We start from the raw sequence: 57,671 nt of genomic DNA on the forward strand, positions 1-57,671 counted from the left end.
CACGCCTGCTGGGCCGTCCGTGGTGCTGAGTGCTGCGGTGTTATTTATTTTCAGTATGATGAAAAAGACCGCAAATTAATATGGAGGGCACTGATGCCCTCACCCTGCCCCTCTCCCACCGGGAGAGGGAATTAAGGATTACGGCATCGCCGGTGGCGTAATGCCGAAATGATTCCACGCCCGCACCGTTGCCATACGTCCACGCGGGGTGCGCTGCAGGAAACCCTGCTGAATCAGATACGGCTCCAGCACATCTTCAATCGTCTCACGCTCTTCCCCGATTGCCGCCGCCAGATTATCCAGCCCGACCGGGCCACCGAAGAACTTGTCCAGCACCGCCAGCAGCAGCTTGCGGTCCATGTAGTCAAAACCTTCGGCATCGACGTTCAGCATGTCCAGCGCCTGGGCGGCAATCTCGGCGGAAATCGAACCGTTGTGCTTCACCTCAGCAAAGTCACGCACGCGGCGCAGCAGGCGGTTGGCGATACGCGGCGTACCGCGGGAACGCTTCGCCACTTCAAACGCGCCCTCTTCGCTCATTTCCAGCCCCATATAGCGGGCGCTGCGGCCAACGATGTGCTGGAGATCGGCCACCTGATAAAATTCCAGACGCTGCACGATCCCGAAACGGTCGCGCAGTGGGGAGGTCAACGACCCGGCTCGCGTCGTTGCGCCAATCAGGGTAAACGGCGGCAGATCGATTTTGATGGAGCGCGCGGCCGGACCTTCGCCGATCATGATATCCAGCTGGTAATCTTCCATCGCCGGATAGAGCACCTCTTCTACCACCGGTGAGAGACGGTGGATCTCATCGATAAACAGCACGTCATGCGGTTCGAGGTTGGTCAGCATCGCAGCGAGATCGCCCGCCTTTTCCAGCACCGGGCCGGAGGTGGTGCGCAGGTTAACGCCCATCTCATTGGCGACGATATTCGCCAGCGTGGTTTTGCCTAAACCGGGAGGGCCAAAAATCAGCAGGTGATCGAGCGCATCGCCGCGCAGCTTTGCCGCCTGGATGAAAATCTCCATCTGGGAACGAACCTGCGGCTGGCCAATGTACTCATCAAGCAGTTTTGGGCGAATCGCGCGATCCACCACATCCTCTGCCTGAATAGTGCCTGCCGAAACCAGGCGGTCTGCTTCAATCATCCTTTACCTCACAATGCAGCGCGCAGCGCTTCACGAATCAGGGTTTCACTGCTGGCGTCCGGTTTGGCAATTTTGCTCACCATACGGCTGGCCTCCTGAGGTTTATAGCCCAGCGCCACCAGCGCGGCAACCGCTTCCTGCTCGGCATCATCATCCGTCGCAGGCGCACCTGGAGAGGTCAGTACCAGATCGGCCGCCGGCGTGAAGAGATCGCCATGCAGGCCTTTAAAGCGGTCTTTCATCTCGACAATCAGACGCTCTGCCGTTTTCTTACCGATGCCCGGAAGCTTAATCAGCGCCGCAGGATCTTCGCGCTCAACAGCATTCACAAACTGTGGTGCAGACATGCCGGATAAGATCGCCAGCGCCAGCTTCGGCCCGACGCCGTTGGTTTTAATCAGCTCGCGGAACAGCGTGCGTTCCTGCTTGTTGTTGAAGCCGTACAGCAGCTGGGCATCTTCACGCACCACAAACTGAGTAAAGACAATCGCCTCTTTGCCCGCGTCCGGCAGCTCGTAGAAGCAGGTCATCGGCATATGGACTTCATAGCCCACGCCACCCACTTCCAGCAGCACTAACGGGGGTTGTTTTTCAATGATGATGCCTCTGAGTCTGCCTATCACGTGACGCTCCTGCGTTCTGGAAGAAATTAACTGCCGACATAATAAAAAAAGGCTGGATAAACATCCAGCCTGATTTGTCATTATCGTAACCTGCCTCGCGCCAGATTGAGCCGCGACTCGCTCATTTGCATCGCGTTCTGGCTCACGTGACAGTGGGTAATCGCAATCGCCAGCGCATCCGCGGCATCGGCCTGCGGGTTCGCAGGGAGCTTCAGCAGGGTACGCACCATGTGCTGCACCTGACTTTTCTCCGCGCTACCAATACCCACCACCGTCTGCTTAACCTGACGCGCCGCGTATTCAAATACCGGCAAATCCTGGTTCACGGCAGCGACAATGGCAACGCCACGCGCCTGGCCGAGCTTCAGCGCCGAATCGGCGTTTTTCGCCATAAAAACCTGCTCGATGGCGAAATAGTCTGGCTGAAACTGGGTGATGATCTCCGACACGCCCGCATAAATGAGCTTCAGGCGCGACGGCAGATCGTCCACTTTGGTGCGGATACAGCCGCTGCCCAGGTAGGTTAACTGTCGTCCCACCTGACGGATAACGCCATAACCGGTGACGCGTGAGCCTGGGTCAATCCCGAGAATAATCGACATCACGCGTCTCCTGTAACGGATTTATACGCTCTCATCAGAGAGTCGCTGCAACCTCATCAGAGATTTCACCGTTGTGGTACACTTCCTGCACGTCGTCACAGTCTTCGAGCATGTCGATCAGACGCAGCAGTTTTGGTGCGGTTTCCGCATCCATGTCCGCTTTGGTGGACGGGATCATGGAGACTTCAGCGTTGTCCGCTTTCAGGCCTGCCGCTTCCAGCGCGTCGCGCACGGCACCCATCTCTTCCCATGCGGTATAAACGTCGATAGCACCGTCGTCAAAGGTCACCACGTCTTCCGCACCGGCTTCCAGCGCCGCTTCCATGATCGCATCTTCGTCGCCTTTCTCGAAAGAGATGACGCCTTTTTTGCTGAACAGGTACGCAACGGAACCGTCAGTGCCCAGGTTGCCACCGGTTTTGGTGAACGCGTGGCGCACTTCCGCAACGGTACGGTTACGGTTGTCGGACAGGCACTCAACCATCACCGCCGTACCGCCAGGACCGTAACCTTCATAAATGATGGTTTCCATGTTCGCGTCTTCGTCACCGCCCACGCCACGTGCGATTGCACGGTTCAGGGTGTCACGCGTCATGTTGTTGGACAGCGCTTTATCAACCGCCGCGCGCAGACGCGGGTTAGACGCCGGGTCGCCGCCGCCCAGACGCGCTGCCGTCACCAGCTCGCGAATGATTTTGGTAAAGATCTTACCGCGCTTGGCATCCTGTGCCGCTTTGCGGTGTTTGGTGTTGGCCCACTTACTATGACCTGCCATAAAAATATCCTCAAAGAGCGCGCCTTTTCAGGCAGCGTTAATTACAAATTCTTCAATCGCCTGCCGGTTGCTCCACGACTTGGTCAGCGCGGCGGCATCCGCCGCATTCACCCAGCGGTAGGTCAGGTGTTCGGTAAACACGATCTCCCGTTCATGGGGGAGCGCGAGACAGAACCACGATTCCGTATTGCGCTCGGTACCCGGCGCGTAGCGATGACGTAAATGGCTAAAAATTTCGAACTCCACCGTGCGCTGACAGTCCTTCAGGGTCAGTTGCTCGCGGGCAACGTCAATGGCGACCTCTTCCTTTACTTCACGCGCGGCGGCCTGCGGCGCGGTCTCCCCCTCTTCCAGACTGCCGGTAACCGACTGCCAGAATTCAGGGTCATCGCGCCGCTGCAACATCAGCACCCGCTTCGTGTCTTCTGCATAAATGACCACCAGGACCGAAACGGGGAGCTTATATGTCATATCAGTTTTTCTCTTCCTTCTTCACCACCTCAATGCCCAGCTCAGCCAGTGCGGCCGGGTTGGCAAAGCTTGGCGCTTCGGTCATCAGACACGCTGCGGCAGTGGTTTTCGGGAAGGCGATAACATCACGGATGTTATCGGTGCCGGTCAGCAGCATGGTCAGACGGTCAAGACCAAAGGCCAGACCCGCGTGCGGAGGCGTACCGTATTTCAGCGCGTCCAGCAGGAAGCCGAATTTCTCGCGCTGCTCCTGCTCGTTGATGCCCAGGATGCCGAACACGGTCTGCTGCATTTCACCGCTGTGAATACGCACGGAACCGCCGCCCACTTCGTAGCCGTTAATGACCATATCGTAGGCGTTGGCGACGGCCTCTTCCGGTGCCGCTTTCAGCTCTGCCGCCGTCATCTCTTTTGGCGAGGTGAACGGGTGGTGCATCGCGGTCAGGCCGCCTTCACCGTCGTCTTCAAACATTGGGAAGTCGATAACCCACAGCGGCGCCCATTTGCTCTCGTCGGTCAGGTTCAGGTCTTTGCCGAGCTTCAGACGCAGCGCGCCCATCGCATCCGCAACAACTTTCTTGTTATCTGCGCCGAAGAAGATCATGTCGCCGTCCTGCGCGCCGGTGCGCTCAAGGATCGCTTCCACGATGTCAGCGTTCAGGAATTTCGCGACCGGGCTGGTGATACCTTCCAGACCTTTCGCACGCTCGGTCACTTTAATATAGGCCAGACCTTTAGCGCCGTAGATCTTGATGAAGTTGCCGTAATCGTCGATCTGCTTACGGCTCAGTGCTGCACCACCCGGTACGCGCAGGGCCGCCACACGGCCTTTCGGATCGTTAGCCGGGCCGGAGAAGACGGCAAACTCAACGGCTTTCACCAGGTCTGCAACGTCCACCAACTCCATCGGGTTACGCAGGTCTGGTTTGTCAGAGCCATAGCGACGCTCGGCTTCCGCGAAGGTCATGATCGGGAAATCGCCCAGCTCAACGCCTTTAACGTCGTTCCACAGGCTACGCACCAGGGCTTCCATCACTTCACGCACCTGCTCAGCGGTCATGAAGGAGGTTTCCACATCGATCTGGGTAAATTCAGGCTGGCGGTCAGCACGCAGGTCTTCGTCGCGGAAGCATTTCACGATCTGATAGTAGCGATCGAAGCCGGACATCATCAGCAGCTGTTTGAACAGCTGTGGAGACTGCGGCAGCGCGTAGAATTTGCCTTTATGAACGCGGGATGGGACCAGGTAATCGCGCGCGCCTTCCGGCGTGGCTTTGGTCAGCATCGGGGTTTCGATATCAAGGAAACCGTGGTCATCCATAAAGCGACGCACCAGGCTGGTGATTTTCGCACGGGTTTTCAGGCGCTGAGCCATTTCCGGGCGACGCAGATCCAGGTAGCGGTATTTCAGACGCGCTTCTTCAGTGTTGACGTGGTTGGAGTCCAGCGGCAGCGCTTCAGCACGGTTAATGATCGTCAGATCGGACGCCAGCACTTCAATGGCACCCGTCGCCATGTCGGCGTTAACGTTTTTCTCGTCACGCGCACGCACGGTGCCGGTGACCTGAATGCAGAACTCATTACGCAGCTCAGAGGCCAGCTTCAACGCATCAGCGCGATCCGGATCGAAGAACACCTGAACGATACCTTCGCGGTCGCGCATATCGATGAAGATAAGGCTACCAAGATCACGACGACGATTGACCCAACCACACAGGGTTACCTGCTGTCCGACGTGGGACTGACGCAGCTGCCCGCAATATTCTGTACGCATGAGATATCCCTTAATTAGCCGCAGGCTAAATGTCGCCTGGTATGCAGGCTACTATGTCGCAGCTTTCTGTATGTCACAACTGGATGAAAAAAGGCGGCTATTATACTGGAAATTCCGCCGGACGATAAGAGTGAACCACGGCCTGGCGGTCGTTTGCTGCACTCTTATTGCGCATTCTCACAAAAATTAACAAAATTATCCGCCCAGGAACAGGCCATCACGTCGTATGGTGTCCGGAAGTGATTCATTTAACGGGAGTAACGATGTTAACACTTGATGCCAGTAAAACCGCGCTTGTCGTGATTGATTTACAGGAAGGCATTTTGCCCTTCGCCGGCGGCCCGCATACCGCGGAAGATGTAGTCAGCCGCGCCGCCCGTCTGGCGGAAAAATGCCGCGCCAGCGGTGCCCCGGTTGTCATGGTGCGCGTCGGCTGGTCTGCTGATTACGCCGAAGCGTTAAAACAGCCCGTTGATGCCCAGGCTCCTGCACGCGCCCTGCCGGAAAACTGGTGGACGTACCCGGCCTCACTGGGTAAACGCGACAGCGATATTGAAGTGACCAAACGTCAGTGGGGCGCATTCTACGGCACCGATCTTGAACTGCAGCTCCGCCGTCGCGGCATTGACACCATTATCCTGTGCGGTATTTCCACCAACATCGGCGTGGAGTCGACTGCCCGCAACGCGTGGGAACTCGGCTTTAATCTGGTGATTGCCGAAGATGCCTGCAGCGCGGCCTCCGCAGAACAGCATCAGGGCAGCATGACCCACATCTTCCCGCGCATCGGCCGCGTGCGCAGCACGGATGAGATTGTCAGCGCGCTATGATGTATGTCGGTTTACCCCAGTGGTCGCACCCGAAATGGGTGCGCCTTGGCATCACCGGCCTTGAGGAATATGCCCGACACTTCAACTGTGTCGAGGGTAACACCACCCTGTATGCGCTTCCGAAAGCCGAGATTGTTGCGCGCTGGCGGGAACAAACGACCGATGACTTCCGCTTCTGCTTTAAGTTTCCGGCGACCATTTCTCACCAGGCCGCACTGCGAAACTGCGGTGAGTTGACCGATGAATTCTTTGCCCGGATGGCGCCTCTGGCAAACCGCATCGGCCAGTACTGGCTGCAGCTTCCGGCCGTCTTTGGCCCGCGCGACCTGCCCGCACTGTGGACGTTTCTGGACGCCCTGCCCCGGGAGTTTACCTACGGCGTGGAGGTCAGGCATCCCGAGTTTTTTGCTAAGGGCGAAGCGGAAAAAGCGCTCAATCGCGGCCTGCTTGAGCGTTCCGTTAACCGGGTGATCCTCGACAGCCGTCCGGTGCACAGCGCTATCCCGCATAGCGAAGCCATCGTTGAAGCTCAGCGTAAAAAACCGAAAGTGCCGGTCCACGCCATCGTGACCGCACAGAACCCAATGGTCAGGTTTATCGGCAGCGATAACATCCCGCAAAACCAGGCGCTGTTCACCGTCTGGCTGGAAAAACTGGCAGCGTGGGAACACACCACTACGCCGTATCTCTTTTTGCACACGCCGGATATTGCCCAGGCCCCCGAACTGGTCGATGCTCTATGGCAGGCCTTGCAGGCTGCGGTGCCGTCCGTGGGAAGCGCCCCTTCCATCCCACAACAATCTTCTCTTTTCTGATATCACCCCCTATCATAGTGAAGTGCCATCAGCCAAAAACAGGGAGTTTGTATGGTCAGCGCGCTGTATGCGGTGTTAGGTGCATTACTGCTGATTAAGTTTTCATTTGATGTTGTGCGCCTCAGAACGCTCTACCGCGTCTCCTACGGTGACGGCGGGTTTTCAGAGCTACAAAGCGCTATCCGCATTCATGGCAACGCGGTTGAATACATCCCCGCAGCCTTAATCCTGCTGCTGTTTATGGAGATGAATGGCGCAGAAACCTGGATGGTGCACATCTGTGGCCTGCTGCTTATTGCTGGCCGCCTGATGCACTATTACGGCTTTCACCATCGCTTAATCCGCTGGCGTCGTTCCGGCATGAGTGCAACCTGGTGTTCACTTTTGCTGATGGTGCTGGCTAACCTGTGGTATATGCCGTGGGAGTTGGTTTTCTCCCTCCATTAGCGCACAATACGCCACTTTATTTTTCCCGGATTTTTACGTTATGTCAGATCGCGACACGCTTTTTTCCGCGCCTATCGCCAGCCTGGGCGACTGGACCTTTGATGAACGGGTAGCCGAAGTCTTCCCGGATATGATCCAGCGCTCTGTTCCCGGTTATTCCAATATTATCTCTATGATCGGCATGCTGGCTGAGCGCTTCGTTCAACCCGGCACGCAGGTCTATGACCTGGGCTGCTCGCTCGGCGCGGCAACGCTGTCGGTTCGTCGTAACGTTCACCACGAAGGCTGCCGCATTATTGCCGTCGATAACTCCCCGGCCATGGTTGAGCGCTGCCGTCGCCATATTGACGCGTACAAAGCTCCTGTTCCGGTAGACGTGGTGGAAGGTGATATCCGCGAGATTGAAATCAATAACGCGTCGATGGTGGTGCTGAATTTCACGCTTCAGTTCCTGGTACCGGAAGACCGCCAGCTGCTGCTGGACAAAATTTATCAGGGGCTGAATCCTGGCGGCGCGCTGGTGCTCTCGGAGAAATTCAGCTTCGAAGATGCCGAGGTTGGCGAGCTGCTGTTCAATATGCACCACGATTTCAAACGGGCGAACGGCTACAGCGAGCTGGAGATCAGCCAGAAGCGCAGCATGCTCGAAAACGTGATGCTGACAGATTCCATAGAAACCCATAAAGCGCGTCTGAGCAAAGCCGGTTTTGAGCACAGCGAACTGTGGTTCCAGTGCTTTAACTTTGGTTCGCTGGTAGCGCTGAAAGCGGGGAAACCGGCATGATCGAGTTCAGTAACTTCTATCAGCTGATTGCCAAAAACCAGCTCTCCCACTGGCTGGAAACCTTGCCCGCGCAGATTGCCGCCTGGCAGCGGGACCAGCAGCACGGCCTGTTAAAGCAGTGGTCAAATGCAGTGGAGTTTCTGCCCGAACTGACCCCGCATCGTCTGGATCTTCTGCACAGCGTCACCGCCGAGAGTGAAGAACCGCTTCCGGCAGGTCAGATCAACCGCATCGAAACGCTGATGCGTAACCTGATGCCGTGGCGCAAAGGGCCGTTTTCACTTTACGGCGTGAACATCAATACCGAATGGCGCTCTGACTGGAAATGGGATCGCGTTCTGCCCCACCTTTCCGACCTGACCGGGCGCACCATTCTGGACGTGGGCTGCGGCAGCGGTTACCACATGTGGCGCATGATTGGCGCGGGCGCGCATCTGGCGGTAGGTATTGACCCGATGCAGCTGTTCCTGTGCCAGTTTGAAGCGGTACGTAAGCTGCTGGGTAACGATCAGCGCGCGCACCTGCTGCCGCTGGGCATTGAGCAGCTGCCAGCTCTGAAAGCGTTTGATACCGTGTTCTCCATGGGCGTGCTTTATCACCGCCGCTCCCCGCTTGAACATCTGTGGCAATTGAAAGATCAGCTGGTCAGCGGCGGCGAGCTGGTGCTCGAAACGCTGGTGATTGAAGGCGATGAACACGCCGTTCTGGTGCCGGGCGATCGCTACGCGCAGATGCGCAACGTTTACTTCATCCCTTCCGCGCTGGCGCTGAAGAACTGGCTGGAGAAATGCGGGTTTGTGGACGTGCGGATTGCCGATGTCAGCGTGACCTCAATCGAAGAGCAGCGCCGCACCGACTGGATGATCACCGAATCGCTGGAGCAATTCCTCGACCCAACCGATCACAGCAAAACCATCGAAGGCTATCCGGCCCCGATGCGTGCGGTATTGATTGCGACTAAGCCGTAGTCTTTTAGTCGGGTGGCGGCTGCGCCTTACCCGGCCTACTCGTAGCACGTTTTCTCCGAAATAGTTCAAGTTGCAGCAAGGCGGCCAACGCAGCTGCGGCTTGAAATATGAAGGAGAAAAAAAGGCCCCTGTGTAATTGGCAGGGGCCTGGTACAAGCAAGCATCATATTGGGCGACATGATGCGCGGTAAAAATCGGTACGTTGCTACACGTGATGGCGCTCAATCAGCGACTTCATTTCCGCAACCGACTCTCCCTCTACGCCATAGCGTGAATACTCATCCGCTTCAGCATCCGTCGACATTGACAATCCTGTATTGCGATAACGCATGGGCGAAGGTATCCATTTCCCCGCAGAGCTGTGCAGCTCTTCTACCCCAGCGTTTAAAAACCGTTCCATATTGCTGGCGCGTACTCCCGCACCCGCCATTATTATTGGAACACCAGAATGTGCTTTTAGTTCCGTAATTAATTGCAGTCCTTTTTCAGCTGACGCCTGCTGACCCGATGTCAGGATGCGCGCCACGCCAAGTTCTCCAAGCGTTTCAAAGGCCTGAAGCGGATCTTTACACATATCAAATGCGCGATGAAAAGTGACGGACATCCCCTGCGCGGCGCTCATAATCTGACGCATACGCGGTATATCGATATTGCCGTCTTCATCCAGCAGCCCGGTCACCAGCCCTGAAAACCCCAGGTCCCGAACGAGGGCGATATCATCAAGCATGGCACTGAACTCGCCCGCCGTGTAACAAAAATCACCGCCGCGCGGACGAATAATTGGGTGAACGGGAATAGTGACGGCCTGACGGGCTGACTTCAACACGCCGTAAGAAGGCGTCAGCCCGCCCTCTTTGGGCGCCGCACACAGTTCAATGCGGTCAGCCCCGTGCTTTTGCGCGGTCACGGCACACTCCACGCTGTAACAACAAATCTCCAGCAGCGCCATTTAATCCTCCTGAAATTCCACTAAGCGAAACATCATGACACACCGTTCGTTTTCGGTCCCGGCGTGAACTCACATCTCTTATGCTTCACTGGCAACGATCTGCTCAATGGTCCACGGATGAAACTTCACCGTAACCTGTCCGTCAGTAACGGCCAGCGTCGGGTTAGGTAACCGCTCGCGCTCGCCTTTGGGAGAACTGGTCTTCACAAAAATTCCCGGCTGGCTTAAGCCTTCGTCCGCTAACAGGGCCAGCGCGCGCACGTTTAACGTCTCCGGCTCACCCGGCAGGACAATCTCGATATGTTCCCAGCCTTCGTGCGGATAGCGTTTCTCGCCCGGCCACGGCAGTTCAACCACGCTGAACTGCCAGTGCGCCACGTTCACCGGCTCATGCAGTTTGAACAGGCAAATGGGGCGGCCATTAATGATATTCTCGGACAGTAACTCGCCGCACTGTTCGAACCCGCGACGCCAGCGCTCGGCGGTGGCATTCTGATGACAGCGCAAAGAGATATGATCGGCCTCAAGCGGCGCAATATCCAAACCCAGACGGGTGGCAAGTTCTGTGAACGCCTGGGTGAAGCGCGGTAAATCTGCGGAAATATCATGCAGTTCGTCAATGGATTGCCAGTTCGCCATAAGTCATTCTCTTTTCATGTCGCAAAGCCGCTAATTTACTCTGTTGACCTGTTTTGACCAACCTCAGAAACCGGCTTTTTGCGACTGCATGATTATGCACACCTTCACTGCCTGGATTCTGAGCAATCTTCAGGCCCCGCACTGCTGACGTCAGAAGGCATTTGCAGTATACTCCCGCCCTAAATTCTTTAACTGGCGCGGGCGGTTGTAAGCCCGCATCAAAAACGTAAGGTATCCAGGTGAATATTCAGGCTCTTCTCTCCGAAAAAGTCAGTCAGGCACTGATTGCCGCAGGTGCCCCTGCGGATTGCGAACCGCAGGTTCGTCAGTCAGCAAAAGTACAGTTTGGCGACTATCAGGCTAATGGCGTGATGGCAGTGGCTAAAAAACTGGGCATGCCGCCGCGACAGCTCGCTGAGCAGGTACTGACGCATCTGGATCTTTCCGGCATTGCCAGCAAAACCGAAATCGCCGGTCCGGGCTTTATCAACATCTTCCTTGAGCCTGCATTCCTGGCAAGCCACGTTGACGCGGCGCTGAAATCCGATCGTCTGGGAGTGTCCCAGCCGGAAGCGCAGACCGTCGTGATCGACTATTCTGCGCCGAACGTGGCGAAAGAGATGCACGTTGGCCACCTGCGCTCCACCATCATCGGTGATGCCGCAGTGCGCACGCTCGAGTTCCTCGGTCACAAGGTGATCCGCGCGAACCACGTGGGCGACTGGGGCACCCAGTTCGGCATGCTGATCGCTTACCTGGAAAAACAGCAGCAGGAAAACGCGGGTGAAATGGCGCTGGCGGACCTGGAAGGGTTCTATCGCGAAGCCAAAAAACACTACGACGAAGACGAAGCTTTTGCCGAACGTGCGCGTAGTTACGTGGTTAAACTGCAGGGCGGCGATCAATACTTCCTCGAAATGTGGCGCAAGCTGGTTGACATCACCATGTCCCAGAACCAGCTGACCTATAACCGTCTGAACGTCACCCTGACCCGCGATGACGTAATGGGTGAAAGCCTGTACAACCCAATGCTGCCCGGCATTGTGGCTGACCTGAAAGCGAAAAACCTGGCGGTGGAGAGCGAAGGCGCAACGGTTGTGTTCCTTGATGAGTACAAAAACAAGGAAGGTGAACCGATGGGCGTGATCATCCAGAAAAAGGATGGCGGCTATCTCTACACTACGACCGACATTGCCTGCGCGAAATACCGTTACGAAACGCTGCATGCCGACCGCGTGCTGTACTACATCGACTCCCGTCAGCACCAGCACCTGATGCAGGCGTGGACGATCGTGCGTAAAGCCGGTTACGTGCCGGACAGCGTTCCGCTGGAACACCACATGTTCGGCATGATGCTGGGTAAAGACGGCAAGCCGTTCAAAACCCGCGCGGGCGGAACCGTGAAACTGTCTGACCTGCTGGACGAAGCGCTGGAACGCGCCCGTCGTCTGGTGGCCGAGAAGAACCCGGACATGCCGGCCGACGAGCTGGAAAAACTGGCCAACGCCGTGGGTATCGGTGCGGTGAAATACGCGGATCTCTCCAAGAACCGTACCACCGACTATATCTTCGACTGGGATAACATGCTGGCGTTTGAAGGTAACACGGCGCCATACATGCAGTACGCCTACACCCGCGTGCTCTCGGTATTCCGTAAAGCCAGTATCGACGAAAGCGTGCTGGCGACTGCCACCGTGACCATCACTGAAGATCGTGAAGCACAGCTGGCGGCGCGTCTGCTGCAGTTCGAAGAGACGCTGACGGTTGTCGCGCGTGACGGTACGCCGCACGTAATGTGTGCTTACCTGTACGACCTGGCGGGTCTGTTCTCCGGCTTCTACGAGCACTGCCCTATTCTGTCTGCGGAAAACGAATCGGTTCGCAACAGCCGCCTGAAGCTGGCGCAGCTAACGGCGAAGACCCTGAAGCTGGGTCTGGATACCCTGGGTATCGAAACCGTAGAACGCATGTAATACAAAAAACCCGGCAATCGCCGGGTTTTGTTTTTGCAGTCCTGGTAATCCAACCGTCAGCGATAGTTCACGATGACGGAATTGCTCTGCACCTTCAGAGCCGGAATCAAACGTCCCCCACCCGGCACTTCCCAGATGAAACGCAAAGGTTCAATAGCCGGTACGCCGTTGAACGCCTGCGTTGTCCCATTTTCGCCGTCGATTTCGGTACAGCGCGTCTGAGAGCAGAGGCGCACCCGCAAGCCCGCTGGCGTAGGGCCAATCAGCCGGTAGTTCCAGACCACAAGGCCCATCTGTCCGGAGACCTCTTCTGAAGGCGCCAGCGGGTTAGACGACATAGCAACACCGCGGTTACTGAGGGTCACCCCCATGCTGCTCGCCTGCCAGGTGCCTCCCCCGGCAGCCTGCGCCGCCAGCGGGAAGAGCAACATCCAAAGCCATTTACGCATTATTTTCCTCCAATCGTCGCGGTCATGCGGATATGACGGTTATCCGACAGCTCCAGATTCGACAGCACGACCAGCTGGTTCAGGCTACGACGCAGGAAGCGGGACAGCAGCGGACGCAGCGCGTGGTTCACCAGCAGCACCGGCGGCGCGCCGAGCATCTCCTGACGCGCCAGCGCCTCCTGGGTTTGCGCCAGCAGGCGATCCGCCAGGCCCGGCTCCAGACCGCCTCCGCCCTGCAGAGCCTGCAGCAGCAGACGCTCAAGCGGCGTATCGAGGCCGATCACCTGCACTTCCCCGGTTCCCGGGAACCACTGCTGGGTAATGGCGCGTCCCAGCGCCACGCGCACCACCGCCGTCAGCTCGTGCGGATCGCTTTGTATCGGCGCGTGTTCGGCAAGGGTTTCCAGAATGGTGCGCATATCGCGGATCGGTACCTTCTCGTCGAGCAGGTTTTGCAGCACCTTGTGCAGCGTGGTTAAGGTCAGCACGCCCGGGACCAGATCTTCCGTCAGCTTCGGCATCTCCTGCGTGACGCGGTCCAGCAGCTGCTGTGCTTCCTGACGGCCAAACAGCTCCGCCGAGAATTGCCCAATCAGGTGATTAAGATGGGTCGCCACCACGGTACTGGCTTCAACAACCGTATACCCCTGTATCTGCGCCTGCTCTTTCAGGGCGCTTTCAATCCAGATAGCGGCCAGGCCAAAGGCCGGATCGATAGTTTGCTCGCCCGGCAGCGTCCCTGCGGCGGTGCCGGGGTTAATCGCCAGCCAGCGGCCCGGATAGGCATCACCGCTGCCAATTTCGACACCTTTCATCAGGATGCGATAGCGCGCGGGCGGCAGGTCCATATTGTCGCGGATGTGTACCACCGGCGGCAGGAAGCCCATATCCTGCGCGAATTTTTTACGGATACTCCGGATACGGCCGAGCAGCTCGCCGTCCTGCTGGAAATCGACCATCGGGATCAGGCGATACCCGACTTCCATTCCCAGGGAATCTTCCAGCTGAACGTCGTTCCAGGTCGCTTCGACGGCCTGGGTATTCTCCGGCATTTTGACCTGAACAGGTTCCGCTGCCGGTTTGGTTTCACGGCCACGCATCCACCACGCAAGCCCCAGCAGCCCCGCCGTAAACAGCAGGAAGACGAGGTTTGGCATCCCCGGCACCAGGCCGAGCAACCCGAGAACCGCAGCGGCCAGCAGCATCACGCGCGGGTTGCTGAACAGCTGGCCCACCATCTGCTCGCCAACGTCCTGATCGGTGCTCACGCGGGTCACAATCACACCCGCCGCAGTGGAGATAACCAGCGCCGGGATCTGCGCGACCAGACCGTCACCGATGGTCAGCAGCGTATAGCTTTCCGCCGCGTGGCCCATGTCCATGCCATGCTGCAGCACGCCCACCAGCAGGCCGCCGACCACGTTAATCACCATGATCAGAATGCCCGCGATGGCGTCACCGCGCACAAACTTACTCGCACCGTCCATGGAGCCGTAGAAGTCCGCCTCCTGCGTCACCTCCGCACGGCGTTTTTTGGCTTCATCTTCGGCGATAAGACCGGCGTTCAGGTCGGCGTCGATCGCCATCTGCTTGCCCGGCATCCCGTCGAGCACAAAGCGCGCGCCCACTTCCGCAATACGCCCTGCACCTTTGGTGATGACCATAAAGTTGATGATCACGAGGATGACGAACACCACGATACCGATAGCGAAATTGCCGCCCACCAGGAAGTGGCCGAACGCTTCCACCACTTTACCTGCCGCTGCCGCCCCGGTGTGACCTTCCATCAGGATGATACGCGTGGATGCCACGTTCAGCGCCAGTCGCAGCAGGGTGGTAAACAGCAGAATGGTCGGGAACGCGGCGAACTCCAGGGTACGCTGGGTGAACATCGCCACCAGCAGCACCATAATGGACAGCGCAATATTGAAAGTGAAAAGCAGATCGAGGATGAACGCCGGGAGCGGCAGTACCATCATCGACAGAATTAGCAGGATCAGAATCGGCCCGGCAAGGATTTGCCATTGGGTCGATTTCAGGTTGCCGGGCAGGCGCAACATTGCCACCAGATTAGCCATCAGTGTCCTTCTCGTTCATAAAATCCAGCGCGGCAGGCACCGGAAGGTTCTCAGGTTTCACAGGCCGTTGACCGCCGGCCAGACGCCAGCGCTTCAACTGCCATACCCAGGCCAGCACTTCCGCCACGGCGGCGTAGAGTTGTCCTGGGATCTGTTGTCCAATATCCGCATGGCGGTACAGGGCACGCGCCAGCGGAGGGGCTTCCAGGATCGGCACGCGGTGTTCCGTGCCAATTTCCCGGATGCGCAGCGCGATCAGCCCTGCCCCTTTCGCCACCACTTTCGGCGCGCTCATTTTGTTTTCGTCATAGCGCAGGGCAACGGAATAGTGCGTCGGGTTGGTGACGATGACGTCGGCCTTCGGCACATCTTCCATCATGCGGCGACGGGCGGCGGCACGCTGCATCTGGCGGATACGCCCCTTAACGTGCGGGTCACCTTCCATCTGCTTATATTCGTCACGGATGTCCTGGCGTGACATGCGCAGCTTTTTGAAGTGGGTATAAAGCTGGAAGATCACGTCAAAACCCACCATCGGGATAATGCTGAGCACCACCAGCAGTGCGCACAGCCCGACCAGATTCAGCGCGTTGCTCATCGCGGTGAGAGGCGATTCGCTGATGAGACGCATCATTTCCGGCCAGTGGTACCAGAGGTAAAACCCCGCGGAACTGCCCATCAGCACCGATTTGAGAATGGCTTTGAGCAGCTCGGCCCCGGTCTGAGCAGAGAACATTTTCGCAATGCCCGGCAGCGGGTTCAGTTTGGAAAATTTCGGCTGCAGCGATTTGGCACTAAAAACCAGACCGCCGAGCATCACCGGCGAGACCAGCGCGACCAGCACCACCCCGGTAATCAGGGGCAACAGCGCGACCATGGCCCCTTTAATAAGCTGAATAATCTGGCTGAGGATCAGATTCGGATCGTTGACCATGCTGTGGTCAAAACGTAAGCCGGTTGACAGCATTCCCGCCAGCTTGCGGGCGAGCGACTCCCCACCCCACCAGATAATGCACACGCCTACGATAAGGATCAGCAGGGAGGTCAATTCTCGGGATCGGGGGATTTGCCCTTCCTCACGCGCCTTTTCTAGTCGGTGGGGTGTGGGGGCTTCCGTTTTGTCGTCGTTCTCTTCTGCCACAGTGCATGCTCAGCCCATTATGTCACGGGTATCATGCCAGCACCGCCTTTCATCAATGGCCTGAAAAACCCCTATAACCGGGTCTTTTTATCCAGTTTAAGACCGCCCTACGCGCCTTGAGTGAGCGAAGAGAGGGCAAGTCATGACTGAACAAATAGGGACCAGCTTTTATGATGCGTTTCATATCACAAAAGGAATTAAGCTCAGATTTAAAGAACGTTTACTCAAAAAAATATTCAGAAAGAAAATTAACATAGCAGTCGATTTTATCCACCAGGTATTGCAGGATTGATGCAGCTATGTAAATCCAATAACCCAGAGCAATTAAAAGTATATAAGCCATTACTACAGACAATCCAAAAATGGATTAATCTCTCTAACATTAGCTTTGTGACTCCCTTACCAGAAGAAATTTAAATGTTATAATTTCATGCGACATAATTTACCTTTCACCAGAAAGCAAAATGTATGCCAGATATTTCTTTTTAATTAAAGGGACATTTAAGATGGATTTCAAAAAGAATATTTTTGCGGGCTTAACCCTTGCAACACTGTCGATGAATGGTTTCGCCGCAGAAATGAATGCCGGCGCTATTCACTTCACGGGTGAAATTATCGAATCAAGCTGCACGATTGAGGGTGACAATGACACGGACAGTACAGTCCCATTGGGTACCTATCCTGTATCACTATTTACTGATATTGGGACGGAAACCTCACTCGTGCCGTTTTCCGTAACGCTTGCAAACTGCCCGTTAAAAAGCGATGGGCTGCCAGCTGTACAGTTGACCTTTAACGGCCCAACAACCCTGACCGGGGCCAAAACATTACTCGACGTCAGTACAATTACCACTAAGGGCGATACCGCGGCCACCGGCATCGGCGTTGCCGTCAGCCTGGCGGGTAAAGATGATAAACTCATTACGATGGACGGCGCTGAAGGGCAGGTCTACATCGAACTGGCGTCAAAATCCTCAGATACCATTAAGGCTGATTTTAATGCCCGCTATAAATCATTTGCAGCTGCGGTTACCGCCGGTCCAGCAGATGCTGATATGACAGTAAATATTCTTTACCGTTAACAGACGCATTACTAATATTCACAATATATATATTTAGCCGTCATGACATTTAAGGAGTCATGAACTGATAATAGTCCGAATCCGGATTCGGACTATTATCAATTCCTCTCAACCTCCTTTATTAAAGGTTTCACCATGCGCATATCACTCCAGGTCTTATTATGTATTCCTGTTATTGCGAGCACCGTTTGTAACGCATCTGGTGTTCAGATAGGCCGCACACGCATAATCTACGATGCCACAAAAAAGGAAGTTGCCCTGCCCTTACAAAATAATGATAAAGAGCTTCCATGGTTAATACAGTCATGGACAGATACGGGTGATGGTAAAACGCACGGACCGTTTATCGTGACACCACCGCTCTTTCGACTCGATCCGCAAAAAGAGCAAAGCCTGCGCATTAGCTGGAACGGAACAACCTTACCCGGGGATAAAGAGTCTCTGTTCTATATGAACGTGCGAACCGTTCCTGCCACGGCATCGGATGAGGATGACAAAAACGTCCTACGGTTAATTTATAAAACGCGTCTGAAACTGTTCTGGCGCCCTGCCGGACTCAGCGGTACCCCCTCTGAATCCTGCAAAAACCTGCGCTTTGCTCGTCATGGTCAGCAGCTCACTGTCATCAATGCGGGGACGTTCTACAGCGTCTTTGATTCACTTGCTTTGGGCACGCACAAAGTGGAGAAGGCCGACATGGTTGCCCCTAAATCCCGCGTTGAGATTCCTCTCCCTGCCAATGCACAGAGTACTAGCGTCACCTGGCGCTGTATAACCGATTACGGGAACGCTTCCGAAAAACACACCTCCACCCTGGCGCAGGATTAAAAGACGGCGATGATGACAGGACGTAATGATTTGTCATACGTGCGGCTCTTCAGAACGAATCCGCTTCTTCGCTGCCTTGGCGGTATTTTGCTCTTCGCAAGCGTCTCGACGCTGGCCCGTGAGTATCGTTTTTCTCCCTCATCGCTTGAAGGGAATATGCTGGCCCGGCAGGATATCGACCTTTCACTCTTTTCAAAGTCGAATGCTCAGCTACCCGGCACCTATTCTTCACGAGTGCAGGTGAACGAGCGCCGCCTGAGCAACACCAATATCGCTTACGTCAGCTCCTCGGAAGGGGCACTGATACCTCAGCTCACCCCGGATATGCTGCGGACATGGGGGATTGCTATTGACCGTTATCCCGCCTTGCTTACATTACCCGCCAATAAGGCTTTGCCTAAAGATATAGGCAACTATATCCCCCAGGCCTCTGCGCGGCTTGATTTTTCAACCATGACATTAGCGTTGAGTATTCCTCAGGCCGCGCTAAGTGGTCCCGGTCGCGATTACATCGATCCCTCGCGCTGGGACGATGGTGTCCCTGTGTTGTTCAGTGACTACGCTTTTTCAGGATCAATAAATAAGGACAGCGGCGACGGTAGCGCCACCAATCAGTATCTGAATTTGCGCACCGGCGCCAACCTGGGTGGCTGGAGAGCGCGCAACTATTCAACGTGGAGCAATTCGGATAATGAAAACCTGTGGGAAAACATCAATACCTTCCTGCAGCATGACGTTGACGCCCTCAAGGCGCAGTTCACAGCCGGAGAAAGCAACACGCGGGGCGATGTATTTGATAGCTTACAGTACCGAGGCGTCAACCTTGCGTCGGATGAAGAGATGCTTCCCTATAGCCAACGCGGCTATGCCCCTGTCATACGCGGCAACGCCAGTTCAAATGCGGAAGTCTCGGTGCGCCAGAATGGCTATCTCATCTATCAGCAAAATGTCGCGCCGGGTGCGTTCGAGATCAACGATCTCTACTCCACTACCAACAGCGGCGATCTGGACGTTACGGTGAAAGAGGCTGACGGCACCGAGCATCACTTTACGCAGCCCTATTCCAGTATCGCGGTTATGCTGCGGCCTGGGCGTATGAAGTACGAAATTACGGCAGGCCGTTATCGTGCTGAAAGCGGGAGCGACCAAAAGGAACCCGACTTCTTCCAGGGAAGTATGATTTACGGCTTAAATAATCTTCTCACCTGGTTTGGGGGGCTGACGCTCTCGAAAGACTATAACGCAGCCAATACCGGTACCGGTCTGGCACTCGGACCTCTGGGCTCACTGTCGGCTGACGTTACTATGGCCGACACCCGGCTAGACGATAAGAGCCAGCATGCCGGCCAGTCATGGCGTTTGCTTTATACCGGTAAACTGGATTCGACCGATACCAACTTCAGCCTCGGCAGCTACCGATACAGCAGCCGCGGATATTACAGCTTCGCTGACGCCAACCAAAAGCGTGAAGGCCACGAAGACGATCTGCCGTTTCGTTACAATAAACGCAACCGCATTCAGGGCAGCGTCAGCCAAAGCGTTGCTGGGGCGAGTCTGTATCTTAACGGTTATCAGCAGGATTATTGGGGCACATCTAAAAAAGAGCGCAGCCTGTCGGTTGGATTTAATACCGTCGTTGCCGGCACGAGTTATCACATGGCCTATACGTACAGCAAAACCAACGACGAAGAGCCTGACAGGATGGTCTCTTTGGGATTTAGCATTCCTCTCGCCAGATGGCTACCACGCGCTTGGAGTAGCTATAACATCAGCAATACTAAAAATGGCTATACGCGGCAAAACGTGGGCCTCAGCGGCACGCTGCTCGACGACGAGCGTTTGAGCTACTCGTTACAGCAGAGCCATTCCAACCACGACGGGGATAATATCAGCAGCGTCTATGGCAGCTACCACTCGCAATACGCAAACCTGACCGCAGGCTATTACACCTCCACCGATGACACTCAGCAGCTTAACTATGGCATTAGCGGCGGTATTGTTGCCCATCCTCAGGGCGTCACGCTGACTCAACCTTTAGGCAGCCAGTTTGCTATCGTGAACGCCAACAACGCGCCCGACGTCCGTTTCCTGAACCAGCGTGGTATTAAGACCGACTGGCAGGGTAACGCAGTCATTCCATCGCTCACTCCGTATCAGGAGAACAATATTCGTATTGATACCTCGAGCCTGCCGGAAAATGTGGACAGCAGCGATACCGCCATCACCGTGATTCCCTCGCGCAACGCGGCGGTGCTGGCCAGATTTGACGCACACACAGGCTACAGGATGCTGGTCACCCTGAAGCGTCCAAACGGCCTCCCCGTTCCGTTCGGCGCTATCGCGACCAGTAGCGCCCCGGTGATGAGCGGCATCGTCGATGATACCGGCACCGTCTATCTGGCAGGCCTTGGAGAGACCGCACAGCTCACCGTGAAATGGGGCAACGGCACAGGGCAACAGTGCCGCGCCAGCATTACGCAACAGTCAGCTAACCAAACCGAAAGCCCTAACGGTATTCGCTCGGTTAGCGAGCTTTGTCAGCAGGAATAAGGACATGAGAACTATATTCAAGAAACAGGCCGTCTGGGCTTCCCTGGCCACGGCATTGAGCCTGACCACAGCCAGCCCGTGCAGGGGTGCCGTGACTATACTTTATAACTGCTTCGGTGCACCGCAAACCTACACCACTTCGTTCGATCATGAGTTTTCGTCCAGCGAAAATATTGCCAATCATGACTATGATGTGCCAAATCATCTGGTCGGCAATGGCCCGGTGATAGTTGCCAACTGCGACTGTCCCGGAAATATGTTTTCTTCGAGCATGGTCTATGAAAAAACGTTTGCCGGGAGCCCTCTGAGTCCGGGTACAAACGGTTACGGCTATTTGACCGAAAAGATCGATGCCGATATCACCGCCTACGCTGACGCAATCAACTCTCCGGATGGTAATTCTTTGACCCCGTTAGCTATCAATGAATACCCGACGACCCGAGGTAATATGCGTAGCACTACCGAGAGTGCACTCGCCAAAACGGAAGGAGATGCCAACGTTTGCAGTAGTAGCACTCAGCCCAGCAATGCCGCTGCAATAAAGCGTAATTTCCGCTGGAACGTCGTTGCTATCATGCTCCACATTAAAAAACCCATCCTGGGTCAGGAGGTGATCCCTTCGATGATTGTCGCGCAAAACTATGCCTGTCTTTATTTCGGCACGGGGGGAAGCTGCGATCCCGGGCTGGCAGACCAGGTTTCTGATATCTGGTTTAGCGGCACGCTTTCTGCGCCGCTAAGCTGCACCATCAACGCAGGCAGCACCATTGAGGTTGAGTTCGGCGGCATTGTCAGCAAGCAATTCGTCAGCAAGGGGCAACCGCCAAAACGATATGCCCTCAAAAACGTCGATATTGCCTATCATTGTGATGATAACGCAGTGGGAAACACGGATCGGATAAAACTTACGCTCACAGCAGATCAGGGCGTGGCGGATAGCAGTACGCCGTACATTGCAAAACTTCTGGAAAGGGACGATCTCGGGGTGCGTGTATATGATGAAAACAGTCAAAACGTCGCGCTGGATGGTACCTATGAGTTTCCGGTGACAATGGACGAGCAGGGAAACGGAGTGGTTAAAATTCAGGCCGCGCCGGTTGGCACGACTAATGTCCCCCCTGCCCCGGGCCATTTTGAAGGTAACGTGACAGTGAAGATGGATCTTCGCTAATCGAAATACCCTCAGGTTGACGCCGCAGCCTGAGGGTAATCAGAACAATCAGAAGCCGAGGCTGTCCAGCAGGTCGTCTACCTGATCCTGGCTTGCCACAACGCCTGCCTTGGTGGCGTCGAGCTGTGGACCATTGAGCAGGCTTTCGTTCTCGCGTTTTGGACGGGCTGCAGGTTCCGGAATGTTCTCCAGCAGAACCATCAGCAGCTGGCGCTCAATCTCCTGGATAACATCCATCATGCGCTTGATGACCTGACCGGTCAGGTCCTGGAAATCCTGCGCCATCATGATGTCCAGCAACTGGGCGTTGGTGAAGCTGGTGTGGCCCGGCACATCGCCCAGGTACTGACGAGTATCCGTCACCAGCTCGCGGGCATCAGCCAGCTCGATAGGATTTTCAAACCACTCGTCCCAGCGTTTGCTCAGGGCTTTCGCCCCCTTTTCCATCGCATCCTGGTGCGGCTGTGATGCTTCAACGCTGTTCAGCGCACGTTCCGCGGCCTGAGCGGTCATCTGCACGACATAGTCCAGACGATCGCGGGCATCAGGAATCGCTTCCGCCGCTTCGGCAATTGCCTGATCCAGACCCAGCTCGCGCAGGCTGTCACGCAGCATGCGCGTCAGGCTGCCGATGCGGACGATGATATCGCTCGGCGAGTGTTCTTCAACGGGTTTCATAGCAGGTTGCAACATTTCCATCACCTCACATGCCGAGTTTCTCGAAGATCTTACCGAGCTTCTCTTCCAGGGTTGCCGCGGTGAATGGCTTCACCACATAGCCGCTTGCGCCCGCCTGTGCAGCGGCAATGATGTTCTCTTTTTTCGCTTCTGCAGTGACCATCAGAACCGGCATAGACGCCATTCCCGCATCGGCACGAATGGTTTTCAGCAGTTCCAGACCGTCCATGTTTGGCATGTTCCAGTCGGAGATAACAAAACCAAACCCGCCAGCCTGCAGTTTGTTCAGCGCATCAACGCCATCTTCTGCTTCTTCAACGTTGTTGAAGCCCAGCTCTTTCAGCAGGTTGCGTACGATGCGACGCATGGTGGAAAAGTCATCCACAACCAAAAACTTAAGCTCTTTATCCGCCATAAAATAATACTCCTGAGTCAAATACGTATTGCCTGTCCGGCACTGATTTTCGCCAGCATCTGCTGGCTTACCTGGCTAAGATCGACCACTTCGCTCACGCCACCCATATTGATGGCCTCGCGCGGCATGCCGAACACCACACAACTTGCTTCATTCTGCGCAATCGTCCAGGCGCCAGCCTGGTGCATTGCAAGCATTCCGGCGGCACCGTCGTTGCCCATCCCCGTCAGGATCACCCCAACGGCGTTGCGCCCCGCATGTTTTGCCACCGAATGAAACAGCACATCCACCGACGGACGGTGCCGGTTGACCGGCGGTCCGTCATGAATTTTGATTTGATAGTTAGCGCCGCTGCGCGCCAGCTCCATATGCTTGTCGCCCGGCGCGATATAGGCATGCCCCGGGAGCACGCGCTCGCCGTCTTCCGCCTCTTTCACGCTAATCTGGCACAGCTTGTTCAGGCGTTCGGCGAACGAACGGGTAAATCCTGGCGGCATATGCTGAGTGATCAGAATACCCGGACTTGAAAGCGGCAATGGCTGGAGTACATGACGAATTGCCTCTGTTCCTCCGGTTGACGCCCCAATGACCAGCAGTTTTTCCGAGCTGAGTAATGGACCGGCCTTCAGGGTCGCCGGCGCGGCCATCGGCGTGTGGGCGGCAAGCTTCGCACGCGACGCGGTGCGGATCTTCTCGGCGATCATCTCGCTGTAGGCCAGCATCCCTTCGCGAATGCCGAGCTGCGGCTTGGTGACAAAATCCACCGCCCCCAGCTCCAGCGCGCGCAGGGTGATTTCCGATCCTTTCCCGGTCAGGGAGGAGACCATCACCACCGGCATAGGCCGCAGCCGCATTAATTTTTCGAGGAAATCGATGCCATCCATGCGCGGCATCTCGACATCCAGCGTTAGCACATCGGGGTTATATTTTTTAATTAAATCCCGCGCTACCAGCGGATCGGGCGCGGTTGCCACCATCTCCATGTCGCTGTGGCTATTGATAATTTCAGTCATGATCTGACGCATCAGCGCTGAATCATCGACAGACAACACCCTGATTTTACTCATGCTTTTTCCTTACTCAGCGCATATACCGTTTGCCCACGCAGGCTAAACTCACGCACGAGGTTGCTGAAGTTTTCCGAGTGCCCGGCAAACAGTAAACCGTCAGGCTTGAGCAACGGAACAAACCGACGCAGAATGTCCTGTTGCGTCGTTTTATCAAAATAGATCATGACGTTACGGCAAAAAATGGCGTCGAACGGCCCCGGCACGTTGTACTGCTTATCCAGCAGGTTAACGGGCGCGAATTCGACGCAGTTCGCCAGCTCCTGGCGTACGCGCACCAGGCCTTCATGCGGGCCCGTCCCGCGCATGAAATAACGCTGCAGCTGCTGCGGCGACAGCGTTTTCAGTTCATCCTGGCGATAAACACCGTTACGCGCCTTCTCCAGCACTTCAGTATCGATATCGCTGGCGTAGACCTTCCAGCGTCCCGGCGTCATTCCCAGCGTATCGGCAAGGGTGATCGCCAGCGAGTACGGCTCTTCACCCGTCGAGGCGGCCGCACTCCAGACGCGATACTCCCCGGTGCGACGGCGCGCATGCTCGGACAGAACCGGGAAGTGGTGAGCTTCACGGAAAAACGCCGTCAGGTTGGTGGTTAACGAGTTAATAAAAGCCTGCCACTCGGCGCTGTTCTGGTTCGCCTCGAGCATGCTCAGATAGCGGCCAAAATCATCCAGCCCCAGCGTACGCAAGCGCCGCACCAGACGGTTGTAGACCATGTCCCGCTTATGATCCGCAAGCACGATCCCCGCACGCTGGTAGATTAACTGACATATCCGACGAAAATGCGCGTCGGACAGCGCGAGGCGCTGTGTCATCTGCAACAATAATGACGTTTGCCCAGGGGGCATTGGTGATGTCATAGCGCCTTCTTAATTACATTCAGGATACAACTGGCACGGCCTGCGACCGCCCGACTTCTGTTACTGCTTCAACGTGCTCTTTCACATTAAATACCGCGACCAGTCCGGTAAGACGATCCGCCTGGCTGGCCAGCTGATCGGTTGCCGCTGCCGCTTCCTCAACTAACGAGGCGTTCTGTTGCGTCACCTGATCCATCTGGCTGACCGCCTGGGCTACCTGCTCAATGCCGCGACGCTGTTCATCCGACGCCGAGGCAATTTCGCCCATAATGTCGTTAACCCGCGTCACGGAGGTGACGATCTCGTGCATGGTTTTCGCCGCCGTATCCACAAGCGTTGAGCCCTGCTGAACGCGCGAGACCGACTCTTCGATCAGGACCTTGATTTCTTTCGCCGCGTTGGCGCTGCGGCTCGCCAGGTTACGCACTTCACCCGCCACCACCGCAAACCCGCGCCCCTGCTCCCCGGCACGCGCCGCTTCCACAGCGGCATTCAGCGCCAGAATGTTGGTCTGGAACGCGATACCGTCAATCACGCTGATGATGTCACCAATTTTCTGCGAGCTGGTGGCAATCTCCTGCATGGTGCTGGCGACATGGGACGCCTGGTCACCGCCTTTCTTCGCCGTCATCGCCGCCTGTTTTGACAGGTCAGACGCCTGGCGCGCGTTATCGGCGTTCTGGCTTACCGTCGCCGTCAGCTGCTCCATGCTGGCCGCCGTCTGCGCCAGCGAGGCCGCCTGCTGCTCTGTGCGGGATGAGAGATCGTTGTTACCTGCCGCAATCTCTGAGATCCCGGTGTGCATGGCATGGCTACCCTGCCGCACGTCGCTCACCGTTTCCCGCAGCGATCCCTGCATCGCCTTCAGGCTGGCAAAGATCGCCGAAATTTCGTTTTTGCCGAACACCGCCACCGGACGCGCCAGGTCGCCTTTTGCAATACTGTCGAAGTGGCTGCTGACGATCGCCAGCGGCTGCACAATCATTCTGCGCGACCAGAGCAGCGCCCCGCCGGTCAGCAACCCTGCCAGAATCACCACCACGGCGAAGATGACGCCCGACATGTGATAGCTTTGACGGCTCTGGTCACCGGCACGCTGTACAGACTGGTTAATATCCTGCTGCCAGGCGTTGAAGCTGCCGTCAAACGCTGCCTGAGACGCCTGGACCGGTGCGGTCATAAAGTCCGACAGCTGGTTGTTCTCAAGCCACGTCGCCTGGTGGTCCAGATCGCTGTACCACTGCTCAAAGTTCGTCTTCATGGCGGCCTTCAGCGCTTTCTCTTTCTCGCTGTCGGCGGCCTGCGCCGTAAAGGCTTTAAACTGTGCGTCAGCCTGTTTCAGGCTGTCGCGCGCGGTGGCCATCAGCGCTTTAATGTCATCCGGCGGATAGCTCAGCGCGGTTAAGGTTCCCGCCTTGTTCAGCGCAGTGCTTGCCTGCAACAGCACGGCACGCGTTTGTGCCAGTGCGGAGCGCTGCTGATTACTCGCCTCAACTTCCTGCAAATTCTGATAGCCATCGCGAAACGCCCAAAAAGACAACCCGTTACTGCCAACCTGCAACACACCGCAAAGGATCAGAATCAAAAACAGTGTGGTCGAGATACGAATACGATTTAACATCCACGCTCCCATCAAGCGGCAAGCAGCCGCGGTTTAATTGTCAGTCAAAATGTTTCCCAGTTTTCATCTTGTCCGGTCGTCGCGGTACGCGTACGGAGCGCAGCCTGTTCAGCGGCTGGCGCGCGGTACGTCGCCTGCGGAGTGACCGTGTTTCCAGCGAGTGAAGCGAGACGAAACGCCGAGACGGCCATTTTCAGACGGCTCGCCTGGTCTTCCAGGGCAGCGGCCGCCGCAGCGGACTCCTGCACCAGCGCGGCGTTTTGCTGTGTCACGCGATCCATTTCCGATACCGCCAGGGCAACCTGGTCGATACCACGACTCTGCTCATCAGACGCAGAGGCGATTTCCCCCATGATGTCCGTCACGCGGGTAACGGCATTCACGATGTCATTCATGGTCTCCCCGGCGCTTTCCACCAGCACGGAGCCGGTATCCACGCGGGAGACAGAGTCTTCAATCAGCGACTTGATCTCTTTTGCCGCGTTGGCGCTGCGGCTGGCCAGGTTGCGCACTTCCCCGGCCACCACGGCAAACCCGCGCCCCTGTTCGCCCGCTCGCGCCGCTTCCACGGCGGCGTTCAGCGCCAGAATGTTGGTCTGGAAGGCAATGCCGTCGATAACGCTGATGATGTCGGCGATTTTCTTCGAGCTGTCGGCGATTTCGTGCATGGTTTTCACCACGCCATCCACCACGCGTCCGCCGCGCTGCGCCGTCTCGGAGGCGCTTTCTGCCAGCTGAGACGCCTGGCGGGCGTTATCGGCGTTCTGCTTCACGGTCGCGGTGAGCTGCTCCATGCTGGCGGCCGTCTCTTCCAGGGCGGAAGCCTGCTGTTCGGTACGGGATGAGAGATCGTTATTCCCCATCGCAATTTCGCTGGTGCCGGTATAGATAGCCTCCGACCCGTTACGCACGTTGGCGACGGTTTCGATTAACGAACGCTGCATATGGTCAACGCTGTTTGCCAGCTCGGTGATCTCATTGCGCCCGGAAACGGTCAGCGTTTTAGTCAGATCGCCTCCGGCAATTTCACGAATGTGGGCAATGACGCGCCCAAGAGGATTCAGCAGAATATGGCGAATGCCGTACCAGACCGCGACCAGCACGATGACCAGCGCCAGCGCCATTACGGCCATCTGCCATTTCGCAAAGCGGTAGTCATTCTGACTTGCCGTAAAGGCCGAGTGATAGAGATCGCCACTGGCCTTCGCGTATTCCCCCAGCGCCGCGCCGAGTGCGTTTTGCATCCCCTGCGTCGGCTGCGCGAAATAGGCGTCCATATTTCCGCTCTCCAGGAACTGAATGAGCTCTGTCAGACCGGTATGGTAGGCATTGTATTTTTCATCGATATTCTGGCTCACCTGCTCCATAGCAGGCTGCGGGGCGATCTTTTTGAAGGCGTCGTAATGTTTCGCGGCGTCAGCGAGGGTGGCACGGGCATTTTTCAACAGATCGGTTTTCGCGCTGCTCTGCTGATTGTTAGGGTCCATCATCATGCGCGCGGACGAGCGGCTCAGGTTGATACGCGTTTGCAGCATCAGATCCCACGTCGACGTGAGTTCACTCTGCTGCAGGCGGAGATCGTTCGAGGCCGCGAAGCTGTCCTGGTTCTGTTTTAATGACGAGAAAAAAAGCCCGCCGGAGATGAGCTGAAGAAGTGCGAAAATGACCAGCACCATCATGAGCATTGTGACAACGCGGATACGGTTCAACATACAACACCTTCTCATAGATTTATTAACGGTGTTATCGGCACAGCCCACAGGAACTTTACATTTGCGAAAGGGAAAAGCGCGGGGTTAAAACGCCACGTCGACAATCAGCGTGTCGGTGTAGGTTCCGGCAGGAGGCGTGGCCTGACTGGTCAGGACTTTCGCGGTGTAGTTGTAGGTGCGCAGTAAACCGTCGGCACTCACCTGCGACGACGTCGCGCTGGACCAGCGCTCGCTGCCGCTGCCGCCCCAGCGGTTACCGGTGGCTTCCTTATAGATGTCGTAGCTCATGGCGTTACTGCCGCTCACCATGCGCCGCACGTTGTTCAGCGCGTTGGCACCGTTATTAATGCCGATGGTATACGTACTGCCTTTGGTACAGGTGACGGCAATCGCCTGCGAGACGGTAGGGAAACTTTGCACCAGCGGCGCGCTGTTGAAGTTGACGTCCGGCGTGGTCATGGCGCTGCAGTCGTTGGTGACGGTCATATCTAACAGGATGGTGGTTGTCGCGGTACCCGTCTGATTGATTGAGCAAAGGCCGAGCGCGCCCACGGAGCAGACGCTGTAGTTAACGCTGAAGGTTAACTGCACCTGATATGGCCCGGCAGTCACGTTTTGCCCGGCGACGGTGCGGAAATAAAGTGGAATGTTGTACTGCTTTGACCCCAGCAATCCCAGAAGGGTATTCCCGCTCCAGGTATATGATTTACTTATCTGTATCTCGCTGCTGCTCGCGCACCCCGATAGCCCGCACAGCCGGGTGGGGATCACGTCCGTGATGGCCGCATTATCCGTGCGTTTCATGGTGGCCCGACTGTTGCCCGAAACCGATGCCGCGGTGTAGGTCAGCGTTACCGAGTCGCTGGTCAGCAGATTCAACACGGCATCGCAGGCCACCACCAGCGTGCCGGTGGTTTGAACTTCCCCGGTTCCGCTGAGCGCGAACGAAGTGACGCTGCCAAACGACGCATTAACCGTACTGACGGTACACGCCGCCCAGCCGCCGCCGGAGAAAAGCAGCAGGATCAACAGCAGCAGGCGCGTCATGGCTCCTCCCGACAAATCAGCGGCCCGTAGGTTTTTAGCTTGTGCTCCGGATTGGCCCCCACGGTCAGAGTGGTCTTGCAGCGTTTTCCATCAGGTGCGATCACCTCAAGCGGGTTCACATCGCTGAGATTTTCCAGCCATGCGATGCCGTCATACCCCACCACCGCATTGCTGCGCGAGACCCGTCGGACCTGGCTTCCCACCGGCAGCGCCTGGCCGCGCGCATCATGCAAAATGACGCTTGCCACCCGCTCCTGCTCCATCGGGAAATCGACCAGATAGCCGCTGTGGCGGCGGATCGCTATCCGCCGTTCGGTCTCTTTCAGACGGGTATCCGCCGGCAGATTCAGGGTATCAATCCGGTAGCTTGCCGGATAATACGCCGACACCCCGCTGATCAGCAGGTAGCCATTATTATTGGTTTTACCGACGGGCTGGTTCTCATAGCTGACGGGCACATCCGGGTGGCCGTCGGTACTGATAACCACAAATGCATCGTTGATCTTATTCGCTGCAAACAGCTCGCCGTCCATCAGCACAATTGCGCCCATCGCCTCGCCCCACCAGGTCATGGTGTCCCTTTCGCCATAGCCGCCGCCCTGCAGCTCTATGTTGTTATTGCGCCAGCCCAGCGTAGCCTGTTGATAATCGCTGGATCTTGACTGGTTGGCCCAGGCCATGTTCCAGCTGAAACCACCGTCAGAAGGCATAGAGTGGTTGTAGTTAATGCGCTGGGTACTGCCGGCATCCGGGGTATTTTCAACGGTGACGGCAGCGCTGTCGCGTGCCCCCAGCGGCACCTGCAGCGACAGCGCGACCGTCCAGTCTCCCCGCTGCTGGTCCCGGCTGCCGGCCAGGTAAATGCTGCTCGCCCCCCACAGGTTGCGGCTCCAGGAGAGATTGAGCAGCTCGGTTTTCTGACTGTCAAAACTCTCCACGCCGATCCAGGCCGCGCCGATGTTGCCGTACTGTCCCAGGTTGAAGGTCAGAGAATACTGGTCCGTATTGCGGCTGAAGCTGGCGATGGGTTTATTGTTCTCGTCATACACCGTCGGCTGGTCGTAGAGGGCCAGATTGCCAAAGCCGCGGTCACGGCGCGTGTGTTGAGTGGCGACGCTAAATTCGCTGGTACTGTACTGGTAACCCCAGTTGATTTGCCCGCCCGCATCCCCGCGCATGCGGCTCTGCGAGTAAGAGGTATTTACCACGCCAAACTGGCCGAGTTTTATTACCGTTCCCGCGCCACCCAGCGCCAGCTCCTGCGCCCCTTCTGCATGCCCTTCCAGCGTTAGCCAGTCCGTCACCCCGTAGCGATACGAGCCGCTGCCTGCCGCCGAGCCGTAGTCAAAATTCTTGATACCGTAATTACGCCGCAGGCTGCCGAACGTCACGGCGCCGTCGCTCAGCCCTTTTTTAAGCAAGTCGCTGGTGACGTAAAACGGGAGCGTGGTGCTGACCTGGCGTCCCAGCGCATCCGTTGTGACCAGAACCGCATCCCCGGCGCCGTTGATATAGGGTAAATTAGTCAGGGTGAAGGGGCCGGGCTGAAGCTGGGTCGAACCGGAGCGATAGCCGTTGATAAAAAGATCGACCGAGGTAGGTACCGCGGCTTCCCCTGCGAACTCGGGCAGCGGCCACGTCACCAGGTCAGGTCGCAGGGAGAAATCCCGCCCTACGCTTACGCCCCCCATCCGCACGCTGGAGCTCCAGCTCAGGGCATCGCTGATCACGTCCCCGACGCTCCAGCTCATCGCGTCATCTTCGTGAGTGAACAGCAGGGTCGTATCATAGCGGACATACCCTTCCTGCTGGCCGTCATTACCGGTGAAATTTTCCCGCGCGTAACCGGTGGAGGAAAACGAGCCGTTCTCGTTGAAGTAGCGGAACTCATGCCAGAGCGACGCCTGACCGCCGATATGCTCCGCGTGGTTAGTGTAGAGATCGTAATTCAGCAGCGCCCCGCGGCCAAAGTGCGGTTTGGCCTGCGCCGTTTGCCCGCTAAAAGACGTCACGCGGGCCGTCACCCAGTCACGGGGCACGGTCAGCAGCAGGCGCTGCGCGGCGCTGTCATACTCGACCCGAACCTGAGCAAGCGAGGAGAGATTCACCTCTCCGGTAGGAACATGCGCCGGGGGCAGCCCCGCGCGCAGCAAATCGGCGCTTGAGATAAAGAAAGCGCCTTTACGCTGCGTTACGGGCACGACCAGACCGGTATCGTAGTGGTTCAGCACGAGGGCAAGCTGGAAAACCGCTTCATCATTTATCGTCTGCGCCTGCGGAGGCGGCGGCAAACTGTCGTCGCCGGGCTCGGCCAGGGTCGCGGAACTGACGCAAAGCAGTATCATCATCGCCGGCTTCAGTTGACGGGCGTCGACTGCCATTGTGCGTCCCTGGCATTAATCTGTGCGCTCATCCGCTCTGGCTGACGAACGCCAGCGGGTATGGGCCAGCTGCGGGTGCTGCCCGGGAGGACGTAACCCAGTAGTCCTTCCGCTACCGTGCGTTTCTGCCCTCCCTGCTCCAGCGTCACCTGGCTCAGCCTGACATGGACATCCCCCCGATTTCTGACCTCCAGCACAGGCTGCCCCTCCGCGCGCGTCACACGCCAGCTCAGGTTTTGGGGTTCCGCCAGCGCGTGATGCGCGCCCTCTTTCATGGTTCGGATCCCCTGTCCATACACGAACAGAGGGATGGAGTAACGCATCTGCAATTTGAGGCCGATGGCGGGTTCGGCTTTTGCATCAGGCTGGGGGATTTCATCCACGATAATGCGGTAAGCCTGTTCGACGCCCGCGGGAACCGCAGCCTGTTTGATAAGGCGAATAAGCTGCTTGCTGCCTGTGCCAATCGTGACGATGGGCGGGCTGGCGACCACGTCCTGCTGCGAGGTATATCGCTCGTGTCCGTCCTCCTGCTTCCAGCGCACGATGCGGACCTGCATCGTCGTGGCGCTGTTTCCCTGGTTCTGGATCCACAGTTCAGTGGCGTTGGCGTCCGCTGCAAGCCACGGGTCGATAGGCCAGAGCAGAATGGTGGCTGCCGCCTGCGCCTGGCCGGCAACCGCCATTCCCAACGCGCCCGCCAGACAAACGGGTCTGAAAAATGGCTTCATCAACACTCTCCCTTTATTACCATGACAAGGTCACGGTGAGCTGATCGGAATAGGTTCCCGCCGGGCTAAACCCGGTCAGTAGCGCTACGCCAAAAAGCGGTAGCGCGATGTTATTGCTGTTGGTATAGGTCACCGGTATCGCCTGGTTGACGCCAATTTCACTGTTTGCGGCCAGCGAGCTGCTGCTGTAGAGCCGGTATGGCACCAGCTCTGTTCCACCGGACCGCTTCATGCGGCGAACGGATGAATAATTCTGCCCGCCATTAATGCTCATGCTCAGCGACACGCCCGGCGTACAGGCGATAGACAACGCCCCGTTTGGCACAAAGCTGGTGCTGACCGGCGCGCTCTCGACGCCGTTATGGCTGCCAAAATCCAGCGTACCGAGAAGCCCTCCGCTACCGGTGGCCACCGCGCACCCTGGAACAATCGTCGCGCTGACCTTAAAGGACTGGGATGTCACCGCATCCGCTGCGGGCATCATGAGCAATCCGGCGATCAGCGCGAAAAAAGGCTGCACGATTCCCTCTGCGCGATTGCGCAGACCAGTAAGAGTTGCCTTCATGGCGGTGCAGGACTAATAGGTTACGCTGACGTTTATCGTGTCGGTGTAGGTGCCCGGGACGACCGTCACGCTGTTACCGCCGCCGGTAATCCGTCCGTAGAGGGTGTAACTGTCCACACCTCCGGCCGTTGAGGCGATCGGCAGCGCGGCATTATTGGCAATCACGCTGTTAAACCCGCTGTCGCTGTACAGGCTGTATGCCACACCCTGAGCCGCGTTGGCGGTGTTAACCAGATAGCGCGCAGGTGTTCCCGGGGTGCCGACAACGGTGCCGGGGGCGGTAGAGTTGGTGTTGCCGGTGATCGCCACCGTATAGCTGGCGGTTGTACATTGAATGGTGAAGGTGTTTCCGCCGCTGGCGCCGGTTAGCTGCGTGGTCAGAGTGGAAAACGTTGCGGGATGGGTGCCGAAATCCAGTGTCCCGAAGTTAATGCCGTTTTGCGTGGGCGATCCGTTTATCAGACAACCATTCGTGAGCGTCAGCGTCGCCCCGATGGTGCCGCTGCTGGTGACGGCCAGCGCCTGATGGACCGTTGTCGCAGTCAGTAAGGTGCCTGCGCAGATCAAAAGGAGTTTTCTTTTCATTTACCACCCTCCAGAAGACGTCTCCGTTCCCTTGCCACGTTTTATTTTTGTCGTTCAAGATGTTAGCCCCGCTTAATGTTCCTCTGAGGGGGGTTATTGAGAATTTAGTTTACGGATATCGCTTCGACCACCTGCCATACAGCGCATAAGCCATATGTCTTATTGACTAATTTTCCCTATAAATAACAGATAGTTAAATTTAAACAGGCAGCGATTTTATTATATCTGAGGAGAATATATCCATTAAAGTGTGACGACGATCGCAATATATCGTCTGCACATTAACAACAAAATTAATAAAACTTAAAAAGGAGTTGTATCCCCCTACACTTTGCGTCAATTTATGTGCCGAATAATTTCCTGCGTCGTAATAAAAAATTTATATGTATCGACGCGGGCTACATCTGAAGCGCATAGAGGGTCTTTTTTCGTGGCAAGTGCAAACAAACTCACACTCTTCATCGTGATATTCATGCTGGCGGGTATTCTTTCAGGGGCAGCAATTCATGAGTATGCATCTGCGGATGCCATCAAAGCCTGGTCGGATAATATTACCCTTCTGACCGATATTTTCCTCCGTCTGATCAAAATGGTCATTGCACCGTTGGTCTTTAGTACGCTCACCGTTGGCATTATGAAGCTGGGCGAAACTTCCACCATTGGCCGCGTCGGCGGTAAAGCGATGGTGTGGTTTATCAGCTCATCCGTGCTCTCTATTCTGGTCGGACTGTTTATCGTCACGCTGGAGCATCCGGGGAGCGGTCTGAACCTGACGATCCCTACCGAGGCGGTAGATACCGGTCTGGCCGTTGGAGGCATGACGCTGAAAGCGTTCCTGTCGCACACCATTCCAACCAGTATCGCAGGGGCGATGTCAAACAATGAGATCCTGCAGATTGTGGTGTTCTCGATGTTCTTCGGCATTGGCGGCGCGTCGCTGGGACAGAAATTCAACGCCCCGCTGGTGGCCGCGCTGGATGTGGTTTCCCATATCATGCTGAAGGTCACGGGTTATGTGATGTACGTTGCGCCGCTGGCCATTTTCGCGGCGATTTCCTCCGTCATTGCCACGCAGGGTCTGGGCATTCTGCTGAACTACGCCTCGTTTATTGGTGGCTACTATGTTGCCATTCTTCTTACCTGCATGGTGCTGCTGGCCGTGGGTTACATGGTGCTGAAAAAAGAGGTGTTTCGCCTGGTCAGCATGCTGAAAGACCCTGTTCTGGTGGCGTTTACCACCAGCAGCTCTGAAGCCGCCTATCCTAAAACGCTGGAACAGCTGGAGCGCTTTGGCTGCTCGCGCAACATCGCCTCTTTCGTTCTGCCGATTGGCTACTCCTTCAACCTGGTAGGTTCGATGGTGTACTGCTCATTCGCCTCGATGTTTATCGCGCAGGCATACAACATTCACCTGAGCTTCTCTGAAGTGACGGTGCTGATGCTGACTCTGATGCTGGCGTCGAAAGGGATTGCAGGCGTACCGCGTTCTTCCCTGGTGGTGCTGGCAGCAACCATTCCGAGCTTTAATATTCCGGTGGCGGGTATTCTGCTCCTCATGGGGATCGACCACTTCCTGGATATGGGCCGTTCCGCAATTAACGTTCTGGGGAATGGTATTGCGACCGCGATGCTGTCGCAGAATGAAGGTGCGCGGGAAGCGGACGCTGAAGCTGAACTGGTAAAGCAGGAAGCGTAAGGTGAAAAAAAGGGTGAGGCCTGATGCCCTCACCCACAGGATGAGGGAGCAAATACAAAAAACGGCAACCTCGGTTGCCGTTTTGCATTTACTTACGCGACGTGACTCGCGGCGATGTCCAGCAGCGCCATCTCATCGCTGTTCAGCAGCTTCTCAATATTCACCAGAATCAGCATACGCTCGCCGAGCGCGCCCAGTCCGGTCAGATATTCGGTCGACAGCGTGACCGCAAACTCCGGTGCAGGACGAATTTGGTCAGAGGTCAGGGAAAGCACATCAGAGACGCCATCCACCACGATACCTACCACGCGCTGCCCCAGATTCAGAACGATCACCACGGTGTTGTCGTCGTAGTCAACGTCGCCCTGGCTGAACTTCACGCGCAGGTCCACGATTGGCACAATGACGCCACGCAGGTTAGTGACACCTTTAATAAACGCAGGCGTGTTAGCGATGCGGGTAACCTGGTCGTAACCACGGATTTCCTGCACTTTCAGGATATCGATGCCGTACTCCTCATCGCCTAAAGTGAATACCAGGAATTCCTGCCCTGATGGCTCGCCCGCCAGTTTCGTTACATTACTCATACCGGTCATGTTATTACCTTCTACTTAATCAGGCGGCTGTGTACGCCACACGTTGTTCACGATTTAATCCCTGAAGCGCCGACACGTCGACGATCAGCGCCACGCTACCATCACCCAGAATGGTGGCGGCAGAAATACCCGGCACTTTGCGGTAGTTGCTTTCGAGGTTCTTCACCACCACCTGGTGCTGACCAATCAGCTGATCGACCAGCAGCGCGTAGCGTCGCCCCGCGCTTTGCAGGATCACAACGATGCCCTGCGTGGCCTCGGTCTTCGCCCCGTCCACTTCGAACACTTTCCACAGTTCCACCAGCGGCAGGTACTCACCGCGCACTTCGAGGACGCGCTCGCCGCCCGCCAGCGGATGCAGATCTTCTTCACGCGGCTGCAGGGATTCCATCACGGCGTTCAGCGGCAGGATAAAGACTTCGTCCGCCACTTTGACCGACATGCCGTCGAGGATCGCCAGCGTCAGCGGCAGCAGGATGCGAATGGTGGTGCCGGAACCCTGTTTAGACTGGATCTCAACGTGGCCGCCCATCTCCTGGATGTTACGTTTCACCACATCCATGCCAACGCCGCGTCCGGAGACGTCGGTCACCTGCTCCGCGGTAGAGAAGCCCGGCGCGAAGATCAGCATGCCCACTTCTTCGTCGGTCATGTTTTCATTGACCGCCATCCCCTGCGAAATCGCTTTTGCCAGGATGCGCTCGCGGTTAAGACCCGCGCCGTCGTCGGTCACTTCGATGCAGATGTTTCCGCCCTGGTGTTCCGCAGAGAGGATCAGGTTGCCGACCGGGGATTTACCGGCGGCAATGCGGTTTTCCGGCAGTTCGATCCCGTGGTCGAGGCTGTTACGCACCAGGTGCGTTAACGGGTCAATAATGCGCTCGATCAGGCTCTTATCCAGTTCGGTTGAGCTGCCCATCAGGGTCAGTTCAATTTGTTTGTTCAGCTTGCTGGCAAGGTCGCGGACCAGACGCGGGAAGCGGCTGAAGACATATTCCATCGGCATCATACGGATGGACATGACCGATTCCTGCAGGTCGCGGGCGTTACGCTGCAGCTGACCCATGCTGGTAATCAGGTCGCCGTGCGTGACCGGATCCAGTTCGTTAGAACGTTGCGCCAGCATCGACTGGGTGATCACCAGTTCGCCAACCAGGTTAATCAGCTGGTCAACCTTCTCAACGGCAACGCGGATACTGGTTGACTCGCTGGAGCGAGCGGCAGGTTTCTCACCACGTCCACCGGGTGCCGCAGCCTCTTTTGGCACGGCCTTCAGCGCCGGGGCCGCAGATGCCACAGCCGGTGCGGCGGCCTGAGCCACAACAGCCACCTCTTCCGCAGCGGCAGGGGCGTCAACCGCAGCAGTTTCGGTTTCGAAAGCAATCTGGTCAGCTTCAATCACAAAGCACAACACCGCTACGATATCGTCCTGGCCAATACCGTCATCAAGCGTCGCGGCCAGGCTGTCTTTGCCTTTTACCACGTTGCTTAACTTCGCCAGGTTGCCCAGCTCTTCTTCCAGCAGGTTAACTTCATTCTCTTTGAGGCGTGACAGCACAACGCGCAGTTTTCCCGCCTGTGCAGCGGCTGGCGCGGCCTCATCGACAGCAACAGCATCGACAACGCTCAGTTTCGCCGCAGGGACAACGGCTGCAGCGACCTCACCTTTTGCTTCCAGGGCGAGCTGGCGCAGCGCATTGCAGATGTATTCAAAGCTGGCGGCATCAGGCTCTGCCGAACTTTTATAGGCGTCGAGCTGTTCCTGCATAATATCTTTGGTTTCCAAAAACAGGTTGATAATGTCGGTATTGAGCTGCATCTCACCGCGTCGCGCTTCATCAAGCAGGTTTTCCATTAAATGGGTCGTTTCCTGCAGGATGGTAAATCCAAACGTTCCGGCTCCGCCTTTAATAGAGTGCGCCGCACGGAAGATGGCATTGAGCTGCTCGGAGTCCGGTGCTTCGGGCACCAAATCGAGCAAGTGTTGCTCCATATCGGCCAACAATTCGTCGGCTTCATCAAAGAATGTCTGGTAAAAATCGCTAATATCCATGCTCACGCTATCACCTCGGATTGGCTGGTGGCGATGTTGGAACGGCAGCCGAAGGAACGGCCCCAGGCTGTTTTAAATCGTCCAGTGACTCATTCTGACTTTCGGCGTTTTCATGCAGGATGGCCTGCTCCGCCTGCTGGTTCAGCACTAAAAGACTGATACGACGGTTGATGGCATCATCCGGCCCGCGGTCGGAAACGCGCATGGTTGCGGCCATGCCGACTACGCGCAGTACCTTGCCATCATCAAGCCCACCTACCACCAGCTCGCGACGCGAGGCGTTGGCACGATCGGCAGAAAGCTCCCAGTTGCTGTATCCTTTCTCCCCACTGGCGTACGGGAAATCATCCGTGTGTCCTGACAGGCTGATTCGGTTAGGAATGCCGTTCAGCACCGGTGCAATGGCACGCAGAATGTCGCGCATATACGGTTCGACTTCCGCACTCCCGGTTTTAAACATTGGGCGGTTCTGGCTGTCGATAATCTGAATACGCAGTCCTTCCTGCACCAGGTCGATCTTCAGATGCGGGCGCAGCGCGCGCAGTTTCGGATCTGCTTCAATCAGCTGATCGAGATCGCCACGCAGTTTCTTCAGGCGCGCCTGCTCCATCTTTCTTTTCAGCTCGTCGATGTTCGGCTCTTTTTTCACCTCACCCTTCTGCTGGGTGTAATCATCGCCGCCGCCCGGGATCGGGCTGTCGCTGTTAGAGATACGCGGCCCGCCGGCTACCGCCGTTGCCAGCGGCGTGCGGAAATATTCGGCAATCTGGATCAGTTCTTTTGGGCTGGAGATGGAGATCAGCCACATCACCAGAAAGAACGCCATCATTGCCGTCATAAAGTCGGCGTACGCAATTTTCCACGAGCCGTGTGCGCCATGCCCGCCGCCCTTGTGCTTGCGTTTTTTTACGATGACGATCGGATGGGACTGGTTTTTCATGCGTCCTCAGTTGTCGTCTGTTGGTTTGGGTTTTTCACCGCACGCACGTGTTCTTCAAGCTCGATAAACGACGGACGCTCGCTGGAGTAAAGCGTTTTACGGCCAAACTCAACCGCGATCGGTGGCGCGTAACCGTTGAGGTTAGAGAGCAGCGTAATCTTCACGCACTGCATCATTTTGGTGGTTTCGGCGCTCTTCTGGCGCAGAACGCTTGCCAGCGGAGAGATGAAGCCGTACGCCAGCAAAATACCGAGGAAGGTTCCCACCATCGCGTGGGCAATCAGCGCACCGAGCTCGGCTGCCGGACGGTCTGCCGAGGCCAGGGCGTGAACCACCCCCATCACCGCTGCAACGATACCGAATGCCGGAAGCGAGTCGCCGACCAGCGCCAGGCTATTGGCCGGCACTTCTGATTCGCTTTCGTGGGTTTCGATCTCTTCGTCCATCAGCGCTTCGATTTCGAAGGTATTCATGTTGCCGCTGATGATCAGTCGCAGATAGTCGACGATGAAATCCAGCATCATGGCGTCAGCAAGAATGCGCGGATAGCTGGCAAAAATTTCGCTCTCTTTCGGGTTTTCGATATCCCGTTCAAGCGAGAACATGCCCTGCTGACGCGACTTCGCCATCAGGCGATAGAGCAGTGCCAGCAGATCCATATACATGCTTTTCGTGTATTTCGAGCGACGGAACAGCAACGGAATTGCTTTCAGCGTGCCCTTGATCGATTTACCGTTGTTACCAACGATAAAAGCCCCTACCCCTGCGCCGCCGATGATAATAAGTTCAGCCGGTTGATAGAGTGCTCCAAGGTGCCCGCCGGTCATCATGTAACCGCCGAAAACTGTACCGAGAACTACCAGGTAACCTAATAAGATAAGCACGACATCATCCTTCCGCTAGTGACTATGGCAAGGATGTCCAGCTCGCAGCGTTGACCGATTGCGGGGTAAAAAAAAGCAGCGGTAATTGCTTACCGCTGCTGGAATCTTTCCCACACGTTCGGGTTAAACAGCCTGTTCGATCTGTTCATCCAGCAGTTGTGGAATAATATCGGCAGCATCCCGGGAAAGTTTACGTCTTTTTACTGCGCGGGATGGAGGCTGACATAAACTACAGGCGAAGCTGCCTGCAGGTTGATGAGCATGGGTAATAAAATTGCCATCGCAGCAGTTGCAGCGCGACAGTTCAAGCATTCCGCTCTCAACAAAACGCACCAGCGTCCATGCGCGGGTCAGCGCCAGCAGAGGGCCTTCTTCCTGCTGTGGGCATTGTTCAAGGTAAAGTTTGTATGCTTTGATCACGGCGTCAACGCCGCTACACAAACCGGTTTTGAGAAGATACTGCCAGGCATTACAGAACATGGAAGCGTGAATATTCTGCTCCCACGTCATAAACCAGTCGGTAGAAAACGGCAGCATGCCTTTCGGCGGGGGACTACCACGTAACTCTTTGTACAGTTTGATGAGACGACCACGGCTCAGCTGAGTCTCGCTTTCCAGCATTTGTAAACGAGCACCCAGTGTAATCAGCTCCATGGCCAACTGTATGTCACGCGCTTCCTGAACAATGCTTTTCTCGCTCATTGCTAGGCCCTTTTCTTACGGGCTACGTCATCAGGCTGGCTGATTTCGTTAAGCAAGCGAGTGGAAAGAAGAATACCGGTATGGATCTGTTGAAGATCGTCTACACGGGACTCCTGCGTCAGACGCGTTATTGTCTGTGAATCATCGAAACGGAACTGGCAAACCAGTTGATTCGTTTCAGCCAGTTTAACCATCTGCGGGAGGGTTAAGCCGCCCAGCATGGTTGCCATTTCTTCGTTAATACCCAGACGAAACATCGCGGACGCCTTGTCCTGACTAATCAAACGCTGCGCGAGCAGTAAATACGACAAATTGATGTCATAGATATGTTTTAGCAACTCGGATGTATGCATTGTTCCCATCCCGAATAACCAACTATTATTTTTATGCGGAAAGACCGCACCCCGTGATGTCGCCGGGAAATCACCCGGTATAAAAAAGAAAAGGCTAAATGCATAGTTGAATTTAGGTTTGTATTCACTGAAACCGTAAGAGAGAAACCGCGGATGCGTCTCTTACGTGTTTTATCATTTCTTACAAATAACTAAGATTTTTCCTAATTCGACGCAAACTCTACTCGTCAGTTTTGCCACATACAATCCAGCCACCCTCAAATTTAAAAAAAATGTGACGCACATCACATAATTTAAGCGAATATGACCCATAAATCCATCAGTATGACTTGTAATTTGCTCACTTATTAGCCAATTGGAACTGTTTTGTATTCTTAAATGACGAATACTCATGCAGATGGCTTAAAATAACTGGCACGTTACATGCTTGCTCTGTCATGAACCTCTGTCTGAAACATTCACGCCAGTTGACTCTGCGTAAAACATTTTTCTTACCGTGAAAAAACAGAGAGTTATGAGGACAGTCTCAAAACACTGTTTCACACTGAAATTATTAGAAATGACTTTGTAACGCTTAAGAATGATTAAACATTGAAAACATGCATTTGTGTGATGTTCGTTAAGTTGTTAATTTTTTTCATTTAGGCGCATTTTTCAGTTATTCTTCTTATAAGAATAATTAATGAATAATTATGATAAGCTTCACACTAATGTCGCATTCAGCTCTTGCAGAAGTGGAGATTTCGCGGTAAAGGTGGTTAAACGCTGTCTTTCAGACATCTAAGGAGTGCGCCATGAGTTACTCCCATCTTCTTGTTTCCGTAGCAGTTTCTCCCGAAAGCCATCAGCTCGTCGCCAGAGCCGTTTCCATTGCCAGGCCCCACAATGCCCGCATCAGCCTCATCACACTCGCCGCAGAGCCTGAGATGTATAATCAGCTGGCTGCCCCCATGCTGGAGGATATTCGTGAGGTTCTGCAGGAAGAAACGCAGCAATTTCTGCGTGAATTAGTGGAAAAGGCACAATATCCGGTTTATGAGACAATTATTGCGACCGGGGAGCTTAACGCCCATATTCTCGACATGTGTCGCAAACAAAATATTGATTTAGTGATTTGCGGGAATCATAACCACAGCTTTTTTTCGCGCGCAGCCTGCGCGGCGAAATCTATTGTCACATCAAGCCAGGTCGATGTTCTGTTAGTACCGCTTGGGGGGAATTAACCCCCCAGCGGAAAATCAGGCAAGTTTAGGGAAGGTCGCGATCTTTTTTTGCAGATCGCCTTCATGGCTTTGCGGAGCGATATCCCGGAGATCCTGAATAAAACGCGCCTGCCAGTGGTTAATGTCGTTCTTCCGGATCGTCTCCATCATGTCGGCATGGCGGGAAATACGTTCCGTGAGCGGCATTGTCAGGGCACGATTCAGCGCGTTAGCCACGTCATCCCTGTCGTAAGGATTAACAATAAGCGCAGACGTGAGCTCATTTGCAGCCCCGGCAAACTGGGACAGCACCAGAACACCCGGGTCGGCAGGATCCTGGGCCGCCACATACTCTTTCGCCACCAGGTTCATCCCGTCGCGCAGCGGCGTGACCAGCCCAACGTCCGCATAGCGGAAAACCTTCATCAGGATCTTACGGTCAAAGTGCTGATTCAGGTAAAAGAGCGGCGTCCAGCCCAGCTGGCCGTAGCGGCCATTTATGCGCCCTGCCTCTGTTTCCAGCTGGTGGCGAATATCCTGATAGGCCTGAACCTCACCGCGCGACGTCGGCGCGATCTGGGTATAGCGGATTTTACCGTGGTGCTGCGGATATTTATCCAGCAGCGTTTCATACGCCAGGAAGCGTTCCGGCAGCCCTTTGGAATAATCAAGGCGCTCAACCGAGAAGATATTTTTCACGTGCTTAAGTTCATTCTTAAGCTGCGCAAGCTTCGGCGGCAGCGGACCTGAGGCCTGCTCCGCGATCTCGTCTGGTTCGATTCCTATTGGATACACCTCGGTGTGGAAGGTTTTCCCCCAGGCCGTGTGAGTTTTTCCGCCTTTTGTCACCAGACGGGCTTTCCCTGACACGGAGTCAAGGAATGCCAGGCGGTCATTTTCCGTCTGGAAGCCAAGCAAATCGTAGTCACACAGCGCCTCCAGCAGCTCTTCATGCGGTGGCAGCGCGGTAAAAATTTCCGGCGTCGGAAAAGGAATGTGCAGGAAGAAGCCAATCCGGTTATTCACCCCCCTCTTTCGCAGCTCTCTCGCGAAGGGTAGCAGGTGATAATCGTGGATCCATAAAATATCGTCTTCTTCTATTAATGGCAGCAGTTTATCCGCCAGCAGCGCATTCACGCGCGAGTAGCCTTCGAAGGATTCACGCTGAAATTTGACCAGGTCAAGACGATAGTGAAACGCAGGCCACAGGACGGCATTCGAGAACTGCGAGTAATACTCGTCATAGTCTTTCTCTTTTAATGCAAATGAAGCCCACGTAATGTTTCCGCGCGTCACCTTTTTAAGCGGCTTCTCTTCTTCACTGATTTCCCCACTCCAGCCAAACCACAGCCCGCCAGCGGCTTTCAAGGCACCTAACACCCCTACCGCCAGGCCACCTGCACTGGCTTTTTTGTCATCAGGCGGTGCGATTCGGTTAGAGACGACGACTAAGCGACCCATAATGGTTTCCCCCTTTGCTTTGCGCTATTTGTTGTTGTTGCTGGTTAGCGATGTCAGATATCCACTGCCAGACGCTGGCGACATCCGCCAGTCGCCATTCGGCAACGGTGTCACCAGGCCCCACCTTGACGGCGATACCTCCGGCCTGATTCACCACGCGAAACCCGGCCTCATCGGTCAGGTCATCCCCTAAGAAAACAGGCGTCCGGCCCTTAAATGGTGCCTCCGCCATAAATGCGGCGATGGCTGCACCTTTATTAATCCCCTTCGGTTTTAACTCGACTACGCATTTGCCCGGCTGCAGCGCCAGCTGTGGATGTGCATCCGCAACCGTATGAGCAAGCGCGAGCACGGCATCTTCGTGCTGCGGCGCCTGACGATAATGCAGGGCAAAGGCCATGCCTTTGGCTTCCAGCTCGGTGCCGGGCAGTACGGCCAGCGCCGCAGAGAGCTGCTTATGCAGCGTTTGCGTGAGTGCGTCGGGGAGTGAAACGATATGCGTGTGATCATGGATGTCGCGGCGCTCCGCTCCGTGTACACCGGCCAGCGGAAAGTGGTAAGGACTGGCGAGCATATCCAGCTCGGCCATTGAGCGCCCTGATATCAATGCCAGTGCTCCCTCGTTCATGAGCGAGAGCTGATGCAAATCCTGTAACACCGCCTCCGGAATAGACACCTGATCGGGGTGCGGTTTTATCCCGGCGAGCGTGCCGTCGAGATCAAAAAAGAAAGCATAATGTCCGGGCAGTACAGGCGGTGCGGTTAACATGTCAGCCACCCTTTTCCTCCTTACGGTTTACGAGAGGTAAACGCCTTTACCTCTTTCATAGCCATGTAAGTATAGACAGTGTGACGTGGCTCGCCATTTGACAACCGCCCCGCCAGTTTTACTGGCGGGGCGGTTCAGGGGTCAACTATGGTTATAAGTTGAGCAATAAAAGACGGAAAAAAGGGTTACACGGTACGCTTCGCTTTTTGCTTGTAACGGTCGAAAATCACCGCTGCCAGCAGGATCAGGCCACGTACCACGTACTGAGAGAACGGCGAAATATTCAGCAGGTTCATGGCGTTCTCCACCGTGCCTAAAATCAGGATACCGGCCACAACATATGAGATTTTTCCGATGCCTCCCTTGAGGGAAACGCCCCCTAAAACGCAGGCCGAAATGACGATCAGCTCATAACCGATAGAGGTCATCGGCTGGCCGCTGGTCATACGCGAAGCAAGAATAATCCCCGCGGCGGCAGAAACCAGCCCTGAGAGCACAAAGATAATAATCTTGGTTCGCACCACCGGTACCCCTGCCAGGCGTGCCGCCTCTTCATTACCGCCGATCGCCAGCGTGTTACGGCCAAAGGTGGTCCGGTTAAGCAGGAAGCCGAACAGGATCAGGCAGGCCACGGTCAGCCAGATAGGCGCGGGCAGACCCAGCCAGTTGGCGTAACCCAGGGTAAAGAAGCGCTCGTCTTCAATCCCCACGGCTTTACCGTCGGAGATGATGTAGGCCAGCCCGCGGACAATTTGCATTGTCGCAAGCGTGGTTATCAGGGCGTTAATCTTCAGGCGAGCGATAACAAAACCGTTCACCAGACCGCTGATGACGCCGAGCAGCAGCCCGGCCAGGACGCCAATCCACAGGCTCTCCGTCATGTTGATCACCACGGCCGTCGTGACGCCCGCACAGGCAATCACCGACGCCACCGACAGGTCAAAATCGCCGGAGGCCAGACAGAACAGCATACCGCAGGCCACCATCCCGGACATGGAAATAGCCAGCCCCAGTCCCTTCATATTAATGAAGGTGGCAAAATTAGGGACGAAAATAGCACAGGCGAGGAACAGCGCGGCAAAGACGACCAGCATGCCGTACTGATCCCAGATACGCCCAAAACTCAGCGCCGATTTCGATTTCGGCGCCCCGGATGTAGTAACAGAGGACATCATTAACTCCTTACTCAGGCGACAGCCTGGCTGACTTTAGGCATGGCGAGGTTCAACGCCTGTTGTTCATTCGCCTGTTCATGAAGTAATTCACCGGCAATTTCGCCTTCACGCATCACCACAATGCGGTCGGCCACGCCAAGCACCTCCGGCAGATCGCTGGAGGCGAAGAGCACCGCCACGCCGCGCTTTGCCAGTTCATAGATCACGTTATAGATCTCGTGTTTTGCCCCCACATCGATACCGCGCGTCGGCTCGTCCAGCAAAATCACCTTCATATCCTCCGACAGCCAGCGGCCTAAAATGGCTTTCTGCTGATTTCCGCCGGAAAGATTCATGATCAGCTGTTCCGGACCCGGCGTTTTGATATTCAGCGAGCGAATATGGTGGTCGGCGTTGCTCGACTCCCAGCTATCGTTTATCAGGCAGCCTGCGCGAATAAACTTGCGGCGAGCGGAAATATTGATGTTGTCGCGTACCGAATGCACCGGAATGATCCCCTCTGCTTTACGGTCTTCCGGGCAGAGCATCATGCCCGCCCCGATCGCGTGGGCCGGTTTCTGAATATCTACCCGTTCGCCGTCAATGGAGACCTGGCCATCGGTAATACGGGTACCGCCGAACAGACCTTTCATCAATTCGCTGCGCCCCGCCCCCACCAGACCAAACAGGCCGACGATTTCACCGCTGCGAACGGATAACGAAATCGGTGTTCTGACGCCCGGCGCTTTGACGTTATCCAGGCGCAGGCGTTCCGGGCCGTACGGGCGCGGCTGCCAGTGATAAATATCGCCCAGATCGCGTCCGACCATTGCCTGAACCAGCTGGTCATGGTTCACCTGCGCCATGTCGGTAAAGGTGCGCACATAGCGTCCATCTTTAAACACGGTGATGGCATCGCTCAGGGCAAAAATCTCTTCCATTCGGTGCGAAACGTACAGGATCGTACGGCCTTCCTGACGCAATTCGCGGATCACGCGGAACAGATTTTCGATTTCACGCTTAGAGAGCGAACTGGTGGGTTCATCAAAGGCAATAATTCTGGCGTTACGCGCCAGCGCCTTGGCAATTTCAACCATCTGCCACTGGCCGATGGAGAGATATTTCAGCGGCGTCTGGGGATCGACGTCCAGACCCAGGTGTTTAAGCTGCAGCCCCGCTTCATAATTGAGTAGCGAACGATTCACCACGCCGCCTTTATGCGGGAGCTGTCCTAGATAGATATTTTCCGCCACGGTCATCTCGGGAATGAGGTGCAGCTCCTGGTAGATGATCGCCACCCCGGCATTGAGCGCCGCCGTGGTATCGGCAAACGCCATCTCTTCGCCGCGAATGGCCAGCGTGCCGGTCGTGGGCGCGTAGTTGCCGCTGAGGATCTTCAACAGCGTGGATTTACCCGCGCCGTTTTCCCCCATCAGGGCGTGAACCTGGCCGGCATAGCAGTCGAAGCTGATATCGGTCAGCGCGTTCACACCGGGGAAAGTTTTCCCGATGCCGCGAAAAGAGAGATACGGATCAGACTGTCGCATAACGTCTCCGTGATTCCTGTAGTGTGTACGTCTGGCCCCTCACGATGTATGAGGGGCGCAATCACAGCGTATTACTTACCGCCCAGTCCTTTTTTCGCCAGCTCCTCTTTGAAGTTGTCGCGGGTGATCAGCACCACGTCGGTCACTTCGGTAAATTTCGGCGGTTCGGCCCCTTTGGTGACCCAGTTGTAGAGCATCTCACTGGATTTGTAGCCGTGAACGTCCGGGCTTGGCAGCAGAGAACCGTAGAAACCGGTAGCCTGCGCTTTGGACAGCTCGCTGACGGCGTCAACGCCGTTGATGCCAATCCCGATCACGTCAGGCGCTTTGAAGCCCTGGCCTTCCGTCGCGCGTACCCCGCCCAGCACGGTGTTGTCGTTCATGCCGACCACCAGCCAGTGTTTGACCTCCGGATGCTGGACGAGCATAGAGTTTGCGGCGTCGAAAGCGCCTGGGATATCGTTGGATTTGGTTGGGACCTTATAGATCTGTTTTTCCGGGAAGCCGGCTGCTTTTAGCGCATCCATTGAACCGGTAGTACGACGACGTGCGGTGTCTAGCTCGTCAGCCGTGATAGCCATCACCGCGGTCTCTTTGACATCCCAGCCGCGCTTTTGCATCTCTTTATAGAGCTCCTGGCCCTGGCGTTCGCCAATTTTTGTCGCCGCCATCATGACCAGCGGGACGGTATCCATCGGCTTGCCTTTAGCGTTGACGAACTGATCGTCAACCGCGATGACCTTCATGTCGTAACCGCGCGCCTTCGCCGCAATCGCCGATCCCAGCTTTGGATCAGGGGTACAGATAACGAAACCTTTTGCACCGCTGGCCGCAAGGCTGTCGATGGCGTTCAGGGTTTTTTCGCCGTCAGGCACGGCGATTTTAATGACTTCAAAACCTAAATCTTTCCCGGCTTTATCTGCGAATTTCCACTCAGTCTGGAACCAGGGCTCTTCGGGCTGTTTTACCAAAAAACCGAGTTTTAAATTCTCAGCGATAGCGGATTGTGACATAACGGCAGCCAGACCGATGGCCGCCAGCGCTTTAGTAAATTTGTGCATGGTAAACTCCAGCTTTAGCATTCTTTTCTGTAGGGAATATGTGCGTGCTTCTTATTTAATCGGACTTAAAACAAGGCATTAGCGCTTACCTCGTCATAAGCGTTATTGCTGGTGATAGTTTTAGCGGGAAATTAATCATCCATAAGAGAGCCCCATCACACCGCAGAATTACAGTAATTGCGTACATAAATTCAGCGAAAAATGACATAAAAGAGGCAGGATTTGTCAGACAAATAGAAGGTGGTTAAGCAGAATTATCCATAAGATTAGCTAAGATATCCCTGATGCTCCTTAGCGGGCAAAACGGCGCCTGGCGTTAAACGGGTTCACATGCTGTTTTATCAAGAATGTATAATGCACCTGGAAAAACGTTATTCCGCAGAATTTGATTTAGCGCAATTTTATTGGCACATCATATATTCGAAACGATTAAGCCGTATTTCTCTTTTTCACGGAGCATTATCCCAACTTAATATTTTCGAAAGAGTAACAGTGTGTCACCTCAGTAAAAAACCTTAATATTTAGAAACTTAAAAAGCACTCACTTCATGGCGAGCTAATTGCTTTTCTGTACTATATTAAGCTTTGTAATGTATGGTAAACACAGCCTAATTAAGAGTTTTCTTAGACCACAGACAAGGGTATGCTTATTTATATCGAACACAGGAAGTGTATTTCGGTCGACTTCGGTCACGGCAGAATGTGTATTTCTGCTCTTTTCTTCATATTTGCCTGGCGCTCAGGTTAAGCAACGGACATCACGTCCCACAGTCAATAAGGATATGAGTATGGCTACCCAAACGATGATGCAAAAACTTAACGCGCAGATGAACCTTGAGTTCTACGCCTCGAATCTGCACCTTCACTTAAGTGCATGGTGTGCCGAGAATAGCCTCACGGGATCTGCCACATTCTTTCGCTCTCAGGCGCAAAGTAACGTCACTCATATGATGCGTGTCTTTAACTTCCTGAAAGCCGCAGGGGCAAATCCTGTCGTTAAAGCTCTTGATGGGATCAACGAGAACTACTCTTGCCTGGAAGAACTGTTTCAGAAAACGCTTGAAGAGTATGAACAACGCTGCAGCACCCTCAGCAAACTGGCCGATGAAGCCAAAGCGCAGCAGGACATTACGACGCTCAGATTCTTACGCGATATGGATAAAGAGCAGCAGCAGGATGGCCTTCTGCTGAAGACGCTGGCGGATGAGATCCATAATGCGCAGCAGGCGGGTTTATGTCCTGAGCAAACCGACCGTCATCTGCTCGACATCGTGGCGGTGCAGCACCACTGAGTTTTTTGGCCTGCTCCTATCCGGAGGAGCAGGCTCCCTTCACGTCTCCAACCTTCTGCTTTTGCTGAAATTTAACAAATCAGATCTGGCTCCCAATGATTAACCACACAACGTGTGATGATTTATTTAGTTACATAATCATTGACGAGGGAGCATCATGATCACCATTGAGTTTGTTGTCATTCTCCTCTGCCTGCTGACGGGTACGCGTTTCGGCGGAATGGGACTTGGGTTAATCAGCGGTATTGGTCTTTTTATTTTATGTTTTGTCTTTGGTCTGCAGCCGGGTAAACCGCCGGTTGACGTTATGCTGACCATCCTTGCGGTGATTGGCTGTGCCGCTACCCTGCAAACGGCGGGCGGTCTCAACGTCATGATGCAGTTTGCTGAACGTCTTCTGCGCAAACACCCGCAGCACATCACCCTGCTCGCCCCTTTCACCACCTGGATGCTAACCTTTCTGTGCGGCACCGGGCATGTGGTCTACACCATGTTCCCCATCATTGCGGATATCGCCCTGAAAAAAGGGATCCGCCCGGAGCGCCCTATGGCCGTGGCATCGGTCGCGTCGCAGATGGCGATCACGGCCTCCCCCGTTTCCGTTGCCGTCGTGTCGCTGGTCTCCATCCTGGCGGCCCAGCATGGGCTCGGCCACGCGTGGGGGATCCTGGAAATACTTGCCGTCTCGGTTCCCGCTTCACTTTTTGGCGTGGCCATAGCGGCCCTGTGGAGCTTACGCCGTGGGAAAGATCTGGCCGATGACATGGAGTTTCAGGAAAAGCTGAAAGAGCCCAAGCAGCGCGAATTTATCTACGGCGGAACGGAGACGTTAATGAATCAACGTTTTCCTAAACAGGCCTACTGGTCCACGTGGATTTTCTTTGCCGGTATTGCCCTGGTCGTTTTGCTGGGGGCATTCCCTGAACTGCGCCCTGCCTTTGAAGTGAAAGGTAAAATGACGGCGCTGTCGATGAACCTTGTCATTCAGATGATGATGTTAATTGCGGGCGCGGTGATGCTGATGGCCTGCAAGGTCAATGCGTCGGCCATTTCCAACGGCGCGGTGTTCAAAGCCGGTATGGTCGCGATCTTCTCGGTGTTCGGCGTGGCGTGGATGAGCGATACCTTTTTTCAGGCACATCTCGAGGAGTTAAAGCTGGCGCTGGAAGGCGTGGTGAAAAGCCACCCGTGGACGTATGCCATTGTACTGTTTCTGGTGTCAAAACTGGTGAACAGCCAGGCGGCGGCGCTGACGGCCGTTGCGCCTATGGGCCTCATGCTGGGCATCGACCCGAAAATGCTGATCGCCTTTTTCCCGGCATCATACGGCTATTTTGTGCTGCCAACCTATCCAAGTGATTTGGCCTGCATCGGCTTTGACCGGTCAGGCACGACCCGCATCGGGAAATTTATCATCAACCACAGCTTCATTTTGCCAGGGCTGATTGGGGTGAGCTGCGCGTGCGCGGCGAGCTACCTGTTGGTCCAGACGTTCTTCTGACAGCATCAAAGGGCGACACTACCGTCGCCCATTTCCCTGCGTCAGTGGGACTCACCCTGCGGCGTGAATCGCAGCTCGATCAGCGCGATGGCTTTCTGGATCGCACGAAGCGTTACCGGATCAGCGGCAGCAGGATGGCTGGCGAAATCGATGTTTTTGAGCTGGGTAGACATCTTCTCGCGCACTTCAACCGGCGCAATCACGTCCAGAACATCAAGGATTTGTTTGATAACCAGCTGACAGGCGACAACGTCAGAGACCAGTTCCTGATCGGCGCTCAGGTTTTGTGACATGGGGCTTTCTCCTTATTTAAAGGCCGCCATATTAGCAAAACACGCCCCCTGACATCTCCCCTTCAACGCCTGCAGGTATAAAAAAACCTGCCGAAGCAGGTTTTTTATCAGAACATGGCGCCCGGCGGCACGTCTTTGAACGTGCGGCAGTAATTGGCCCACATGCTTTTCAGGATTTTGCGCAGTTTCACGATGAGGCTCCATTAACTTGTTATACAACTTTATTGTCAACGTGCCTATAATATGACCATTGTCACAAAAATCAATATTTTTGTGACATGCATCACAATTTTATCCGCGTGTGGCCTGACAGCGTTCATCCCGGACCCGTTGCAAAGAGTGAGGGCAGATTGTCTGGCTATTCCAGGCATTGCAGCGGGCATCTGCGGGTACGATAACGTATTTCCATCCACTCAGAGCGAACCATGAAAAGAGTCATTGTAGCCGGCACAATCCTGCTGCTCGCGGGGTGTAGTATTAACCGCCAGGCTGAAGTCAGTAGTCTCGATGCCCCAAACGGAATCGTCCGCCTCGACTACGGCCAGGCAGCGCTGCAAAATGCATATTCCGATGAGTATGTGAATAACGGCACGGCGGTAAAAGCGTGTCAGAGCATGGGGTATGCTACCGCCTCAGCCTATGGTCAGCCCATTAAAACCTGTACCCTGACAAGCGGTTCTCTGTGCCTGAACGAGAGCGTGACTATCCAGTACAAATGTATGGGTTACGCCGTTAATCCTAAGTCAAATAATCCGTGGTATTAATCGAAGCTGCCAGCGTGTGCTGGCAGTTTATTTCATTACGAACAAAAATAATTCTCATTAATACATTATAAAAATCGCCAATGCGTTTTATTCCCATTCGTATTTTGAATAAATAAAATAATAATTTTACGTTTTGCAAATAATTAAATAACAAATTATAGTGTCGCTCATTGTGGACCAGAAATAATAATCCGGAGCGTCACCATGCTGAAAACTGAAATGATCGACAAGCTCAACGCACAAATGAATCTTGAGCTTTTTTCATCCCTGCTCTACCAGCAGATGAGCGCCTGGTGCAGCTACCACAGCTTCGAAGGTGCGGCCGCGTTTCTGCGTCGTCACGCTCAGGAAGAGATGACCCACATGCAGCGTCTGTTTGATTATCTTACGGATACGGGCAGCCTGCCGCGCATTGAAACCGTGGCCTCACCGTTTGCTGAGTATAATTCCCTCGATGAACTGTTCCGCGCCACCTACGAGCACGAGCAGCTGATCACCCAGAAAATTAACAAACTGGTTCATGCTGCGATGACCAGCCAGGATTATCCAACATTTAATTTCCTGCAGTGGTACGTCGCTGAACAACACGAAGAAGAGAAGCTGTTTAAATCCGTGCTGGATAAATTATCGCTGGTGGGGAAATCTGGCGAAGGTCTTTACTTTATTGATAAAGAACTTTCCACTCTCGATACTCAGAATTAATATCAGCGCGGTGCGGGTTCCCTGCACCGCGTTAATTTACATACACCCGGCACAGCTGGTGCAGCGCCAGTCGTGGGGATTCACGGCCTGGTAAAAATAGCGGTAACTGGCCGTCTCCAGCGGAATCCCCCTCTCGTAGAACATATCCGTCAACCAGTCGACATTCTCGATTATCCACTCATCTTCCTGTAAGCCTTGCGCAAAAGTTTCATCTTCAGGATCAATAACCGAATAGATTGCCCAGGTGCCCATATCCTTTTCGCGCCGGGATTCGGGAAGGTTCAGGGGCTGGTTTTGCCAGCTGATTATCCAGTGGCCATGGCACAACAGGTTACCTCCCCGACTCCACGCCGCGGTAAAAGGATTCTCACCTGCCATAAAACCCTCACTTAATTTGATAATTTATACTTAGTGTTTACGTTACGCCGGAACGTCGCGCAGCAACATTGCCCTTATGAAGTAGGGAGAGGCCTATAAAGGATCAGAGGGTCATCATTTCGTAAACCATTCATTACACTAGTTGTAACGGGGATTTGACGAACTACGGCTTTTCCCTTACTCTGCGCCGCAGATTTTGTCGCGGTTAAGCATCGTTGTAGAGGAAAGCGTGAAAAACAGAACCCTGGGAAGTATTTTTATCGTCGCCGGAACGACGATTGGCGCAGGAATGCTGGCAATGCCACTGGCAGCCGCGGGCGTGGGATTTGGCATGACCCTGCTGCTGCTGGGAACGCTCTGGGCGCTGATGTGTTACACCGCCCTGCTGCTGCTTGAGGTTTACCAGCACGTGCCCGCCGACACCGGTCTGGGTTCGCTTGCGGCGCGCTATCTGGGACGCTACGGCCAGTGGATAACCGGCTTTAGCATGATGTTCCTGATGTACGCCCTGACCGCCGCTTACATTAGCGGCGCTGGGGAATTGATTGCCTCCAGCGTCAACGACTGGTTTGGCTCTGACATTACCCCTGCAACGGGCGCCATCTTCTTTGCACTCATCGGCGGCGGCGTGGTCTGCGTGGGAACGTCGCTGGTCGATCTGTTTAACCGCTTTCTGTTCAGCGCCAAAATTCTCTTCCTGATTATCATGCTGGTGCTGCTGGCCCCGCACGTGCACAAGGTCAACCTGCTGACGCTGCCGCTGGAAAAAGGTCTGGCGCTCTCCGCTATCCCGGTCATTTTCACCTCGTTTGGCTTCCACGGCAGCGTGCCGAGCATCGTCAGCTATATGAACGGCGATATCCGCAAGCTGCGCCGCGTTTTTGTTATCGGCAGCGCGATCCCGCTGATCGCCTATATTTTCTGGCAGCTGGTAACGCTGGGCAGCATTGACTCTTCAACCTTTATTGGGCTTATGGCGCAACACGCTGGCCTGAACGGTTTTCTGCTGGCCCTGCGCGAGGTCGTCACCTCCCCGCACGTTGAGCTGGCGGTACACCTGTTTGCCGACCTGGCGCTAGCAACCTCGTTCCTGGGCGTGGCGCTCGGCCTGTTTGATTACCTGGCCGACCTGTTCCAGCGTCGCAATACCGCCGCGGGACGGTTACAGACGGGCGCAATCACCTTCCTGCCACCGCTGGCGTTCGCGCTGTTTTACCCGCGCGGGTTTGTGATGGCGCTGGGGTACGCAGGGGTAGCGCTCTCGATCCTTGCCCTCCTCCTCCCCTCCCTGCTGGCATGGAAAAGCCGTCAGCAGCACCCTCAGCAGGGGTACCGCGTGGCGGGCGGAAAACCGCTGCTGTGCGTTGTGTTTGGCTGCGGGGTGGTGATTATTCTGGTGCAGGTGTTGATTGCAGCAGGGATGCTGCCGGAAGTGGGTTGAATTGTTTATCTCAATGGCAAGTCCATTTTATATGTAATATCGGGGGATAATTCCGTTCACTTATACTCTTCTGCTACCTGTTTTGCCCGCTGCGGTGAACGTGTTAAGGGGGCTATCGCCGCCCCCTTAACAATCCCGGCTCCCGGCAAGAAAATCGCCGCTTCGCTGTGCCCTCATCTTATTCCTTACGGCTTTTCGGGGACGGGCGGATGCAACGTCCCTGTAAAGCCGCCCTCGCCGCGCATCCGTGCGCGTCGCCCCGGCCTCCAGGAAACGATTCGGCGATTTTAGCCGGACTCCCGCTCCCTCCACCTTCTTCATAGTCTGCATGGGGCACGGGGGTTGCATCCCCGCTAAAATCGGCGAACCGGAGATCGGGGGACAAGGGCTGGACGCCATGGATGGCGGCCAGAGGCGAAGCGAGACAGGATGTCGAGTTGAGCCGACCGCAGGCAGACGGTCGTGAGGTGAGCGCAGTGCGAAGCACCGATTTTCCGCGGGGCCGCGGGGATCGATAAGGGGGCCGCGGTGGCCCCCTTATCTCGTTCACAGGTAAAGATCGTATTATTTTCTACTGACTGGAGGTGAACGAAACAAATCCACCTAAGTTAATAAAAAATTGATCAGTGCAAACAGCAGCTCTTAAACTTCTTCCCGCTGCCGCAAGGACACGGATCGTTACGCCCGACTTTCGTGCCGTTCACAATCGGCTTCTTCGCTTCCGGCTGCTGCGGGTTGTTTACCCAGTAATTATACAGGCGCAGCGCCGCAGTCTGGATGCTCTCGATGCTGGCGATATATTCTTCTTCGGACAGTTCATCCAGCTTTTCGCTGTTCTCTTCCGCCCCGTGCAGCGCAATCACATCAAGATCGGCCTTCAGGGCTTCCGGCAAGGCAGACCAGTCCGTCAGCGCCACGCCGCGCATGTAGCCATAGCACCACTCTTCCACTACGGTATAGCTCTCGCCGTCCACGTCGTTATAACCAAACATCGGTTCGAACTGATCCGGGTATTCGCTCAGGCGCTCGGCAATATCGTTCATGTGCTTAAAGCAGAGATCGATAAAACGGTTCATCTCACGATCGTTTTTCCAGCGCGGAATGTACTTCTCGCCACCCCAAACCGCCACCAGCCAGGCATCTGGCTCAACGACAACAGGACCGGAAAGCACTGCGGTAAGCATGCCGTCCAGTTCGGACACGTCAATCACTGACGCGTCATCATGACCGTAAGACGTTAACGTCTCTTCAAGCCACGCCATTTCGCTTTCATTCAATGGGCCTTCAGTCATCGCTGATACTCCTGCAAAAAAGGAAACGATCCTAACACATATCTCACCCCTCTCCGGGCTGAAGTTTAGGTCTTTATTGCTGCAAAAACGTGCAAACCGTGACCTTTGCACAACTTATGGGCTTTATTGTTAACGATATGTGATCTCCGCTGTAATTTCTTCTCCTCCCCTAAGGCGGCATAACGCGGCGCTCTATACTCAAACATGTCACATGCCCGTCAATGGGTTAACCATTCTGGCAACGTTTTTGCTTAACGTTCTTCGCGCGTCTCTGCGCAGGGAAATCTCGCCGTAATATGCAGGATGCCGTCTGTATCTTGTTCGTTTAGTGCGTTTTGTTCTTGCTCGTGTTTCGGATTGGCTGCGCCGTCGGGCGTTCGGGTTTACGCCGTGGTGCAAAAACCTCTTTGCTAAGGAACATAATAATGTCGCTGAAATTTATCAGAACTCCTCTTTCTCTTGTGTTGGCCGGTTGCCTGGTGACGGCGTTTTCCGCCCGGGCAGATATTGTGATTGGCGTGGCCGGGCCGTTCACGGGTCCGAATGCCACCTATGGCGATCAGTACTGGCACGGCGCAACGCAGGCCGCTGAAGACATTAATGCCGCAGGCGGCATTAATGGCGAGAAGATCAAACTGGTTCAGGGGGATGATGCCTGCGAGCCCAAGCAGGCCGTGGCCGTCGCTAACCGTTTAGTTGACCAGGATAAAGTCAACGCCGTGGTCGGCCATTTCTGCTCCTCTTCCACCATGCCCGCCTCCGAGGTGTATAGCGACGCAGGTATTATTGCGATTACCCCCGGCTCCACTAACCCGCTGATTACCGAACGCGGTATGAGCGACATGTTCCGCATGTGCGGCCGCGACGACCAGCAGGGCCAGGTTGCCAGCGACTTCATCATCGACAAGCTGAAAGCCAAGCGCGTGGTGATTATTCACGACAAAGACACCTATGGTCAGGGTCTGGCTGACGCTACCAAAGCGGCGCTGGCGAAACGCGGGGTTCAGGATGTGATGTACGAAGGGTTATCCCGCGGTGAAAAAGACTTTAACGCGCTGGTCACCAAGATCGGCGCGCAAAAACCGGACGTCGTATTCTTCGGTGGCTGTCACCCGGAAGCCGGTCCGCTGGTTCGCCAGATGCGTGAACAGGGCGTGCAGGCCAAATTCTTCTCCGGTGACTGTATCGTCAACGAGGAGATGGTGACCGCGGCGGGCGGCCCGCAGTACACCAACGGCATTTACATGACCTTCGGTAAAGACCCGCGCCTGATCCCGGACGGTAAAGCGGTAATCGAGAAATTCCGCGCCGGTAAATTCGAGCCGGAAGGTTACACCCTTTACTCCTATGCCTCCGTACAGGCCATTGCCGCGGCCTTCAAGGCCACCGGCGGCAAGGACTCTGCCAAAGCCAGCGAGTGGCTGAAGGCCAATTCCGTCGACACGGTGATGGGCAAAAAAGCCTGGGACAGCAAAGGCGATCTGAAAGTGTCTGACTACGTTGTTTACCAGTGGGACGACAAAGGAAAATATAAGGAAGTGCAGTAACGGGACGGAGTCACGCTCAACGTCGGCGGGCCTACCCGTCGGCGCGTAATAAACATCAGGCTGCGCGTCTCGCGCGGCCTATAAAACGAGCGCGCTAAGATGAGTACATTCTTCCTGCAACAGTTAATCAATGGCTTAACGCTGGGTTCCGTCTACGGCCTGATCGCCATCGGCTATACCATGGTGTACGGCATTATCGGCATGATTAATTTCGCCCACGGCGAAGTGTATATGATTTCCGCCTATCTCTGCGCCATTGGCCTGGCGCTGCTCTCGTTCT

The 57,671-nt window shown here is 55.4% G+C and carries 57 protein-coding genes (2 of these 57 cut by a window edge); 20 read left to right on the plus strand and 37 right to left on the minus strand.

The genetic code is table 11. From position 1 onward, the window contains the following. Positions 1 to 79: the end of a zinc ABC transporter permease subunit ZnuB gene (znuB, locus tag LRM19_RS15680; protein WP_127731452.1), read on the plus strand. 707 nt of this gene lie to the left of the window's left edge; 79 of the gene's 786 nt are visible here — the last part of the coding sequence; its start codon lies off the left edge, out of view; it ends in the stop codon at positions 77 to 79. Positions 80 to 138: 59 nt separating this feature from the next. Here znuB and ruvB read toward each other — a convergent pair whose 3' ends face one another. The 6 genes from ruvB to aspS form a co-directional block, all read right to left on the minus strand. Next, the gene (gene ruvB, locus LRM19_RS15685) at positions 139 to 1,149 is read right to left on the minus strand and encodes a Holliday junction branch migration DNA helicase RuvB (protein WP_045372540.1); all 1,011 of its coding nucleotides are present in this window, start codon (positions 1,147 to 1,149) and stop codon (positions 139 to 141) included. Positions 1,150 to 1,157: 8 nt separating this feature from the next. Then, positions 1,158 to 1,772, minus strand: a complete 615-nt coding sequence (gene ruvA / locus LRM19_RS15690) for a Holliday junction branch migration protein RuvA (RefSeq protein ID WP_023617042.1) — start codon at positions 1,770 to 1,772, stop codon at positions 1,158 to 1,160. Positions 1,773 to 1,852: 80 nt separating this feature from the next. Then, on the minus strand, positions 1,853 to 2,374 hold the full coding sequence (ruvC, locus tag LRM19_RS15695) for a crossover junction endodeoxyribonuclease RuvC (protein WP_003859749.1): 522 nt from the start codon (positions 2,372 to 2,374) through the stop codon (positions 1,853 to 1,855). 34 nt (positions 2,375 to 2,408) lie between these two features. Further along, complete coding sequence (locus tag LRM19_RS15700) at positions 2,409 to 3,149, minus strand: YebC/PmpR family DNA-binding transcriptional regulator (protein ID WP_008500447.1); 741 nt, start codon at positions 3,147 to 3,149, stop codon at positions 2,409 to 2,411. Between the two features lie 27 nt (positions 3,150 to 3,176). Next, entirely contained in the window at positions 3,177 to 3,620 is a 444-nt protein-coding gene (nudB, locus tag LRM19_RS15705) for a dihydroneopterin triphosphate diphosphatase (protein ID WP_008500446.1), read from the minus strand. Between the two features lies 1 nt (position 3,621). Then, positions 3,622 to 5,394 carry an aspartate--tRNA ligase gene (gene aspS, locus LRM19_RS15710; RefSeq protein WP_111964818.1) on the minus strand — a complete coding sequence of 591 codons (1,773 nt, stop codon included), beginning with the start codon at positions 5,392 to 5,394 and terminating at the stop codon, positions 3,622 to 3,624. Positions 5,395 to 5,657: 263 nt separating this feature from the next. On the opposite strand from aspS, the gene LRM19_RS15715 reads away from it, so the two are divergent. Genes LRM19_RS15715 through cmoB form a run of 5 tightly spaced genes read left to right on the plus strand, consistent with a single transcriptional unit; the run spans position 5,658 to position 9,238 of the window. Next, on the plus strand, positions 5,658 to 6,224 hold the full coding sequence (locus LRM19_RS15715; protein WP_271369328.1) for a hydrolase: 567 nt from the start codon (positions 5,658 to 5,660) through the stop codon (positions 6,222 to 6,224). Then, a complete protein-coding gene (locus LRM19_RS15720; protein ID WP_271369330.1) occupies positions 6,221 to 7,039 on the plus strand; it encodes a DUF72 domain-containing protein in 819 nt (272 codons plus the stop codon). The genes LRM19_RS15715 and LRM19_RS15720 overlap by 4 nt, the downstream gene beginning before the upstream one ends. A 51-nt stretch (positions 7,040 to 7,090) precedes the next feature. Beyond that, entirely contained in the window at positions 7,091 to 7,486 is a 396-nt protein-coding gene (locus tag LRM19_RS15725) for an MAPEG family protein (RefSeq protein WP_021240443.1), read from the plus strand. Positions 7,487 to 7,526: 40 nt separating this feature from the next. After that, positions 7,527 to 8,270, plus strand: coding sequence for a carboxy-S-adenosyl-L-methionine synthase CmoA (cmoA, locus tag LRM19_RS15730; protein ID WP_271369333.1), 744 nt, complete (start codon positions 7,527 to 7,529; stop codon positions 8,268 to 8,270). Next, positions 8,267 to 9,238 (plus strand): tRNA 5-methoxyuridine(34)/uridine 5-oxyacetic acid(34) synthase CmoB, encoded by a 972-nt coding sequence (gene cmoB / locus LRM19_RS15735; RefSeq protein ID WP_115875692.1) that lies wholly within the window; start codon positions 8,267 to 8,269, stop codon positions 9,236 to 9,238. Before cmoA ends, cmoB begins: the two co-directional genes overlap by 4 nt. Positions 9,239 to 9,443: 205 nt before the next feature. Here cmoB and cutC read toward each other — a convergent pair whose 3' ends face one another. Together cutC and LRM19_RS15745 are read right to left on the minus strand one after the other, a co-directional pair. Beyond that, positions 9,444 to 10,187 (minus strand): copper homeostasis protein CutC, encoded by a 744-nt coding sequence (gene cutC / locus LRM19_RS15740; protein ID WP_271369336.1) that lies wholly within the window; start codon positions 10,185 to 10,187, stop codon positions 9,444 to 9,446. 78 nt (positions 10,188 to 10,265) lie between these two features. Then, complete coding sequence (locus LRM19_RS15745; protein WP_271369338.1) at positions 10,266 to 10,826, minus strand: VOC family protein; 561 nt, start codon at positions 10,824 to 10,826, stop codon at positions 10,266 to 10,268. A 239-nt stretch (positions 10,827 to 11,065) separates the two neighbouring features. Here LRM19_RS15745 and argS point away from each other — a divergent pair, with 239 nt between their 5' ends. Next, a complete protein-coding gene (gene argS, locus LRM19_RS15750; protein WP_136195782.1) occupies positions 11,066 to 12,799 on the plus strand; it encodes an arginine--tRNA ligase in 1,734 nt (577 codons plus the stop codon). Positions 12,800 to 12,855: 56 nt separating this feature from the next. On the opposite strand, the gene flhE is transcribed toward argS, so the two are convergent. The 3 genes from flhE to flhB are packed head-to-tail and all read right to left on the minus strand — an operon-like array spanning position 12,856 to position 16,467. Continuing rightward, positions 12,856 to 13,248: a flagellar protein FlhE gene (gene flhE / locus LRM19_RS15755; protein WP_111964826.1), complete on the minus strand. Its 393-nt coding sequence runs from the start codon at positions 13,246 to 13,248 to the stop codon at positions 12,856 to 12,858. After that, complete coding sequence (gene flhA / locus LRM19_RS15760; RefSeq protein WP_111964827.1) at positions 13,248 to 15,326, minus strand: flagellar biosynthesis protein FlhA; 2,079 nt, start codon at positions 15,324 to 15,326, stop codon at positions 13,248 to 13,250. Before flhA ends, flhE begins: the two co-directional genes overlap by 1 nt. After that, positions 15,319 to 16,467 (minus strand): flagellar biosynthesis protein FlhB, encoded by a 1,149-nt coding sequence (gene flhB, locus LRM19_RS15765; protein ID WP_048992249.1) that lies wholly within the window; start codon positions 16,465 to 16,467, stop codon positions 15,319 to 15,321. The genes flhA and flhB overlap by 8 nt, the downstream gene beginning before the upstream one ends. A gap of 464 nt (positions 16,468 to 16,931) precedes the next feature. On the opposite strand from flhB, the gene LRM19_RS15770 reads away from it, so the two are divergent. From LRM19_RS15770 to LRM19_RS15785, 4 genes are all read left to right on the plus strand, one after another. After that, positions 16,932 to 17,549, plus strand: a complete 618-nt coding sequence (locus LRM19_RS15770) for a fimbrial protein (RefSeq protein WP_320739696.1) — start codon at positions 16,932 to 16,934, stop codon at positions 17,547 to 17,549. 135 nt (positions 17,550 to 17,684) lie between these two features. Further along, positions 17,685 to 18,377 carry a fimbrial biogenesis chaperone gene (locus LRM19_RS15775; RefSeq protein WP_271369343.1) on the plus strand — a complete coding sequence of 231 codons (693 nt, stop codon included), beginning with the start codon at positions 17,685 to 17,687 and terminating at the stop codon, positions 18,375 to 18,377. A gap of 9 nt (positions 18,378 to 18,386) precedes the next feature. Then, on the plus strand, positions 18,387 to 20,927 hold the full coding sequence (locus LRM19_RS15780) for a fimbria/pilus outer membrane usher protein (protein WP_271369345.1): 2,541 nt from the start codon (positions 18,387 to 18,389) through the stop codon (positions 20,925 to 20,927). A 4-nt stretch (positions 20,928 to 20,931) separates the two neighbouring features. Then, positions 20,932 to 22,098: a fimbrial protein gene (locus tag LRM19_RS15785; RefSeq protein ID WP_271369347.1), complete on the plus strand. Its 1,167-nt coding sequence runs from the start codon at positions 20,932 to 20,934 to the stop codon at positions 22,096 to 22,098. 48 nt (positions 22,099 to 22,146) lie between these two features. Here the strand turns inward: LRM19_RS15785 and cheZ are convergent, their stop codons facing one another. The 11 genes from cheZ to LRM19_RS15840 form a co-directional block, all read right to left on the minus strand. Beyond that, a complete protein-coding gene (gene cheZ, locus LRM19_RS15790; protein WP_111964828.1) occupies positions 22,147 to 22,791 on the minus strand; it encodes a protein phosphatase CheZ in 645 nt (214 codons plus the stop codon). Positions 22,792 to 22,801: 10 nt separating this feature from the next. Then, complete coding sequence (gene cheY / locus LRM19_RS15795) at positions 22,802 to 23,191, minus strand: chemotaxis response regulator CheY (protein WP_008500431.1); 390 nt, start codon at positions 23,189 to 23,191, stop codon at positions 22,802 to 22,804. A gap of 17 nt (positions 23,192 to 23,208) precedes the next feature. Next, a complete protein-coding gene (locus LRM19_RS15800) occupies positions 23,209 to 24,258 on the minus strand; it encodes a protein-glutamate methylesterase/protein-glutamine glutaminase (RefSeq protein WP_008500430.1) in 1,050 nt (349 codons plus the stop codon). Next, positions 24,255 to 25,121: a protein-glutamate O-methyltransferase CheR gene (gene cheR / locus LRM19_RS15805; RefSeq protein ID WP_271369352.1), complete on the minus strand. Its 867-nt coding sequence runs from the start codon at positions 25,119 to 25,121 to the stop codon at positions 24,255 to 24,257. The genes LRM19_RS15800 and cheR overlap by 4 nt, the downstream gene beginning before the upstream one ends. 19 nt (positions 25,122 to 25,140) lie before the next feature. Then, positions 25,141 to 26,742: a methyl-accepting chemotaxis protein IV gene (gene tap, locus LRM19_RS15810; protein WP_271369354.1), complete on the minus strand. Its 1,602-nt coding sequence runs from the start codon at positions 26,740 to 26,742 to the stop codon at positions 25,141 to 25,143. A gap of 44 nt (positions 26,743 to 26,786) precedes the next feature. After that, on the minus strand, positions 26,787 to 28,454 hold the full coding sequence (gene tar, locus LRM19_RS15815) for a methyl-accepting chemotaxis protein II (protein WP_115875701.1): 1,668 nt from the start codon (positions 28,452 to 28,454) through the stop codon (positions 26,787 to 26,789). Between the two features lie 84 nt (positions 28,455 to 28,538). Beyond that, a complete protein-coding gene (locus LRM19_RS15820; RefSeq protein WP_271369357.1) occupies positions 28,539 to 29,501 on the minus strand; it encodes a Csu type fimbrial protein in 963 nt (320 codons plus the stop codon). Further along, on the minus strand, positions 29,498 to 31,882 hold the full coding sequence (locus LRM19_RS15825) for a fimbria/pilus outer membrane usher protein (protein WP_271369359.1): 2,385 nt from the start codon (positions 31,880 to 31,882) through the stop codon (positions 29,498 to 29,500). Before LRM19_RS15825 ends, LRM19_RS15820 begins: the two co-directional genes overlap by 4 nt. Next, positions 31,858 to 32,613, minus strand: coding sequence for a fimbrial biogenesis chaperone (locus LRM19_RS15830; RefSeq protein WP_111964833.1), 756 nt, complete (start codon positions 32,611 to 32,613; stop codon positions 31,858 to 31,860). Before LRM19_RS15830 ends, LRM19_RS15825 begins: the two co-directional genes overlap by 25 nt. 16 nt (positions 32,614 to 32,629) lie before the next feature. Next, positions 32,630 to 33,178: a Csu type fimbrial protein gene (locus tag LRM19_RS15835; protein WP_111964834.1), complete on the minus strand. Its 549-nt coding sequence runs from the start codon at positions 33,176 to 33,178 to the stop codon at positions 32,630 to 32,632. Between the two features lie 12 nt (positions 33,179 to 33,190). After that, positions 33,191 to 33,763 (minus strand): Csu type fimbrial protein, encoded by a 573-nt coding sequence (locus LRM19_RS15840; RefSeq protein ID WP_111964835.1) that lies wholly within the window; start codon positions 33,761 to 33,763, stop codon positions 33,191 to 33,193. Positions 33,764 to 34,193: 430 nt separating this feature from the next. On the opposite strand from LRM19_RS15840, the gene LRM19_RS15845 reads away from it, so the two are divergent. Beyond that, a complete protein-coding gene (locus LRM19_RS15845; protein ID WP_111964836.1) occupies positions 34,194 to 35,459 on the plus strand; it encodes a dicarboxylate/amino acid:cation symporter in 1,266 nt (421 codons plus the stop codon). 92 nt (positions 35,460 to 35,551) lie between these two features. On the opposite strand, the gene cheW is transcribed toward LRM19_RS15845, so the two are convergent. The 6 genes from cheW to flhD form a co-directional block, all read right to left on the minus strand. Then, entirely contained in the window at positions 35,552 to 36,055 is a 504-nt protein-coding gene (gene cheW / locus LRM19_RS15850) for a chemotaxis protein CheW (RefSeq protein WP_023312262.1), read from the minus strand. A 19-nt stretch (positions 36,056 to 36,074) separates the two neighbouring features. Next, positions 36,075 to 38,114, minus strand: coding sequence for a chemotaxis protein CheA (cheA, locus tag LRM19_RS15855; protein ID WP_271369366.1), 2,040 nt, complete (start codon positions 38,112 to 38,114; stop codon positions 36,075 to 36,077). Positions 38,115 to 38,118: 4 nt separating this feature from the next. Then, positions 38,119 to 39,048 (minus strand): flagellar motor protein MotB, encoded by a 930-nt coding sequence (motB, locus tag LRM19_RS15860; RefSeq protein ID WP_109845187.1) that lies wholly within the window; start codon positions 39,046 to 39,048, stop codon positions 38,119 to 38,121. Continuing rightward, on the minus strand, positions 39,045 to 39,932 hold the full coding sequence (motA, locus tag LRM19_RS15865) for a flagellar motor stator protein MotA (RefSeq protein WP_008500417.1): 888 nt from the start codon (positions 39,930 to 39,932) through the stop codon (positions 39,045 to 39,047). The genes motB and motA overlap by 4 nt, the downstream gene beginning before the upstream one ends. A gap of 123 nt (positions 39,933 to 40,055) precedes the next feature. Continuing rightward, entirely contained in the window at positions 40,056 to 40,634 is a 579-nt protein-coding gene (gene flhC / locus LRM19_RS15870) for a flagellar transcriptional regulator FlhC (protein ID WP_013096051.1), read from the minus strand. Positions 40,635 to 40,636: 2 nt separating this feature from the next. Next, positions 40,637 to 40,987: a flagellar transcriptional regulator FlhD gene (gene flhD, locus LRM19_RS15875; RefSeq protein ID WP_008500415.1), complete on the minus strand. Its 351-nt coding sequence runs from the start codon at positions 40,985 to 40,987 to the stop codon at positions 40,637 to 40,639. A gap of 794 nt (positions 40,988 to 41,781) precedes the next feature. Here flhD and uspC point away from each other — a divergent pair. Then, positions 41,782 to 42,210: a universal stress protein UspC gene (gene uspC, locus LRM19_RS15880; protein ID WP_271369376.1), complete on the plus strand. Its 429-nt coding sequence runs from the start codon at positions 41,782 to 41,784 to the stop codon at positions 42,208 to 42,210. Positions 42,211 to 42,225: 15 nt separating this feature from the next. Here uspC and otsA read toward each other — a convergent pair whose 3' ends face one another. The 5 genes from otsA to araF all read right to left on the minus strand — a co-directional run bounded on the left by otsA (position 42,226) and on the right by araF (position 48,181). Continuing rightward, positions 42,226 to 43,650: an alpha,alpha-trehalose-phosphate synthase gene (otsA, locus tag LRM19_RS15885; protein ID WP_029741334.1), complete on the minus strand. Its 1,425-nt coding sequence runs from the start codon at positions 43,648 to 43,650 to the stop codon at positions 42,226 to 42,228. Further along, on the minus strand, positions 43,625 to 44,428 hold the full coding sequence (otsB, locus tag LRM19_RS15890) for a trehalose-phosphatase (RefSeq protein WP_115875709.1): 804 nt from the start codon (positions 44,426 to 44,428) through the stop codon (positions 43,625 to 43,627). Before otsB ends, otsA begins: the two co-directional genes overlap by 26 nt. A gap of 176 nt (positions 44,429 to 44,604) precedes the next feature. Further along, entirely contained in the window at positions 44,605 to 45,591 is a 987-nt protein-coding gene (gene araH / locus LRM19_RS15895) for an L-arabinose ABC transporter permease AraH (protein ID WP_023312268.1), read from the minus strand. A gap of 14 nt (positions 45,592 to 45,605) precedes the next feature. After that, positions 45,606 to 47,120, minus strand: a complete 1,515-nt coding sequence (gene araG / locus LRM19_RS15900; RefSeq protein WP_252093196.1) for an L-arabinose ABC transporter ATP-binding protein AraG — start codon at positions 47,118 to 47,120, stop codon at positions 45,606 to 45,608. A gap of 71 nt (positions 47,121 to 47,191) precedes the next feature. Beyond that, positions 47,192 to 48,181: an arabinose ABC transporter substrate-binding protein AraF gene (gene araF / locus LRM19_RS15905; protein ID WP_003859687.1), complete on the minus strand. Its 990-nt coding sequence runs from the start codon at positions 48,179 to 48,181 to the stop codon at positions 47,192 to 47,194. 788 nt (positions 48,182 to 48,969) lie between these two features. On the opposite strand from araF, the gene LRM19_RS15910 reads away from it, so the two are divergent. Continuing rightward, positions 48,970 to 49,473 carry a non-heme ferritin-like protein gene (locus LRM19_RS15910; RefSeq protein WP_111964842.1) on the plus strand — a complete coding sequence of 168 codons (504 nt, stop codon included), beginning with the start codon at positions 48,970 to 48,972 and terminating at the stop codon, positions 49,471 to 49,473. 157 nt (positions 49,474 to 49,630) lie between these two features. Continuing rightward, positions 49,631 to 50,974, plus strand: a complete 1,344-nt coding sequence (locus LRM19_RS15915) for an anaerobic C4-dicarboxylate transporter (RefSeq protein ID WP_271369383.1) — start codon at positions 49,631 to 49,633, stop codon at positions 50,972 to 50,974. Between the two features lie 41 nt (positions 50,975 to 51,015). Here LRM19_RS15915 and LRM19_RS15920 read toward each other — a convergent pair whose 3' ends face one another. Continuing rightward, positions 51,016 to 51,267, minus strand: coding sequence for a DUF2766 family protein (locus LRM19_RS15920; RefSeq protein WP_008500405.1), 252 nt, complete (start codon positions 51,265 to 51,267; stop codon positions 51,016 to 51,018). Positions 51,268 to 51,374: 107 nt separating this feature from the next. Next, complete coding sequence (gene azuC / locus LRM19_RS15925) at positions 51,375 to 51,458, minus strand: stress response protein AzuC (protein WP_014884364.1); 84 nt, start codon at positions 51,456 to 51,458, stop codon at positions 51,375 to 51,377. 234 nt (positions 51,459 to 51,692) lie between these two features. Between azuC and yecR the strand changes: the two genes are divergently transcribed. Together yecR and ftnA are read left to right on the plus strand one after the other, a co-directional pair. Then, the gene (gene yecR / locus LRM19_RS15930; RefSeq protein ID WP_271369388.1) at positions 51,693 to 52,031 is read left to right on the plus strand and encodes a YecR family lipoprotein; all 339 of its coding nucleotides are present in this window, start codon (positions 51,693 to 51,695) and stop codon (positions 52,029 to 52,031) included. 204 nt (positions 52,032 to 52,235) lie between these two features. Beyond that, on the plus strand, positions 52,236 to 52,733 hold the full coding sequence (gene ftnA / locus LRM19_RS15935) for a non-heme ferritin (protein ID WP_271369390.1): 498 nt from the start codon (positions 52,236 to 52,238) through the stop codon (positions 52,731 to 52,733). Positions 52,734 to 52,769: 36 nt separating this feature from the next. Here the strand turns inward: ftnA and LRM19_RS15940 are convergent, their stop codons facing one another. Continuing rightward, positions 52,770 to 53,111, minus strand: a complete 342-nt coding sequence (locus LRM19_RS15940; protein ID WP_127731490.1) for a hypothetical protein — start codon at positions 53,109 to 53,111, stop codon at positions 52,770 to 52,772. 229 nt (positions 53,112 to 53,340) lie between these two features. On the opposite strand from LRM19_RS15940, the gene tyrP reads away from it, so the two are divergent. Next, entirely contained in the window at positions 53,341 to 54,552 is a 1,212-nt protein-coding gene (gene tyrP, locus LRM19_RS15945) for a tyrosine transporter TyrP (protein WP_032658623.1), read from the plus strand. A gap of 623 nt (positions 54,553 to 55,175) precedes the next feature. Here tyrP and LRM19_RS15950 read toward each other — a convergent pair. Further along, a complete protein-coding gene (locus tag LRM19_RS15950; RefSeq protein ID WP_271369395.1) occupies positions 55,176 to 55,844 on the minus strand; it encodes a YecA/YgfB family protein in 669 nt (222 codons plus the stop codon). Between the two features lie 425 nt (positions 55,845 to 56,269). Between LRM19_RS15950 and LRM19_RS15955 the strand changes: the two genes are divergently transcribed. Both LRM19_RS15955 and LRM19_RS15960 read left to right on the plus strand, forming a co-directional pair. Beyond that, entirely contained in the window at positions 56,270 to 57,391 is a 1,122-nt protein-coding gene (locus LRM19_RS15955; RefSeq protein ID WP_023312277.1) for a branched-chain amino acid ABC transporter substrate-binding protein, read from the plus strand. Positions 57,392 to 57,490: 99 nt separating this feature from the next. After that, positions 57,491 to 57,671, plus strand: partial view of an ABC transporter permease subunit gene (locus tag LRM19_RS15960; RefSeq protein WP_115875715.1) — the 5' end (the start) only. Its footprint extends 734 nt past the window's final position; the window shows 181 of its 915 coding nt (coding positions 1-181); it begins with the start codon at positions 57,491 to 57,493; its stop codon lies off the right edge, out of view.

The organism is Enterobacter sp. PI-10 (assembly GCF_027947695.1).
Taxonomy (GTDB): Bacteria; Pseudomonadota; Gammaproteobacteria; order Enterobacterales; family Enterobacteriaceae; genus Enterobacter; species Enterobacter vonholyi.

Coding starts and splice junctions, on each gene's coding strand:
- uspC (WP_271369376.1), top strand. CDS start 41,782: ATGAGTTACTCCCATCTTCTTGTTTCCGTAGCAGTTTCTCCCGAAAGC.
- cheW (WP_023312262.1), bottom strand. CDS start 36,055: ATGACCGGTATGAGTAATGTAACGAAACTGGCGGGCGAGCCATCAGGG.
- araF (WP_003859687.1), bottom strand. CDS start 48,181: ATGCACAAATTTACTAAAGCGCTGGCGGCCATCGGTCTGGCTGCCGTT.
- LRM19_RS15910 (WP_111964842.1), top strand. CDS start 48,970: ATGGCTACCCAAACGATGATGCAAAAACTTAACGCGCAGATGAACCTT.
- flhE (WP_111964826.1), bottom strand. CDS start 13,248: ATGCGTAAATGGCTTTGGATGTTGCTCTTCCCGCTGGCGGCGCAGGCT.
- yecR (WP_271369388.1), top strand. CDS start 51,693: ATGAAAAGAGTCATTGTAGCCGGCACAATCCTGCTGCTCGCGGGGTGT.
- LRM19_RS15700 (WP_008500447.1), bottom strand. CDS start 3,149: ATGGCAGGTCATAGTAAGTGGGCCAACACCAAACACCGCAAAGCGGCA.
- ruvC (WP_003859749.1), bottom strand. CDS start 2,374: ATGTCGATTATTCTCGGGATTGACCCAGGCTCACGCGTCACCGGTTAT.
- ftnA (WP_271369390.1), top strand. CDS start 52,236: ATGCTGAAAACTGAAATGATCGACAAGCTCAACGCACAAATGAATCTT.
- flhA (WP_111964827.1), bottom strand. CDS start 15,326: ATGGCTAATCTGGTGGCAATGTTGCGCCTGCCCGGCAACCTGAAATCG.
- LRM19_RS15825 (WP_271369359.1), bottom strand. CDS start 31,882: ATGGCAGTCGACGCCCGTCAACTGAAGCCGGCGATGATGATACTGCTT.
- araG (WP_252093196.1), bottom strand. CDS start 47,120: ATGCGACAGTCTGATCCGTATCTCTCTTTTCGCGGCATCGGGAAAACT.
- LRM19_RS15725 (WP_021240443.1), top strand. CDS start 7,091: ATGGTCAGCGCGCTGTATGCGGTGTTAGGTGCATTACTGCTGATTAAG.
- LRM19_RS15950 (WP_271369395.1), bottom strand. CDS start 55,844: ATGACTGAAGGCCCATTGAATGAAAGCGAAATGGCGTGGCTTGAAGAG.
- ruvB (WP_045372540.1), bottom strand. CDS start 1,149: ATGATTGAAGCAGACCGCCTGGTTTCGGCAGGCACTATTCAGGCAGAG.
- LRM19_RS15820 (WP_271369357.1), bottom strand. CDS start 29,501: ATGACGCGCCTGCTGCTGTTGATCCTGCTGCTTTTCTCCGGCGGCGGC.
- otsA (WP_029741334.1), bottom strand. CDS start 43,650: ATGGGTCGCTTAGTCGTCGTCTCTAACCGAATCGCACCGCCTGATGAC.
- LRM19_RS15800 (WP_008500430.1), bottom strand. CDS start 24,258: ATGAGTAAAATCAGGGTGTTGTCTGTCGATGATTCAGCGCTGATGCGT.
- cutC (WP_271369336.1), bottom strand. CDS start 10,187: ATGGCGCTGCTGGAGATTTGTTGTTACAGCGTGGAGTGTGCCGTGACC.
- LRM19_RS15775 (WP_271369343.1), top strand. CDS start 17,685: ATGCGCATATCACTCCAGGTCTTATTATGTATTCCTGTTATTGCGAGC.
- LRM19_RS15745 (WP_271369338.1), bottom strand. CDS start 10,826: ATGGCGAACTGGCAATCCATTGACGAACTGCATGATATTTCCGCAGAT.
- LRM19_RS15780 (WP_271369345.1), top strand. CDS start 18,387: ATGATGACAGGACGTAATGATTTGTCATACGTGCGGCTCTTCAGAACG.
- LRM19_RS15785 (WP_271369347.1), top strand. CDS start 20,932: ATGAGAACTATATTCAAGAAACAGGCCGTCTGGGCTTCCCTGGCCACG.
- LRM19_RS15720 (WP_271369330.1), top strand. CDS start 6,221: ATGATGTATGTCGGTTTACCCCAGTGGTCGCACCCGAAATGGGTGCGC.
- cheY (WP_008500431.1), bottom strand. CDS start 23,191: ATGGCGGATAAAGAGCTTAAGTTTTTGGTTGTGGATGACTTTTCCACC.
- LRM19_RS15715 (WP_271369328.1), top strand. CDS start 5,658: ATGTTAACACTTGATGCCAGTAAAACCGCGCTTGTCGTGATTGATTTA.
- LRM19_RS15920 (WP_008500405.1), bottom strand. CDS start 51,267: ATGTCACAAAACCTGAGCGCCGATCAGGAACTGGTCTCTGACGTTGTC.
- flhC (WP_013096051.1), bottom strand. CDS start 40,634: ATGAGCGAGAAAAGCATTGTTCAGGAAGCGCGTGACATACAGTTGGCC.
- LRM19_RS15915 (WP_271369383.1), top strand. CDS start 49,631: ATGATCACCATTGAGTTTGTTGTCATTCTCCTCTGCCTGCTGACGGGT.
- LRM19_RS15940 (WP_127731490.1), bottom strand. CDS start 53,111: ATGGCAGGTGAGAATCCTTTTACCGCGGCGTGGAGTCGGGGAGGTAAC.
- LRM19_RS15770 (WP_320739696.1), top strand. CDS start 16,932: ATGTATGCCAGATATTTCTTTTTAATTAAAGGGACATTTAAGATGGAT.
- LRM19_RS15955 (WP_023312277.1), top strand. CDS start 56,270: ATGTCGCTGAAATTTATCAGAACTCCTCTTTCTCTTGTGTTGGCCGGT.
- cmoB (WP_115875692.1), top strand. CDS start 8,267: ATGATCGAGTTCAGTAACTTCTATCAGCTGATTGCCAAAAACCAGCTC.
- araH (WP_023312268.1), bottom strand. CDS start 45,591: ATGTCCTCTGTTACTACATCCGGGGCGCCGAAATCGAAATCGGCGCTG.
- aspS (WP_111964818.1), bottom strand. CDS start 5,394: ATGCGTACAGAATATTGCGGGCAGCTGCGTCAGTCCCACGTCGGACAG.
- cmoA (WP_271369333.1), top strand. CDS start 7,527: ATGTCAGATCGCGACACGCTTTTTTCCGCGCCTATCGCCAGCCTGGGC.
- nudB (WP_008500446.1), bottom strand. CDS start 3,620: ATGACATATAAGCTCCCCGTTTCGGTCCTGGTGGTCATTTATGCAGAA.
- LRM19_RS15840 (WP_111964835.1), bottom strand. CDS start 33,763: ATGAAAAGAAAACTCCTTTTGATCTGCGCAGGCACCTTACTGACTGCG.
- LRM19_RS15835 (WP_111964834.1), bottom strand. CDS start 33,178: ATGAAGGCAACTCTTACTGGTCTGCGCAATCGCGCAGAGGGAATCGTG.
- LRM19_RS15830 (WP_111964833.1), bottom strand. CDS start 32,613: ATGAAGCCATTTTTCAGACCCGTTTGTCTGGCGGGCGCGTTGGGAATG.
- cheZ (WP_111964828.1), bottom strand. CDS start 22,791: ATGTTGCAACCTGCTATGAAACCCGTTGAAGAACACTCGCCGAGCGAT.
- cheR (WP_271369352.1), bottom strand. CDS start 25,121: ATGACATCACCAATGCCCCCTGGGCAAACGTCATTATTGTTGCAGATG.
- tar (WP_115875701.1), bottom strand. CDS start 28,454: ATGTTGAACCGTATCCGCGTTGTCACAATGCTCATGATGGTGCTGGTC.
- flhD (WP_008500415.1), bottom strand. CDS start 40,987: ATGCATACATCCGAGTTGCTAAAACATATCTATGACATCAATTTGTCG.
- motB (WP_109845187.1), bottom strand. CDS start 39,048: ATGAAAAACCAGTCCCATCCGATCGTCATCGTAAAAAAACGCAAGCAC.
- tap (WP_271369354.1), bottom strand. CDS start 26,742: ATGTTAAATCGTATTCGTATCTCGACCACACTGTTTTTGATTCTGATC.